44 protein-coding genes, 3 pseudogenes and 1 riboswitch are annotated in these 54998 nt (G+C 69.0%); of the genes and pseudogenes, 25 read left to right on the forward strand and 22 right to left on the reverse strand.

Annotated features, from left to right (window positions below; translation table 11 throughout):
• Positions 1-57: 57 nt before the first annotated feature.
• Positions 58-1350: a Na+/H+ antiporter NhaA gene (gene nhaA, locus A5728_RS09995; protein WP_064846889.1), complete on the reverse strand. Its 1293-nt coding sequence runs from the start codon at positions 1348-1350 to the stop codon at positions 58-60.
• Between the two features lie 115 nt (positions 1351-1465).
• Positions 1466-1966, reverse strand: a complete 501-nt coding sequence (locus A5728_RS10000; RefSeq protein ID WP_064846890.1) for a DUF2505 domain-containing protein — start codon at positions 1964-1966, stop codon at positions 1466-1468.
• A gap of 137 nt (positions 1967-2103) precedes the next feature.
• Here A5728_RS10000 and A5728_RS10005 point away from each other — a divergent pair, with 137 nt between their 5' ends.
• Entirely contained in the window at positions 2104-2931 is an 828-nt protein-coding gene (locus A5728_RS10005; protein WP_064846891.1) for a sirohydrochlorin chelatase, read from the forward strand.
• On the opposite strand, the gene A5728_RS10010 is transcribed toward A5728_RS10005, so the two are convergent.
• A complete protein-coding gene (locus A5728_RS10010; protein ID WP_064846892.1) occupies positions 2904-3752 on the reverse strand; it encodes a uroporphyrinogen-III synthase in 849 nt (282 codons plus the stop codon). The genes A5728_RS10005 and A5728_RS10010 overlap by 28 nt on opposite strands.
• A 258-nt stretch (positions 3753-4010) precedes the next feature.
• Between A5728_RS10010 and mfd the strand changes: the two genes are divergently transcribed.
• Positions 4011-7769, forward strand: coding sequence for a transcription-repair coupling factor (gene mfd, locus A5728_RS10015; protein WP_064846893.1), 3759 nt, complete (start codon positions 4011-4013; stop codon positions 7767-7769).
• A 144-nt stretch (positions 7770-7913) separates the two neighbouring features.
• Here the strand turns inward: mfd and A5728_RS10020 are convergent, their stop codons facing one another.
• Positions 7914-8345, reverse strand: coding sequence for a hypothetical protein (locus tag A5728_RS10020; protein ID WP_064846894.1), 432 nt, complete (start codon positions 8343-8345; stop codon positions 7914-7916).
• A 119-nt stretch (positions 8346-8464) separates the two neighbouring features.
• Complete coding sequence (locus A5728_RS10025) at positions 8465-9283, reverse strand: purine-nucleoside phosphorylase (protein ID WP_064846926.1); 819 nt, start codon at positions 9281-9283, stop codon at positions 8465-8467.
• A gap of 363 nt (positions 9284-9646) precedes the next feature.
• Between A5728_RS10025 and A5728_RS10035 the strand changes: the two genes are divergently transcribed.
• A complete protein-coding gene (locus A5728_RS10035; RefSeq protein ID WP_082943397.1) occupies positions 9647-11083 on the forward strand; it encodes an NAD(P)H-quinone dehydrogenase in 1437 nt (478 codons plus the stop codon).
• A 125-nt stretch (positions 11084-11208) separates the two neighbouring features.
• On the opposite strand, the gene A5728_RS10040 is transcribed toward A5728_RS10035, so the two are convergent.
• The 3 genes from A5728_RS10040 to A5728_RS10050 form a co-directional block, all read right to left on the reverse strand.
• Positions 11209-12615 (reverse strand): MFS transporter, encoded by a 1407-nt coding sequence (locus A5728_RS10040; protein ID WP_064846928.1) that lies wholly within the window; start codon positions 12613-12615, stop codon positions 11209-11211.
• Positions 12616-12859: 244 nt separating this feature from the next.
• Positions 12860-14668 carry a biotin carboxylase N-terminal domain-containing protein gene (locus tag A5728_RS10045; protein WP_064846896.1) on the reverse strand — a complete coding sequence of 603 codons (1809 nt, stop codon included), beginning with the start codon at positions 14666-14668 and terminating at the stop codon, positions 12860-12862.
• A gap of 104 nt (positions 14669-14772) precedes the next feature.
• Positions 14773-15411 (reverse strand): nucleoside triphosphate pyrophosphatase, encoded by a 639-nt coding sequence (locus A5728_RS10050; protein ID WP_064846897.1) that lies wholly within the window; start codon positions 15409-15411, stop codon positions 14773-14775.
• Between the two features lie 156 nt (positions 15412-15567).
• Here A5728_RS10050 and A5728_RS14235 point away from each other — a divergent pair, with 156 nt between their 5' ends.
• The 6 genes and pseudogenes from A5728_RS14235 to A5728_RS13715 all read left to right on the forward strand — a co-directional run.
• Complete coding sequence (locus tag A5728_RS14235) at positions 15568-16260, forward strand: hypothetical protein (RefSeq protein ID WP_156523441.1); 693 nt, start codon at positions 15568-15570, stop codon at positions 16258-16260.
• A 139-nt stretch (positions 16261-16399) separates the two neighbouring features.
• Positions 16400-16513 (forward strand): annotated as a pseudogene (locus tag A5728_RS14240) (IS481 family transposase); the annotation flags it as partial.
• A gap of 129 nt (positions 16514-16642) precedes the next feature.
• Positions 16643-17506 (forward strand): SDR family oxidoreductase, encoded by an 864-nt coding sequence (locus A5728_RS10060; RefSeq protein ID WP_064846929.1) that lies wholly within the window; start codon positions 16643-16645, stop codon positions 17504-17506.
• A 394-nt stretch (positions 17507-17900) separates the two neighbouring features.
• Positions 17901-18678: pseudogene (locus tag A5728_RS13710) on the forward strand (DDE-type integrase/transposase/recombinase).
• A 150-nt stretch (positions 18679-18828) separates the two neighbouring features.
• Complete coding sequence (locus A5728_RS10075; RefSeq protein ID WP_064846901.1) at positions 18829-19272, forward strand: nuclear transport factor 2 family protein; 444 nt, start codon at positions 18829-18831, stop codon at positions 19270-19272.
• Positions 19273-19299: 27 nt separating this feature from the next.
• Positions 19300-19688, forward strand: a pseudogene (locus tag A5728_RS13715) (integrase core domain-containing protein); the annotation flags it as partial.
• Here the strand turns inward: A5728_RS13715 and A5728_RS10080 are convergent.
• The 8 genes from A5728_RS10080 to A5728_RS10115 form a co-directional block, all read right to left on the reverse strand.
• A complete protein-coding gene (locus tag A5728_RS10080; RefSeq protein WP_082943398.1) occupies positions 19682-20152 on the reverse strand; it encodes a DUF779 domain-containing protein in 471 nt (156 codons plus the stop codon). The pseudogene A5728_RS13715 and the gene A5728_RS10080 sit on opposite strands and share 7 nt — an antisense overlap.
• A 27-nt stretch (positions 20153-20179) precedes the next feature.
• Positions 20180-21703, reverse strand: coding sequence for an aldehyde dehydrogenase family protein (locus A5728_RS10085; RefSeq protein ID WP_064846902.1), 1524 nt, complete (start codon positions 21701-21703; stop codon positions 20180-20182).
• A 172-nt stretch (positions 21704-21875) separates the two neighbouring features.
• Positions 21876-23306, reverse strand: coding sequence for a dicarboxylate/amino acid:cation symporter (locus A5728_RS10090; protein WP_064846903.1), 1431 nt, complete (start codon positions 23304-23306; stop codon positions 21876-21878).
• Between the two features lie 112 nt (positions 23307-23418).
• Entirely contained in the window at positions 23419-25146 is a 1728-nt protein-coding gene (locus A5728_RS10095) for a DUF885 domain-containing protein (RefSeq protein WP_369795633.1), read from the reverse strand.
• Between the two features lie 197 nt (positions 25147-25343).
• Positions 25344-26489, reverse strand: coding sequence for a MauE/DoxX family redox-associated membrane protein (locus A5728_RS10100; RefSeq protein ID WP_064846932.1), 1146 nt, complete (start codon positions 26487-26489; stop codon positions 25344-25346).
• 72 nt (positions 26490-26561) lie between these two features.
• Positions 26562-26885 (reverse strand): acyl-CoA carboxylase subunit epsilon, encoded by a 324-nt coding sequence (locus A5728_RS10105; protein ID WP_222119012.1) that lies wholly within the window; start codon positions 26883-26885, stop codon positions 26562-26564.
• Positions 26882-28462 carry an acyl-CoA carboxylase subunit beta gene (locus A5728_RS10110; protein WP_064846904.1) on the reverse strand — a complete coding sequence of 527 codons (1581 nt, stop codon included), beginning with the start codon at positions 28460-28462 and terminating at the stop codon, positions 26882-26884. The genes A5728_RS10105 and A5728_RS10110 overlap by 4 nt, the downstream gene beginning before the upstream one ends.
• 152 nt (positions 28463-28614) lie before the next feature.
• Positions 28615-28905 (reverse strand): YciI family protein, encoded by a 291-nt coding sequence (locus A5728_RS10115; protein WP_064846905.1) that lies wholly within the window; start codon positions 28903-28905, stop codon positions 28615-28617.
• A 126-nt stretch (positions 28906-29031) separates the two neighbouring features.
• Between A5728_RS10115 and A5728_RS10120 the strand changes: the two genes are divergently transcribed.
• The 4 genes from A5728_RS10120 to A5728_RS10135 are packed head-to-tail and all read left to right on the forward strand — an operon-like array spanning position 29032 to position 32633.
• Positions 29032-29958 carry a biotin--[acetyl-CoA-carboxylase] ligase gene (locus tag A5728_RS10120; protein ID WP_064846906.1) on the forward strand — a complete coding sequence of 309 codons (927 nt, stop codon included), beginning with the start codon at positions 29032-29034 and terminating at the stop codon, positions 29956-29958.
• Positions 29955-30566, forward strand: coding sequence for a hypothetical protein (locus tag A5728_RS10125; RefSeq protein ID WP_064846907.1), 612 nt, complete (start codon positions 29955-29957; stop codon positions 30564-30566). Before A5728_RS10120 ends, A5728_RS10125 begins: the two co-directional genes overlap by 4 nt.
• On the forward strand, positions 30559-31719 hold the full coding sequence (locus A5728_RS10130; RefSeq protein ID WP_064846908.1) for an adenylate/guanylate cyclase domain-containing protein: 1161 nt from the start codon (positions 30559-30561) through the stop codon (positions 31717-31719). Before A5728_RS10125 ends, A5728_RS10130 begins: the two co-directional genes overlap by 8 nt.
• The gene (locus A5728_RS10135; protein WP_064846909.1) at positions 31716-32633 is read left to right on the forward strand and encodes a PP2C family serine/threonine-protein phosphatase; all 918 of its coding nucleotides are present in this window, start codon (positions 31716-31718) and stop codon (positions 32631-32633) included. The genes A5728_RS10130 and A5728_RS10135 overlap by 4 nt, the downstream gene beginning before the upstream one ends.
• Before the next feature lie 135 nt (positions 32634-32768).
• Here the strand turns inward: A5728_RS10135 and A5728_RS10140 are convergent, their stop codons facing one another.
• Both A5728_RS10140 and A5728_RS10145 read right to left on the reverse strand, forming a co-directional pair.
• The gene (locus A5728_RS10140) at positions 32769-34883 is read right to left on the reverse strand and encodes an acyl-CoA dehydrogenase (RefSeq protein ID WP_064846910.1); all 2115 of its coding nucleotides are present in this window, start codon (positions 34881-34883) and stop codon (positions 32769-32771) included.
• On the reverse strand, positions 34883-35584 hold the full coding sequence (locus A5728_RS10145; protein ID WP_231885613.1) for a TetR/AcrR family transcriptional regulator: 702 nt from the start codon (positions 35582-35584) through the stop codon (positions 34883-34885). Before A5728_RS10145 ends, A5728_RS10140 begins: the two co-directional genes overlap by 1 nt.
• A gap of 72 nt (positions 35585-35656) precedes the next feature.
• Between A5728_RS10145 and A5728_RS10150 the strand changes: the two genes are divergently transcribed.
• The 7 genes from A5728_RS10150 (at position 35657) to A5728_RS10180 (ending at position 45484) form a co-directional block, all read left to right on the forward strand.
• Positions 35657-37066, forward strand: a complete 1410-nt coding sequence (locus tag A5728_RS10150; RefSeq protein WP_064846912.1) for an acetyl-CoA C-acetyltransferase — start codon at positions 35657-35659, stop codon at positions 37064-37066.
• Between the two features lie 50 nt (positions 37067-37116).
• Entirely contained in the window at positions 37117-38499 is a 1383-nt protein-coding gene (locus A5728_RS10155) for a 3-oxoacyl-ACP reductase (protein ID WP_064846913.1), read from the forward strand.
• Positions 38500-38503: 4 nt separating this feature from the next.
• A complete protein-coding gene (locus A5728_RS10160; RefSeq protein WP_064846914.1) occupies positions 38504-39580 on the forward strand; it encodes a MaoC/PaaZ C-terminal domain-containing protein in 1077 nt (358 codons plus the stop codon).
• 88 nt (positions 39581-39668) lie between these two features.
• Positions 39669-42071, forward strand: coding sequence for an NAD-dependent DNA ligase LigA (gene ligA, locus A5728_RS10165; protein WP_064846934.1), 2403 nt, complete (start codon positions 39669-39671; stop codon positions 42069-42071).
• 8 nt (positions 42072-42079) lie between these two features.
• Entirely contained in the window at positions 42080-42937 is an 858-nt protein-coding gene (locus A5728_RS10170; RefSeq protein ID WP_064846915.1) for an inositol monophosphatase family protein, read from the forward strand.
• A gap of 434 nt (positions 42938-43371) precedes the next feature.
• Positions 43372-44112 (forward strand): transglycosylase family protein, encoded by a 741-nt coding sequence (locus A5728_RS10175; protein WP_064846916.1) that lies wholly within the window; start codon positions 43372-43374, stop codon positions 44110-44112.
• A 241-nt stretch (positions 44113-44353) separates the two neighbouring features.
• Positions 44354-45484, forward strand: a complete 1131-nt coding sequence (locus A5728_RS10180; protein WP_064846917.1) for an FAD-binding oxidoreductase — start codon at positions 44354-44356, stop codon at positions 45482-45484.
• Here the strand turns inward: A5728_RS10180 and A5728_RS10185 are convergent.
• Positions 45463-47805 (reverse strand): S9 family peptidase, encoded by a 2343-nt coding sequence (locus tag A5728_RS10185; protein ID WP_064846918.1) that lies wholly within the window; start codon positions 47803-47805, stop codon positions 45463-45465. The genes A5728_RS10180 and A5728_RS10185 overlap by 22 nt on opposite strands.
• 68 nt (positions 47806-47873) lie before the next feature.
• On the opposite strand from A5728_RS10185, the gene A5728_RS10190 reads away from it, so the two are divergent.
• Positions 47874-48638, forward strand: coding sequence for a CPBP family intramembrane glutamic endopeptidase (locus A5728_RS10190; RefSeq protein WP_311253930.1), 765 nt, complete (start codon positions 47874-47876; stop codon positions 48636-48638).
• 51 nt (positions 48639-48689) lie between these two features.
• Here the strand turns inward: A5728_RS10190 and A5728_RS10195 are convergent, their stop codons facing one another.
• Complete coding sequence (locus A5728_RS10195; RefSeq protein WP_064846920.1) at positions 48690-49328, reverse strand: VOC family protein; 639 nt, start codon at positions 49326-49328, stop codon at positions 48690-48692.
• Between the two features lie 661 nt (positions 49329-49989).
• On the opposite strand from A5728_RS10195, the gene A5728_RS14530 reads away from it, so the two are divergent.
• From A5728_RS14530 to A5728_RS10205, 3 genes are all read left to right on the forward strand, one after another.
• Positions 49990-50331 (forward strand): hypothetical protein, encoded by a 342-nt coding sequence (locus A5728_RS14530; protein ID WP_197493158.1) that lies wholly within the window; start codon positions 49990-49992, stop codon positions 50329-50331.
• Positions 50296-50416: riboswitch (SAM riboswitch) on the forward strand. Its footprint overlaps the gene before it by 36 nt.
• A 76-nt stretch (positions 50417-50492) precedes the next feature.
• A complete protein-coding gene (locus tag A5728_RS10200) occupies positions 50493-51881 on the forward strand; it encodes a bifunctional o-acetylhomoserine/o-acetylserine sulfhydrylase (RefSeq protein ID WP_064846921.1) in 1389 nt (462 codons plus the stop codon).
• Between the two features lie 2 nt (positions 51882-51883).
• Complete coding sequence (locus A5728_RS10205) at positions 51884-53041, forward strand: homoserine O-acetyltransferase (protein WP_064846922.1); 1158 nt, start codon at positions 51884-51886, stop codon at positions 53039-53041.
• A 56-nt stretch (positions 53042-53097) separates the two neighbouring features.
• On the opposite strand, the gene A5728_RS10210 is transcribed toward A5728_RS10205, so the two are convergent.
• Positions 53098-53946 carry an SGNH/GDSL hydrolase family protein gene (locus A5728_RS10210; protein ID WP_064846923.1) on the reverse strand — a complete coding sequence of 283 codons (849 nt, stop codon included), beginning with the start codon at positions 53944-53946 and terminating at the stop codon, positions 53098-53100.
• A gap of 75 nt (positions 53947-54021) precedes the next feature.
• On the opposite strand from A5728_RS10210, the gene A5728_RS10215 reads away from it, so the two are divergent.
• On the forward strand, positions 54022-54675 hold the full coding sequence (locus A5728_RS10215) for an alpha/beta hydrolase (protein ID WP_064846924.1): 654 nt from the start codon (positions 54022-54024) through the stop codon (positions 54673-54675).
• A gap of 4 nt (positions 54676-54679) precedes the next feature.
• Here A5728_RS10215 and A5728_RS10220 read toward each other — a convergent pair whose 3' ends face one another.
• Entirely contained in the window at positions 54680-54916 is a 237-nt protein-coding gene (locus tag A5728_RS10220) for an RNA-binding S4 domain-containing protein (protein WP_064846925.1), read from the reverse strand.
• Positions 54917-54998 lie beyond the last annotated feature (82 nt).

A 54998-nucleotide genomic window follows, 5' to 3' on the forward strand; every position in this document is an offset into this window, starting at 1 on the left:
CGCCCGCTCCCCGGATCGGGGGAGCGGGCGCGTCTCTTGTGCAGCGGTGTGTGGGCGTCAGTCCAGGGTGTCCGGGTCGTGGCCGGCCGCGCGCATCGCCTTGTACTTCTTGTTGCGCGTGGCCACGAGAGCGCCACCGATCAGCGCGGCGAGCAGGGAACCGCACAGGATGCCCACCTTGGCGTGGTCACCGTGGGGGCTGCCCTCACCGAAGCTCAGTTCGCCCACGAGCAGGGACACCGTGAACCCGATGCCCGCGACGATCGTCATGCCGAACATGTCGAACCACGTGTAGTCCCGGTCCTTCTCCGCAGACGTGAAACGGTCCATGAGCCACGCGGCACCGAAGATGCCGATGGGCTTGCCGAGCAGTAGACCGGCCACGATGCCCAGGGCCACCGGGTCCGTGGCGGCGGAGGTCACACCGTCCCAGCCGCCCACGGCCACACCCGCCGAGAAGAACGCGAAGACGGGGATCACGAAGCCGTTGGACAGCGGACGGAAGCGGTGTTCGAGCGCGGGTGCCAACCCCATGCGCGGGTCCTCCTGACGGATGATGCGCGGCTTCTGCTTGAGCACGGGGACCATGAAGCCCAACAGGACGCCCGCGATCGTCGCGTGGATCCCGGACTCGTAGACCAGCCACCACGTCACCACACCGATGGGCAGCAGGATGACCCACGCGGCCCAGTGCCGGGCCATGAACCACCCCATGAACTTGTGGGTGAGGAACCAGTACAGTGCCAGCAGCACCGCGGCCCCGCCCAGGAACGGGAAGTTCACGCTCTCGGTGTAGACGAACGCGATGATCGCGATCGCGATGAGGTCGTCCACGACCGCCAGGGTCAACAGGAACGTGCGCATGGCCACGGGAAGGGATGAACCCACGACCGCGAGCACCGACACCGCGAAGGCGATGTCCGTGGCGGTGGGGATCGCCCAGCCGTGCAGCGCGGTGCGCTCCGAACCGGCGGCCAGGTTGACCCCCAGGAAGATCAACGCGGGAACGAGCACGCCGCCGCACGCGGCCACGACCGGCAGGATCGCCTTACGGATGTTGTGCAGTTCCCCGTCCACGAACTCGGCCTTCAACTCCAACCCCGTGAGGAAGAAGAAGATCGCGAGCAGCCCGTCCGAGGCCCAGTGCCCCACGGTGTGCTGCAGCCCGGCCACACTCGGGCCCACCTCGGTGTCACGCAGCCCGAAGTAGACCTCCCCCCACGGGGAATTGGCGATCACGAGGGCCAACACCATGGCGATCAGAAGGAGGAGACCGCCGGTGGTGTCCCGGCGGAGGAAATTCGTGAAGGATCCACCGGAACCGGAGGACGTCTGCGTGTCTGTGCTCAAGACAAGGAACTCCCGTCACGTGGTTCAGAGGTGAACCGCGGTTGTCGAGTAGGACGAAGGATGGCCGGGCGGGCACCGATGGTTCCCGCCCGGCCATCCTAGACCCGCAAGGCGCTCAGTTCTTGGCGATCCACGCCTCGGCCTGGCGGGCCTGCAGGGTCAGAGCCTTGCCGATGTAGGGCTCGGCGGCCGCGGCGATCTTCTTGCCCACGAGCGGGATGTTGGCCTGCACCTCACCGGTGACGTCCACCGAGGTCTCGTTCTCACCCAGGGGCTTGATGGTCTGGTGCGCGGTGGCTCCCACGGGCAGACCGGCCACTTTGATCTCGGTGCGCACGGTACGGGAACCGTCCGCGGCGGGGGCGTCGTACGTATCCACCTGGGTGAGCTTCACCCCGCCCTTGACGAACTTCTGCGCCACGTCCGGCAGCCTGTCCGAGCCCATGCTGCGTACGGTGCTCGCGGTGAACGCCGTGGAGGTGTCCCCGTTGACCTCGAAGGACTCGAACTGCGTCCCGGCCATGTCGCTCACGTGACGGACGAAGGCCTCGTTCACGAACGTGGCCAGGACGGTGTCCACGGGGGCCTTGATGGTGGTGGAAGCGTTGACGGACATGGTGCTCCTCAGGGTCGTCGCCGAATCGTCGGTTTCCGCGCGCCATGGGACACGGTGCGCGGGCTGCCCTCATCCTAGTCATCGGTCCCGCGACCGCGGCCTCCCGGATGCGCCGCGCAAGCCGGGAAACCGGCACAATGGACTGTGTGAACCCGCATCCCGCCTCCGCTCCCGTCCTGCTCGCGTGCGCCCACGGGACCCGCGACGAGCGGGGACAACGCGCCGTCGCCGCCCTGGTCGAGCAGGTGCGTGCGGCCCTTCCCGAGGTGGACGTGGTGGACACGTGGGTGGACGTCCAGGAACCCGACCTGGTGGCGCGCACCCGGGAACACGCCGAGCACCCCGCGGTGGTCGTGCCGCTGTTGCTCTCCGCCGGGTACCACGTGTTCGTGGACATGGCCCGGGCCGTCCAGTCCTCACCACAGCACGTCGTGGCCGCGGCACTGGGCCCCGACCGGCGCCTGGCGGGCGTGATGGCCCGGCGGCTCACCGAGGCGCTCGACGCCGCGGGCGCACCCGGTCTCGCACCGGCCGATCGCGTGCTCATGGTCGCGGCGGGATCCTCCGATCCCCGTTCGCGGGACGATTGCGAGCTCATGGCCCGATACCTCGGCGATGCACTGGGCACGCCCGTGACGGCCGCCTACCTCTCAGCGGCGCAGCCCTCGGTTCCCGATGCCGTGGCCGCCGCGCGCGCGGAGCTCGGTCAACACTCCGAACGGCCCGGCTCCCACGGTCGAGCATCGCGCCCGTACGCAGCGCAGAGCTCGGAAACCACGCCAGCCGATGCTGGGCGCGTGCTGCTCGTCCCGTACCTCCTGGCGCCGGGCTTCTTCCACGGTCGCGTCCTCACGGCCGGCGGCGACGTCGTGGCCGAGCCGCTACTCGTCCACCCCGGATCGGTGCCCCCGGAACTCATGGAGCTCACTGTGGAGCACTACCGCGAGGCGGCCTCCCGCGCGTGATCGCACACGGCCTTGACCATGGCCCCCAGGCGGAACCGCTCGGGCACCACGGCGTTCGTGATGCCCGCTTCCTCGAGCGGTTGTACACACACCGGCCCGATCGCCACCGCGGTGCACCGGCCCTCGCGTAATGCGCCCACCAACTCGTCGTACGCTCCCACCGAGCGAGCGGCGTCGAACAGCGCGTCCACGGCGGGCGCGGCGGTGAACGTGACGTAGTCGATCTCCCCGGCCACGACGTCGCGCACGAGCCCGGCCAGTCGGGAACCCTCGTCCGCGGACTCCCACTGATAGGGCGCCACCACGCGCACCGCGATCCCGTCCGCGCGCAACCGCTCGAGCTGTGCCTCGTCCGTGGTGCCGTGCACCTGCACGGTCACGGTCGCGGGGCGCTGCGCCGCGGGATCCCCCGCGAGCACGCGGTCCACGAGTTCCGCGGTGCGCCCGGACGCACCCGTGTACGCGCACGTCACGCCCTTGGCCTGCAACTGCCCCCGGGCCTTCGCTCCGCGTGCCATGACGACGACGCCGCGCAGCGTCTTCAGCAGCTCGTCACCCAGCCCTTCCTGCTCGGCCACGCGCAGCCACCGGTCGAAGCCGTAGCCCGTCGTGACGAGCACGGCGTCCGGGGGAGTCGCGATCGTCTCGCGCACGGTGGCCAGCACGGCGTCGTCCTCGTCCACCGGGGCGAGCTTGAGCGCGGGCGCGTGGAGCACACGTGCCCCGTGGCGTTCGAACGCCCCGCCCTGCTCGGCGGCGCGGCGATGCGCGGTCACGGCCACGGTCAGTCCGGTCAGGGCGGGGTGCTCAGCTGTTGTCATGTCTCCAGGGTACGAGCGGGCCGCCCGGTGCGAGTTCGGCCGTGGGAACGGGTGTCGGGTCCGCGCGCTCGCGTACGGGGCTGACCTCGCGTGAGTCCGGCCGACCCGGTGCACTTCTTGCGAGGGCATGTTCCGGACGGGGCGCTCGCGGGGGATCGTGTCCGACGTCCCGAGTAGGCTGTAGCGCGTTCCGTCGCGCCCGTCATGGGCGCGGGGCCACAGGTCCCGATCACCGCACCCACCAGGAGTCAGCCACCCATGTCCCTGACCGGTCTGCTCACCGCGCTCTCCGAGGACCGCAGCTTCGCGAACATCCGCGCGCAGGCCGCCCGGCCGCTCACGGAACGCTCCGCCGAGACGATCATCAGCGCGACCGACGGCTTGCGCGCGCCGGTGCTCGCGCAGATCGCGCGGGGGCTCGCGGACGGGGCCGGGGCAGCGTCGTCGTCCGACGGGGCCAAGGGCGGTTCCGCGGGGTCCACCCCGATCCTGCTTGCCGTGACCGCCACGGGGCGTGAGGCCGAGGAACTGCAGTCGGGGCTCGCGTCCTACGTGCCCGCCGAGCAGATCGCGAACTTCCCGTCCTGGGAGACCCTGCCGCACGAACGACTCTCGCCGCGCTCGGACACCGTGGGTCAGCGATTGAGCGTGCTGCGGCGCCTGGACCACGCGCAGGACGGGGAACAGCCGCTGCGCGTGGTCGTGGCGCCGGTGCGTTCGGTGCTGCAGCCCGTGGTCGCCGGGCTGGGTGCCATGAAACCGGTGACGCTGCGCACGGGCCAGGAGTACGACTTCCAGCAGCTCGTGACAAGTCTTGCCGGGGCAGCGTATTCGCGCGTGGACATGGTGACCCGCCGCGGTGAGTTCGCGGTGCGCGGTGGCATCATCGACGTCTTCCCGCCCACCGAGGACCACCCGGTGCGCGCGGAGTTCTTCGGGGACGAGCTCGACGAGATGCGGTGGTTCGCAGTCGCGGACCAGCGCACGCTGACCGATGCCGAACACCCGTCCGTGATCGTGGCGCCGCCGTGCCGCGAACTGCTCATCACCCCGTCGGTGCAGTCGCGCGCCGCCAAGCTCAAGGAACAGCTGCCGGGCGGGCGCGAGATCCTGGAGCGCATCGCCGGCGGGCAGTACGTGGAGGGCATGGAATCGCTCGCGCCACTGCTCGCGGACGAGATGGTCCAGCTCATGTCCCTGCTGCCCGCAGGCTCCATGACCGTGGTGCTCGAACCCGAGAAGGTCCGGGCCCGCGCGCACGACCTCGTGGCCACCAACCAGGAGTTCCTCACGGCCGCGTGGGAGTCCGCCTCGGGCGGCAACGACGCCCCGCTGGACCTGCACGCCGCGCTCGACGCCGACGACGGCGCGTCCCGCACGCTCGCCGCCGGGTCCTTCCACACCGTGGGGGAGGTCCGGGAACTCGCGCTCGACCGGTCGGTGGGGTGGTGGTCCGTCACGGGGCTCAACGTCAACGCCGTGACGACCTCCCAGATCGACGCCGACACCGCGGACGAGGAGGTCCGGCTCGCGGACACCGACGCCGACACCCTGACCGTCACGGCGCGCGAACCCACCCGGTTCTCGGGGGACGTGGAGGCCATGCTGCGCTTCCTGGGGGAGCGCGTGCACGACGACTGGCGGGTCGTGCTCGTCACGGACGGCCCCGGACCGCTGCAGCGGCTGAGCGAGCTGCTGCACGGGGCGGAGATCCCCGCCGCCCGGTGCGACAGCCTCACGGAGGTGCCCCGGGCCGGTCTCGTGGAACTGACCACGGCCCGCGCCGGACGCGGGTTCGTCATCGAGGCCACGCGCACCGCCCTGTTGACCGAGGCGGACGTGCTCGGGCGTTCCACCGCCTACGACAACCGGGCCCAGCGCAAACTGCCGCAGCGGCGCAAGCGCAACCAGGTGGACCCCCTGGCCCTGCAGAAGGGCGACTACGTGGTGCACGAGCAGCACGGGATCGGGCAGTTCATCGAACTCGTGCAGCGACCGATCGCCGGGGCCATGACTGCCCCGGGTCAACCCAAGCCCGTGCGCGAGTACCTCGTGCTCGAGTACGCGCCGTCCAAGCGCAACGGTCCCCGGGACCGGTTGTTCGTGCCCACGGAGCAGCTCGACCAGGTGAGCACGTACGTGGGCGGGGAAGCGCCGTCGTTGTCCAAGATGGGTGGCGCGGACTGGAACAAGACCAAGCGCAGCGCCAAGAAGGCCGTCAAGGAGATCGCCAACGAGCTGATCCGGCTGTACTCGGCGCGCATGGCGTCCAAGGGGTACGCGTTCGGCCCGGACACCCCGTGGCAGCGCGAACTCGAACAGGCCTTCCCGTACGTGGAGACCCCGGATCAGCTCACCACGATCGACGAGGTCAAGGCGGACATGGAACGGCCCATCCCCATGGACCGGTTGATCTCCGGGGACGTGGGCTACGGCAAGACCGAGGTCGCGGTGCGCGCGGCGTTCAAGGCCGTGCAGGACGGCAAACAGGTGGCCGTGCTCGTGCCCACCACGCTGCTCGCCCAGCAGCACACCGAGACCTTCGCCGAACGCTTCTCGGGCTTCCCGGTGCGCCTGGCCACGCTGTCCCGGTTCCAGAGCGCCAAGGAGTCCAAGGCCACGCTCGAGGGACTGCGCTCCGGCGCGATCGACGTCGTCATCGGGACCCACCGACTGCTCTCCAAGGAGACCCAGTTCAAGAACCTGGGCCTGGTGATCATCGACGAGGAACAGCGTTTCGGCGTGGAGCACAAGGAGAAGCTCAAGGCCATGCGCACGGACGTGGACGTCCTGGCCATGTCCGCGACCCCCATCCCACGCACGCTGGAGATGTCCATGACGGGCATCCGTGAGACCTCCACGCTCGCGACCCCGCCCGAGGAACGCCACCCCGTGCTCACGTACGCGGGGCCCTACACGGACAAGCAGGTCTCCGCGGCCATCCGGCGTGAGCTCATGCGCGAGGGCCAGGTGTTTTTCATCCACAACCGTGTCTCCTCGATCGAGGCGCAGGCCAAAGCGCTCGCCGAACTCGTTCCCGAGGCGCGGATCGCGGTGGCCCACGGGCAGATGAGCGAGTCGCGCCTGGAGCAGATCATCGTGGACTTCTGGGAGAAGAAGTTCGACGTCCTGGTGTGCACCACCATCGTGGAAACGGGCCTGGACATCGCCAACGCCAACACGCTGATCGTGGACCACGCGGACCGCTACGGGCTGTCGCAGCTGCACCAGTTGCGCGGTCGCGTGGGCCGTGGGCGTGAACGTGCCTACGCCTATTTCCTGTACCCCACGGAGAAACCGCTCAGCGAGACGGCACTGGAACGGCTCAAGGCCGTGGCCGCCCACAACGAGCTCGGCTCGGGTCTGCAATTGGCCATGAAGGACCTCGAGATCCGCGGTGCGGGCAACCTGCTGGGCGGGGAACAGTCCGGACACATCGCGGGCGTGGGCTTCGACATGTACCTGCGGCTCGTGGGGGAGGCCGTAGCCGAGTACCGCGGCGACCAGGACACGGGTCCCGCCGAGATGAAGATCGAGCTGCCCGTCAACGCCCACCTCCCGCACGACTACGTGCCCGGTGAGCGCTTGCGGCTCGAGGCGTACCGCACGATCGCGAACGCCGCCACGGAAGAAGCCGTCGCGGAGGCCGGCGAGGAACTCAAGGACCGTTACGGCCCGCTACCCACCCCGGTGGAGAACCTGCTCGACGTCGCCCGGTTGCGGATCAGGGCGCGCGCCGCGGGTCTCACGGACGTGGCCACCCAGGGCACCATGATCCGGTTCTCGCCGGCCGAGCTCACCGAGTCCCGCGAGATGCGCCTGACTCGGATGTACCCGGGCGCGCAGGTGAAGTCGGTCCCGGGGGCGGACACCCGCATGGCACTGATCCCCAAACCCAAGACCGCGCGGATCGGGGGCAAGGACCTCGTGGACGGGGAGATCCTCGCATGGGCACGGGACGTGCTGGACGCGATCTTCCCTCCGGTACAGGCACCTACGGAGGAGGTCTCGCAGTAGGGATAGCGCGGCCCCGTCCGGGCGCCGCCTCGCTCGGGTACTGACTCACCCCGGGTACCTTGGCGCGGCGTCGTCGCAGGTCCGCACACGGAAACAGCCCCGCTCATCCGGGTGGACGAGCGGGGCTGTCGTGGATGTGGTGCGTCAGTGGCTCACGTTGTCCTGGCGCTGACCCGCTCCGATGGGCTGGCGGGCCATCTCGGAGGCGTCGCGCGGGAGGTCCAGGGTGACTTCCTTGCCACCCGTGGAGTGCTTGGCGGTGCTGCCGTTGAGGATCGTGGTGGGGACCATGAGGGCCAGACCGTAGGCCAGGATCCCGAGCAGGAACAACAACCAGCTGTCCGGGTAGGACGCGAAGAGGTAAAGGCTCACCAGGATGGTGATGAAACCGCCGCCGAAGAGGATGGCGTTCTTCACGACGTCGTCCTGGCCAGAGTACTGCGGCTTGCGGCGGGACGCGGAATCGTGGTCGGAGCGGGCAGCCCGGTGGTCCTCGGTCACCGCGTGGCTGCCATCCTCCACCGTGCGCCCAGCGGAGTACTGATCGCTCGTGTGTGTTTCGGCTCTTCTGACCATGAGTTCACCCTTTCAGACCGCCGCGGCGGGCCCATTACGTTCCTGCGCCCAGTCTAGTGCCTGGGACCGGAACTTGCCGACATTCCGTCGATATCGAGCACCCGAACCGGCGCGCGTTCTCACAACTTCGCGACGACGTCCGCGAGCAGCCGGGAGATCCGGGGACCGGCGGCCTGGCCGGCCTCGAGCACTTCCTCGTGGGACAGGGGCTCGTCGCTGATCCCCGCCGCGAGATTGGTCACGAGAGACATCCCCAGCACCTCGAGGCCGGCGTGGCGCGCGGCAATCGCCTCGAGCGCCGTAGACATGCCCACGAGGTCCGCTCCGAGCACCTTGGCCATCCGAACCTCCGCCGGTGTCTCGTAGTGCGGTCCGGTGAACTGGGCGTAAACGCCTTCGTCGAGTCCGGGGTCCACCTGGTGGGCGATGTCCCGCGTCCGCCGAGAATAAAGGTCGGTGAGGTCCACGAAGGTGGCGCCCTCGAGCGGGGAATGGGCGGTGAGGTTGATGTGATCGCGGATCAACACGGGGGTCCCGGGCGCCCATGCGGGGTTCAGTCCGCCGCATCCGTTCGTCAGGATCATGATCTCGGCTCCGGCCGCGGCGGCCGTGCGCACGCCGTGGGCCACGGCCCGCACACCCTTGCCCTCGTAGAAGTGGGTGCGCGCCCCGATCACCAGGGCGTGATCCCCGTTCGTGAGCCGGATGGAACGCAGGGTGCCGCCGTGGCCCTGCAGGGCGGGGGCAGAGAAGCCGGGGATCTCGGTTGCGGGGATCTCGTGTTCGGTCTCACCGATGAGGTCCGCGGCACCGCCCCACCCGGAGCCCAGGGTCAGGGCGATCCGGTGCCTCTGCACGCCGGTGCGCTCACGCAGGACGTCCGCGGCGCGGCGGGCGAGGTCGAAGGGATCCGTGCAAACCGTTGCGTTCTCAGTCACGGGCACCACTCTAAGCCGCGATCCACCGCTCGGACGTGAAAGGCCCGGGCAAGGGTCCTGCCGGCAAGGGGTCGTCCTCAACGATCGGCGGGAGGTGCACCCCGCATCACGTGGCCATTGAGCGGAGGGGCCGGATCGGACGCGGGCGGGCGCTGCCGGCGGACTGAGGCCGTGAGAACCACCCCGACGACCAGGACGACGACGGGGACGACGAAAAGGACGAAGCCCAGAACGACAACGAGAGCGACGGTGGACATGTCTCCTCCTACGACGTGTGTTCGCTGACTCGGCCACTCGTAACCGGCCCGCGGAAGACCCGGACCACCATCATGGGCGGTAGCACCCAGGGTAAATGCTGCAACAATGGGGACCGTGAGTGTGCAGACTGAATTTGCGAATCCGAAGCTCGTGATCATCGGCGGCGGCCCCGGTGGTTACGAGGCCGCACTGGTCGCCGCGTCCCTCGGTGCGGAGGTCACCGTGATCGAGGAGCAGGGCATGGGCGGTTCCGCCGTGCTCACGGACGTGGTCCCCTCCAAGACCCTGATCGCGTCCGCGGACACCATGAACCGGTTCGCGGACGCCAAGGACCTGGGCGTGCACGTGGGGGACGGTCAGGACGCGAGCGAGGAGTTGAACAATCTCCGCGTGGACCTGGACACCGTCAACGTGCGCCTGCTGCGCCTCGCCGCCACGCAATCCCGTGACATCAAGCGCGGCCTGGAGCGCGTGGGCGTGCGCGTGGTGCAGGGCCGCGGCCGCCTGGCCGATCAGCACACCGTGGTGGTCAGCCCCTCCGACGACGACGCCGAGTATGAACTCCACGCGAACGTCGTCCTGCTCGCCGTGGGCTCGCACCCCCGGGAGATGGACACCGCCAAGCCGGACGGCGAGCGGATCTTCAACTGGAAGCAGATCTACCAGCTCACCGAGATCCCCGAGAAGCTGATTGTGGTGGGTTCGGGTGTCACCGGCGCCGAGTTCGCCTCCGCGTACAACGGCCTGGGCTCGGAGGTCACCCTGATCTCGTCCCGCGAGCAGGTGCTGCCCGGTTCGGACACCGATGCCGCCCAGGTGCTCGAGAACGTCTTCGAGCGCCGCGGTCTGCGCGTGCTGTCCCGCTCCCGCGCCGACTCCGTGGAGAACACCGGGGACGGCGTGCGCGTGACGCTCTCTGACGGGCGCAAGGTGCGCGGTTCGCACTGCCTGCTGGCCGTGGGCTCAATCCCGAACACCGCGGACATGGGTCTCGAGGAGGCCGGGGTCGCCATGGACGAACGCGGTCACATCAAGGTGGACTCGGTCTCCCGCACGTCGGTCAGCGGGATCTACGCCGCCGGTGACTGCACGGGCGTGCTGCCCCTGGCCTCCGTGGCCGCGATGCAGGGCCGGATCGCCGTGGCCCACATCCTGGGTGACACCGTGCACCCGCTGCACACGGACGAGGTCGCGTCCAACATCTTCACGTCCCCGGAGATCGCTTCCGTGGGCATTTCCCAGTCGGACGTCGAGGCGGATCCCGCGATGTTCACTGGCATGACCATGAAGCTGTCCACCAACCCGCGCGCCAAGATGATGGCCGTGGACGACGGTTTCGTGAAGATCTTCGCCCGCCGCGGCAGTGGGACGGTCATGGGCGGCGTGGTCGTGGGACCGCGCGCCTCCGAGCTGATCTTCCCGATCGCGCTCGCGGTGACCCACCGCCTGGGCGTGGACGACCTCTCCGACACGTTCGCGGTCTACCCGTCCCTGTCCGGCACGATCGCGGAGGCCGCGCGCCGCTTGCATGTCCACCGCTGACTGCCCCGCTCGGGCGAGCACCGCTCGTTCCAGCCGGGCACGGTTCGCACCCCGGGTACGACGACGCCGCGGTGACCTTCGTACGGAAGGTCACCGCGGCGCCGTCGTCCGTGGAAGCGGAAGGCCTACTTGGCGGCCTTGGTGCCCACGGTGTACATGTTCACGTGCCGGGTCTCGGGGGAGAACCACAGCGCGATGAGCGTGATGACGGCGGCGAAGGACAGGTACAGGCCCACCGCGCCCACGCCGAAGCGCGCGTTGAGCAGCACCGCGATGTAGGGGGTGATCGCCGCACCCAGGATGGACGCCACGTTGTACGCAATGCCCGAACCGGTGTAGCGCACGTTCGTGGGGAACAGTTCGGGCAGGATCGCGGACATGGAACCGAACGTCAGGCCCATGAGGGTCATGCCGATCGTGAGGAAGACCAGCACGCGCAGCAGGGACGCATCCGCGCCCGTGCCCACGAGGTCGGGGTTCATGATCAGGGCGAAGCTCAGGCCGAACAGCAGGATGAGGCTCGTGATCACGAGCTGCGAGGAGCGGCGGCCGTAGCGGTCCGCGAGCCAGCCCGAGACGGGGACCATGGCGGCGAACAGCAGCACGGCGAGCAACTGCAGGATCAGGAACGTGCGGTACTCGATGCCCAGGCCACCGGTCTCCGGCTTGCCGATCCCGTAGGACAGCACCCACGCGGTCATCAGGTAGAACAGAACGTACGTGGCGAGCATGATGAACGTGCCCTGGATGATCTGCACCCACGACGTCTTGAAGACCTCGGCCACGGGGGCCTTGACCTTCTCACCCTGCTGTTCCGCGCGCTGGAACACCGGGGTCTCCTCGAGCTTGATCCGCACCCACAGACCCAGCAGGACCATGACCACGGACGCGAGGAACGGGATCCGCCAGCCCCACACCAGGAACGGGTGGCCCGTGCCCAGGTGGTGACCCGCCGTGCCGAACTGCATGACCACGGTCAGCAGCAGGAAGAAGCCGTTGGCCAGGATGAACCCGAACGGCGCGCCGAGTTGCGGCCACATCGCGGCGCGGGCCCGTTTGCCCTCCTCCGCGTACTCGGTCGCGAGCAGGGAGGCACCGGACCATTCGCCGCCCAGTCCCAGGCCCTGACAGAAGCGCAGGATCGTGAGGATCAGGGGAGCCCAGATGCCGATCTGGTAGAACGTGGGCAGCAGGCCGATCAGGAACGTGGCGATACCCATGGTCAGCAGTGCGCCGATCAGGGTGGCCTTACGCCCGATCCGGTCCCCGTAATGACCGAAGATCACGGAGCCGATGGGCCGGCCGAAGAACGCGGCGGCGAACGTGGCCATGGAGGCCAGCAGCTTGGCGGTGTCGTTCTCGCCCGTGAAGAACAGGGCGGGGAACACGGCCACCGCAGCGGTCGCGTACACGTAGAAGTCGTAGAACTCGATCGTGGTTCCCGCGAGGGACGCCAGGATCACGCGGCTGCGGGGCACACGTGATTGCTCCGCGGGGGATCCCGGATCCACGGTGGACACGGTGGAAGACATGAAGAACCTCACAGGGACTCAGGGGCGAAATGCCTTCAAGATAAGACCGGCCATACCGCATGGTGAATTCTGGCGTCCACATTCTGAGATGGAACCTCGACGTCGCTCAGTTCGTGTGCTGGGCCGGTCTCGTCGTCGAGCGGGTGCGTAGCGGCCCCGGTCCTGTTCCGAACCGGGGCCGCTACGACGGATTGGTGGGGCTCCGGAGCGATGCCCCGGCCCCGTAAGGCGATGCGCCGGGACGTCAGCCCGTGATGGAGGCCAGCACGGTGCCGGCGGAGACGGTGTCCCCCTCGGACACGTCCAGGTCCTTGATCACACCGGACTTGTGGGCGGTGAGCGGTTGCTCCATCTTCATGGCTTCGAGCACCACGATCAGGTCCCCCTCGGAGACCTCGTCCCCGTTGGCCACGGCGATCTTCACGATCGTGCCCTGCATGGGTGAGGAGAGGGAATCCCCCGAGGCTCCGCGGGCCGCCGTGCCGCGTCCGCTGCGCTGCTTGCGTGCCTTGGGCTGGGCTGCGGCCGGGCGGGCCGCACCTCCCAGCAGCTGCGGCATGGTCACCTCGAGGCGCTTACCGCCCACCTCCACGACGACGCTCTGCCGTTCGGGTTCGTCCGCCGAGGGTTCGGGTGCCACGGTGAAGGGTTCGATCCGGTTGTCGAACTCCGTCTCGATCCACCGGGTGTGCACGGTGAAGGGGGTGTCGTCCGGGGTTGCGAACGCGGGATCGCTCACCACGGCCCGGTGAAACGGGACGACAGTGGGCATGCCCTCGATCGTCAGTTCCTGCAGGGCCCGGCGGGACCGTTCGAGGGCCTGCGTGCGGGTCGCACCGGTCACCACGAGCTTGGCGAGCATCGAGTCGAAGTTCCCGCCCACGGTCTCGCCGGCCTCCACGCCGGAGTCCACGCGCACGCCCGGCCCGGAGGGCACGGTGAACGTGGTGAGCGTGCCGGGGGAGGGCATGAAGTTGCGGCCGGCGTCCTCGCCGTTGATCCGGAACTCGAAGCTGTGTCCGCGGATCTCGGGGTCGTCGTAGCCGAGGGCCTCACCGCGGGCGATGCGGAACTGCTCCCGCACCAGGTCCAGTCCCGAGACCTCCTCCGACACGGGGTGCTCCACTTGTAGGCGCGTATTGACCTCCAGGAAGGAGATCGTCCCGTCCTGGCCCACGAGGAACTCGCACGTCCCCGCGCCCTGGTACTGGGCTTCCTTGAGGATGGCCTTGGAGGACTCGTAGAGCCGCTCGATCTGCTCGTCCGACAGGAACGGCGCGGGTGCCTCCTCCACGAGCTTCTGATTGCGCCGCTGCAGCGAGCAGTCGCGCGTGGACACCACGACGACGCTGCCGAACTGGTCCGCGAGGCACTGGGTCTCCACATGGCGGGGTGCGTCCAGGAACCGTTCCACGAAGCACTCACCGCGGCCGAAGGCGGCGGTAGCCTCGCGCACGGCCGATTCGTAGAGCTCGGGGATCGCGTCGCGCTCACGCACCACCTTGATGCCGCGGCCGCCACCACCGAAGGCGGCCTTGATCGCGATCGGCAGGCCGTGTTCGTCCGCGAAGTCCAGGACCTCCTGGGCCGAGGACACCGGGTCGGCGGTGCCGGGGACCTGCGGCGCCTCGACCTTCTCCGCGATGTGGCGGGCCGCGACCTTGTCACCGAGCTGGGTTATCGCCGCCGGGGGAGGGCCGATCCATGTGAGTCCCGCCGCGATCACCGCGGAGGCGAATTCCGCGTTCTCGGACAGGAACCCGTAACCGGGGTGGACGGAGTCAGCACCGGCGCGTCGAGCGGCGTCGAGGATCTTGTCGATCCGCAGGTAGGAGTCCGCGGCGGTCGTCCCGCCCAGTGAGTACGCCTCGTCCGCCATGCGCACGTGCAGCGCATCCCGGTCCGGGTCCGCGTAGACGGCCACGGAGGCGATGCCCTCGTCGCGCGCGGCGCGGATCACGCGCACCGCGATCTCCCCTCGGTTGGCCACGAGGACCTTGGTGACGGGGCGGGTTGCGGTGGCGGCCTCTTGCTGCCGCGAGGTGGTTGTCACGTGATAGCTCCTTGTCGACTCTCTGCCGAAAGGTTAGTGCCCCGCGCCGGGGAACGCCTAAGCGCGGGGGCACCGCGGTGCGGTAACTGTGGAAGATCTACAAATCATTGCGCCCCGCCCTGTGCTGCGGCACCCCACCACGAGGACGCCCGGATCCCTACCCCGGCGAGCAGGGTGCGCAGGGTGGACAGGCTCAGCCCGATCACGGCGTTCGGATCTCCGTCCACCCGTTCGATGAACTGGGATCCCCGCCCGTCCAGGGTGAAGGAGCCTGCGACCTGGAGGGGCTCACCCGTGGCCACGTAGTCATCGATCTCCGCGCGTGTCATGGCGGCGAAGTGCACGTCCGCGGAACAGACCAGGCCGTTGCCGGAAGCCTCGCCCGTGCGCGCATCCACGAGCCAGTGGCCCGTGTGCAGCGTGCCCGTGCGCCCGCTCATGGCGCTGATGCGCTCGATCGCGACGTCCGGCTCGTACGGCTTGCCGTAGGGGACGCCGTCGAGCTCGAACACGGAGTCGCAACCCAGCACGAGCCGCCCCTCCGCTTCCGGAAGCGCTGCGACGGCCTCCGCCTTGGCCCGTGCCAGTAGCAATGCGGTCTCTGCGGGGGTCTCGGGGGCTTCCGCAGCCACGAGGGCGTCCTCGTCCACGTGGGAGACGACGGCGCGGTACGGGATGTGCGCGCGCTCCAACAGGGATGCGCGCGCCGGTGATTGCGAGGCCAGGACGAGAGCGGGGTGCACGCCCCTCACTCTACGGCGGATCGGGTGAGGGGACGCCGGTCCGGTGAGGAGGGGTGTCCTCGCGGGAGGGCCGCGATCATACAAATAGGGACAACCTCAAGCATCTGGATGTACCCTGTTACGTCGGCCGCGCGCGTGGAGAGGGAGGTGGCCCGGATGGTCGAGATCGTGCGTCGTGGTGCGCGCATCCCACGGGACCTCCCTGGCGTCACCGGGTCCCGACCAGCGACAGCATCCCATGGCTCGAACGGGCCCGCGCTGTCCCTCGGGACCGGGCTGGCGAACGGGCCGTCCATAGGAGCCGGGCTCCCGCACGGGCCGTGGCTCTCGGACGGCATCGGCCTTAAGAACGCCACCGGGACACCACCGGCGCGGCCTTCGCGATGGCTGTCCCGCCCCCTGACGCCGATACTGCTGGACGCCCTGGCCGTGACCCTGGCCCTGATCCTTGCCAACCAGGTGGTGGCTCGAGGCGCGGTGATCGCCCTGCCGGGCGACGCCGGACTCACGTACCCGCAACTGTCCGTTCCACTGGGAGCGGGGTGGCTCGCGGCGCTCGCCACATGCCGACGGGTCGTGCGGCTGCCCCGTGGTTATTGGCGCACCGAGTGCCGCTGCATCGCTCGTGCCGCGTTCATCGTGCTCGGTGCGGTGTGCATGGCGGCCGTGGTCCTACCGCTCGACATCGACCGCCCGTTCACGGCCGTGACGTTCGCTGCGGGGCTGCTCCTGCAGCTCGTGAGCCGGTGGCTCATCCGGCGCGCCGCCCTCCGCCGACGGGACGACCGCGCGCGAACGGCGGGTCCGCACCTGGGATCCGAGGCGCGGAGCGCCGCCGTTCACGAGTGACGCGGGCCCGATGAAGGTGCTTCCTAGGTGTTGTGGGGGATGGGGTTGTTGGTACGGCTGTGGTGGTGAAATGAGGGACGGGCTGCTCGTCGCGGGATGGAAGTTCCTACACCACCCACCCGTACGAGAGAGCCCGTTCATGACCCACGCTAATGCACCCCTGACCCCGACCGGCCTTCTGCGGATGGTGCACCGTCATCTTTACGATGGTGTGCCCCAGGCTCACGTGGCTACAAAGTTCCGGGTTTCCCGGCTGGCCTACACCGAGGCCCTCGAGGATGAGAAAGCAGCCACCACAGTCGGGTTCTTCTCCCGGCTTTTCGGAAGTAATCGAAAGGTGGGGCGGTTATACCTTCCGTCGAGGACCCCATGGAAGGACACCATGAGCATCGTTATCACCGGAGCTACCGGCCAGCTTGGCCGCCAGGTCGTGGAAACACTGCTGGAGCGCAACGTTCCGCCGCAGGAGATTGTGGACGCAGGGCGTGCAGTTGACAAGATCGCGGATCTGGCACAGCGCGGTGTCCACGTGAGGAAGCTGGACTACACCGACGCGGCCTCCGTAGGAAAGGCCTTGAAGAGGGCCAGCAAAGTCCTCCTGATCTCAGGTTCCGAGGTGGGCCAGCGGGTGGAGCAGCACCGTACCGTGATCGAGGCCGCTCAGCGCGAGGGTATCCAGCTGGTCGCCTACACGAGCATCGCCAACGCAGACGGCAGTGAGATGAAGCTGGCTGTCGAGCACCAAGCCACCGAGACCCTCCTGGAGCAGTCCGGCGTTCCTTTCGTCCTGTTGCGCAACAGCTGGTATCTGGAGAACTACACCGACCAATTGCCGGGCGTGCTCGCTCAGGGTGCCCTCGGCGGCAGTGCCGGCAATGGTCGGGTGAGCGCCGCCTCCCGCGCAGACTATGCCCAGGCGGCCGCCGCGGTGCTGCTGGCCGACGACCAGGCCGGCAGGATCTATGAGCTCGGCGGTGACAAGCCGTTCACCATGGCCGAGCTTGCGGCAGAGATCAGCGCCGCGGCCGGCCAGCACATCTCCTACCAGGACCTGCCGCCGCGCGAATACGCCGCAATGCTCGTCAGGGTCGGAGTGCCCGAGGGGGGCGCGGAAATCCTCGCAGATTCTGATCTGGGAATAGCCCGCGGAGATCTCCTAGTGAACTCTGGAGACCTGAGCAGGCTTATCGGACGCCCGGCCACGTCCATGGCTGAGGCTGTTCGTTCGGCTGTCGCCGCAATCTAACCTCTCGGTAGAACCTGCCTGAGTGGGTAGTTCTGTTTGTCCACCCTTCCAACCGGACAACCAGAACTACCCGCCGACCCCGCCCCTGCCGGCAAACCCCACACTGACGTCCGATGGTGACGTCTGCCGAGGGGTGTCCAGATTCTTCTATGTCGGTCAAGAGCCATTCACCCTCGGGGTCGTAGCGTTGAGGGTTCGATAGACGTGACAGGCTAGGTAGTGCTTGATGCAGCGGCGGATCTCCCGGTCGTTCCTTCCTTCCGCTCGGCGGTTGGTGACGTATAGCCAAGTCTGGGCGTCGTAGGTCATCTTGGTGGTCGAGACCGGGCGTGGGGAACGAGTAGGTGATGACTGATCGTTAGCGTTGAGAGGCGCTGGCGGGGAGGATGTCATCATGCCCGGTCCTCATCCCAGAGAGTTCCGGGAGGACGTTATCGCGGTCGCTCGCCGTCGTGAGAGCGGAGTCACCATCACGTAGATTGCTACCGACTTCGGTATCAGCGAAGCGACCCTGCAGAACTGGCTCCGTCAGGTCGACTGTGATGAAGGAAGTCGGCCTGGTCAGACTGCGTCGGACGCGGCGGATGCTCGGGAGCTGAAGAAGTGGATCCGCCTCCTGGGGCAGGACAGCGAGGTGCTCAGCAGGGCTGCGGCGTATTTGTCGCAAGCGAATCTGCGCCTCGGCGGCTGCCCACACTCACATACCCGCTCGTTGCCGAGCTCGCCAGCGCGGGAAGGGGAAGACAACGGGCCCGCCGGTGTTCGAGGACCACCTCCAGCGGGTCTTCCGCGCCGATGAGCCGAACCGGCTCTGGCTGAGGGGTATCACGGGGGATTGGACGAGGGAGGGCACGCTCTACTGGTGCGCGATCAAAGACGTGTTCTCCAACCGCGTCGTCGGATACTCGATCTCGAAGCGGATGACCGCGAAACTCGCCGTTGACGCGGTCCGCAACGCACTCGCCCGCCGAGGCGACGTGGCCGGGTGCATCCTGCACGCCGACAGAGGGAGCCAGTTCCGTGGTCGCGCGATGGCCCGGCAGCTGCGCCTGACCATCGTGGTCTGGATCGAGCGGAAGTATCACCGTCAACGAGCCCAGGACAGACTCGGCGGGTTGACGCCCATCGAGTTCGAAGCCAAACTAACCAAGCCGCTCACACTCGCGGCCTAAACCGAAACCGTCACCGGCTCGTTCCCCACTCCCAACGACACGCTCTCTTACACCTGGTAGAAGAAGGTATCGAGTACCACCCGGCGCCACCCACGTGGCCAACGCCCGCAAACCACTGACACATCCGCTCCCAGGTCAAGGAGCCATCACGTGACCCAAACCCGTAACCCCATCCCACCGTTCACCGCCGAAACCGCCGCCCGCAAGGTACAGGCCGCCGAAGACGCCTGGAATACCCGCGACCCCGAGACGGTCGCCCAGGCCTACAGCGTCGATACCGTGTGGCGAAACCGTGACCAGACGATCACCGGCCGGGACCAGGTGATAGCCTTCCTCACCGCCAAGTGGGATCGGGAACTCGACTATCAACTCCGCAAGAACCTGTGGGCGTTCACCGACGATCAGATCGCCGTGCGATTCCAGTACGAGTGGCACGACCATGACGGCCGGTGGTGGCGCTCCTACGGCAATGAGCTGTGGCGTTTCGACGCACAGGGCTACATGACCCATCGCGAGGCCAGCATCAACGACCGTCCCATCGGTCAGGATGAGCGACGCGTCACCCCAGGTCACGGCGAACTTCCCACTTGGTGAGCCTGTCGCCCAGCGATTGAATGCCCCGCTGAGATCCACGACGACGACATTGCCCTCACCGCCACTGCCGTCCTCGTCCGGGCCGTCGAGTGGTTCAACCAGCGTGGTGTCACCGTCGAGAGGTGCTGTCCGACAACGGCGGCGCCTACCGCTCACACTTGTGGCGACACACCTGCATCGACCTCGGCATCCGGCACAAGCGCACGAGGCCGTATCGGCCACAGACCAACGGGAAGATCGAGCGGTTCCACCTCACCCTGGCCGACGGCTGGGGCTACGCCCGCTGCTATACGAGCGAGGCCGAGCGCCGCGGGAAACTCGAGGGCTGGCTGCACTACGACAACCACCACCGCCCCCACGCAGCCTGCGGGAACCAGCCACCCTTCTCACGATTGACCAACGTCTCCGATCAGTACACCTCGATCCCACACAGTTCGCTGCGAGTGAGGAAGCGCCGGCCCGTGGGGGCCTCGAGGGAGAAGCCCCCACCGCGGCCGGGAACGGCGTCGATTACTAACCGCGTGTGCCGCCAGTACTCGAACTGCTCGGCGGAGATCCAGAACTCCAGGCCCCCGAGATCCTCGCCGGTCGGGGACGGCAACCGGGCTGTCCCCAGCAGGACATCGGCCCCGCCCGTGCGGAACTCACCGGCGGGGAAGCACATGGGCGAGGAACCGTCACAGCATCCCCCGGACTGGTGGAACATGAGGGGTCCATGTTGCTCCCACAGTTCCTGCAACAGGGCCACCGCGGGCCCGGTGAAACCGACCCGTGAGGTGGTCTCACCGGGTACCGCCGCGATGGTCTCGAGCACCACGGGGTGTTCGGGATCCGCGGTGCCCGTCGGGGGCGGTTCTGCCGGTGATGAAGGGGTGCTCATGACGGTTCCTCGCCTTCCGGTCAGGGTCTAGAAGAAGCCCTGCGCGTTCTCGGTGTAGCTCACGAGCATGTTCTTGGTCTGCTGGTAGTGGTCGAGCATCATGAGGTGGTTCTCCCTGCCGATGCCCGAGGACTTGTAGCCGCCGAACGCGGAGTGCGCGGGGTAGCTGTGGTACTGGTTCACCCACACGCGGCCGGACTGGATGGCCCTGCCGGCGCGGTAGGCGGTGTTACCGCTACGAGCCCACACACCGGCGCCCAGACCGTAGAGGGTGTCGTTGGCGATCGAGATAGCGTCGTCGTACGAGCCGAACTTCGCCACCGAGAGCACCGGACCGAAGATCTCCTCCTGGAAGATGCGCATGTCGTTGGTGCCCTCGAACACGGTGGGCTGCACGTAGTAGCCGCCAGCGAGGTCGCCCTCGAGCTCCGCACGCTCGCCGCCGATGAGAACCTTCGCTCCCTCCTTCTTGCCGATGTCCAGGTAGGACAGGATCTTCTCGAGCTGGTCCGTGGAGGCCTGCGCGCCGATCATGGTGTCGGTGTCGAGCGGGTTGCCGGCGGTGATGCGAGAGACGCGCTCGACCCCGTCCGCGAGGAACTGGTCGTACATCGATTCCTGGATCAGCGCGCGCGACGGGCACGTGCAGATCTCACCCTGGTTCAGAGCGAAGAACGCGAAGCCTTCCAGGGCCTTGTCGTAGAAGCCGTCCTTCTGCTGGGCGACGTCCTCGAAGAAGATGTTGGGCGACTTGCCCCCGAGTTCCAGGGTCACCGGGATGATGTTCTCGGACGCGTACTGCATGATGAGTCGGCCCGTGGTGGTCTCACCGGTGAACGCGATCTTGCGAATGCGCTTGTTGGACGCGAGCGGCTTGCCGCACTCCACGCCGAAGCCGTTGACGATGTTGACCACGCCGTCCGGGATCAGGTCTTGGATCAGCTCCATGAGCACCAGGATGGACGCCGGGGTCTGCTCGGCGGGCTTGAGCACCACGCAGTTGCCGGCGGCGAGCGCCGGGGCGAGCTTCCACACGGCCATGAGGATGGGGAAGTTCCAGGGGATGATCTGGCCGACGACGCCGAGGGGCTCGTGGAAGTGGTACGCCACGGTGTCCTCGTCCAGCTGGGACAGCCGCCCTTCCTGCGCGCGGATCGCACCGGCGAAGTAGCGGAAGTGGTCGATGGCCAGGGGGATGTCCGCGTTGAGCGTCTCGCGCACGGGCTTGCCGTTGTCCCAGGTTTCTGCGACCGCGATCACCTCGAGGTTCTCCTCCATGCGGTCCGCGATCCTGTTGAGCATGAGCGCTCGCTGCGCGGGCGTAGAGGCGTTCCACGACGGCGCTGCGGCCCACGCGGCGTCGAGTGCGGCCTCGATGTCTTCGGCCGTTCCCCGGCCGACCTCGGTGAACGCCTTGCCCGTGACGGGGGTGACGTCCTCGAAGTACTGCCCCTTGACCGGGGGCACCCACGCGCCGCCGATGAAGTGTTCGTAACGGGATTTGAAGCTGACGACGGATCCGTCCGTGCCGGGCTGGGTGTACACGCTCATGGCGACCATCCTGTTGTCTGAAAGTGAGGTGCACCACACTATAGCCAGGCCCCCGACATCATGACAGGCACCCGCATGCCCCCTCATGCGTACACAATGTGCACACGCAACGGGGCGGCCCGGGAGAACCCGGACTGCCCCGTTCACAGAAAGTGCCGGTGGTCGGTGGCGCCTACTCGGTGCGTTGCCCGTCCGACGGCGCGGCGGGAGCGTACGCGTGCGAACCCTGCTCACCGGAGTGGGCGGGCTGCTCCATGAGGGCGGCGTCGTCCTTGAACGGCTCACCCGAACGCGGGGCGTCGTAGAGCCGGGTGTCCAGGATGCCTTCGCGCTTGGAGACGATCGTGGCCACGAGGGCCTGACCGGTGACGTTCAGGGCGGTGCGGCCCATGTCCAGGATCGGGTCCACGGCGAGCAGCAGGCCCACGCCGTCGAGCGGCAAGCCCAGCGTGGACAGCGTCAGGGTCAGCATGACCGTGGCACCGGTGGTGCCGGCGGTCGCGGCGGAACCCAGGACGGAGACCAGCGCGATCAGCACGAAGTGCATGGGGGTCAGGGGCACGCCGTAGAACTGCGCGACGAAGATCGCGGCGATCGCCGGGTAGACCGCGGCGCAACCGTCCATCTTGGTGGTCGCACCCAGCGGGATCGCGAAGGACGCGTAGTGCCCTGGGACACCCAGGTTGCGCTCGCTCACGCGCTGCGTCATGGGCATGGTGCCCAGGGACGAACGGGAGACGAAGCCCAGCTGCATGGCGGGCCACACGCCCGAGAAGAACTGCTTGACGGACAGCCCGTTGAGCTTGATCAACAGGGGGTAGACCACGAAGGCCACGAGCAGCAGGCCCACGTAAACCGTGATCACGAACTTCACGAGCGAACCCATGGAGGTCCAGCCGTACTCGAACACGGCGCGGCCGATGAGCCCCAGGGTGCCCAGGGGAGCCAGGCGGATGATCCACCACACGACCTTCTGCATGATGGCCAGCGCGGACTGCATGAAGGTCAGGAACGGCTCGGCGGCCTTGCCGACCTTCAGCGCCGCGATGCCGATCACGAGCGAGACCACCAGGATCTGCAGGATGTTGAAGTTCACGGCGGTGGTCACGGTCTCCGGATCCACGACCTTGGAGCTGGTCTCCAGACCCAGGAAGTTCACGGGGATCAGGCCCTTGAGGAACCCGAGCCACGAGCCCTCGCTGCCGGAATACGTGCCGGGCTGTTCCTGGCCGGTACCCACACCGGGCTGCGCGATGACACCGAGCAGCATGCCGATCACCACCGCGATCAACGCGGTGATGGCGAACCACAACAGGGTCTTCCATGCGAGGCGCGCGGCGTTGGAGACGTCACGCAGGTTGGCGATGGAGGAGATCACGGCCGTGACCACGAGCGGGACCACGGCGGCCTTGAGGATGGTGACGTAGCTCGTGCCGATCGTGTCCAACGTGGTCATGAGCCAGTTGGGGTTCTCCTCGGGGTCGCCACCCATGGCAGCGGCCAGCGATCCGAGGAGAAGACCCAAAATCAGAGCGATCAGGATCTGCCACCCGAACGACGTCATCCACCGCGGGAGACGGCGAGTACTTTCTGCGGAATTCATGCGCCCAGGATAGGCCCGGGTATCTTAAACGGCACGGGTCACATGACGAAATATGACAGCGCGACACGGGAATAAAATCCCGCAGCCTGAAGAATCCCTGAGAATCCGCCGCCTAGAGGGCCAAGGCGTACGAGAGTGTGTCCAATCCCACGGAGCCCAGGCGCAGTGCGCGGGCATGAAACTGCCTGAGGTCGAAGTCCGCTCCCTCGCGCGCCATGGCCTGCTGCCGGGCGTCGAGCCACATCTGTTGGCCGATTCGGTAGGACGGCGCCTGACCCGGCCATCCCATGTAGCGCAACCATTCGAAGCGCAGCACGGAATCGGCCATCGCTACGTTGTGGCGCAGGAACGCCCAACCGTCGTCGGAGGTCCAGGTCTCACCCGCGCGCGCGCCGCCCAGCAGGTCCCCGAGCACCTCCGGGATCTCGAAGCCGCAGTGGAATCCCACGTCGAAGATCACGCGCACCGTCCGCAGGCGCTGCGAGTCGAGCATGCCCATCCGATCCCCGGGGTCGTCCAAGAAGCCCAGCTCGGCCATGAGTCGCTCGGCGTACAACGCCCAGCCCTCGCCGTGACCGGAGACCCAGATGCCCATCCGGCGCCACCTGTTGAGCTCACCCGCGTTCGCCAGGGCTGTGGCGATCTGCAGGTGATGACCGGGGACACCCTCGTGGTAAACCGTGGTGGTCTCCTCCCACGTGGCGTGCTGGGAGACGTTCTCGGGGACGGACCACCACATGCGCCCGGGCCGGGTGAAATCACCGCTCGGGGGCGTGTAGTAGATGACGCCGTCGTGCGTGGGGGCGATCCGGCACTCGAGTTCGCGCATGGGCTCGGTGATCTCGAAGTGGGTGTCCGCGAGGGTGTCCAGTGCGGCGTCCGATAGTCGCTGCATCCAGGCCTGCAGCTCCTCGGGGGAGTGCAGTTGCCGTGCGGGGTCCGCGGTGAGCGCGGCCATCGCCTCGGGGATGCTCGCTCCCGGCTGGATCTGCTCCGCGATCCGGCGCTGTTCGGCATCCAGCTCGAGCAGTTGCTGCACCGCCCAGTCGTAGACCTCGCGCGGGTCCAGCCGGGCGCCCAGGAACGAGGCGAGGTGCAATCGGTAGTCGTCAATCCCGCACGCGTCCGATTCCCGCGCCCCGGGGGCGAACTCCTCGCGCAGTGCCCGGGCGACGCCGCGGTACGCCTCGCGCGCAGCGTCCGCGGCGCGGCGCAGCTCCTCGCGCACGCCCTCCGGCGCGGCGGGGTCGTTCGTGAGCATCGCGAAGGAGCCCTCGTCCGATGCGTACTGCTCCGCCTGCTGGGAGGCCTCCACGATCTGCGGGGCGGACGGCGGGCGGTCCAGTTCCACGGCCTCGCGCAGGCCCTCGAGGTACTGCTCCAGGGCCGCGGGGATGTTGGCCATCCGGCCCGCGATGTGCTTCCACTCCTGCTCCGTGTCCCGCGGCATGGCGTCCAGGATCTGCCGGATCTCCTGCACCGGGGACGCGATGTTGCTGACCACGGACACGTCCAGGTTCGCCTCGTGGCGGTCCAGCTGCAGGCGCAGCTCGTCGCGCAGCGCGTGCAGCGTCACGCGGTCCACGTCGTCCTGGGGCTCCGCCCGCTCGACGAGCGCGAGCGTGGTGCGGGCCAGTTCCGCGGCGGCCGCGCGGCCCGCGGGCCCGTAGTCCGGGTAGTCGGTCTCGTGGCCGGGAATGCCATTGAACGTGGCGGCGCTGGGATCCAGGGCCATGCAATGGTCGAAGTAGGTTTCTGCGAGGGTGTCCACGGCGGTCGCGGAGCGGTGCGTGGTGCCCAGGGGTGCCAGGGGTTCGCGGCTCTGCGGGGTGGAGTTGATGTGCGTCACAGAGTGTCACCCTAGTCACGCTCCGGCCGGCGGCAAGGACCCTGGCGAGTCCGACACGCCCGGGCGGTGCGCGCTCGCACGTCGGCGCTGCCGCAATTCGGCGTGACGACGGCGCGGTTCCCTCGGCACCGGGGAGCGCGCCGGTGTACTCACCGGTGTGGCCGCCGCGAAGCACCGGGGCCGCGAGTTCAGCCCGCGAATCGTTCCTCGAGTTCCGCGAGCAGCTCGAGCACTGCGTCCGTACCCGCGACCGGGCCGCCGGCGAGCAGCCCATCGGCACCGAGCACCACGACCCACGGGGTACCGGGATGCTCGAACATGGCGCTCACCTCGTGCTCGCGGTCCACCAAACACGCTGCACGCAGGCTCGGAGGGAGCAGATCCCGGTCCTCCTCGCGGGCCACCACGGCGTGCACCGCGACCGGCCCCAGGTGGTCGGGCATCCCCGCCGCACGGTCGATCGCGGGGGTGCATGCCCCGCACGAAGGACTCACGTGGACCAGGGCGCGCGCCGCGGTGGCGGCCAGGCCACGCAGGGTCACCGGGTTACCGGCGGCGTCCGTGAGCCCCGCGTAGGGAATGGGCAAACGCACGTAGACGTCGTGTTCTTCGGGGGCTTTGGAAATGCCGGCCGGTCGAGGGGCTGCGGAGTCTCCCGCGGGTCGAGGCGCGACGGCGCCGGGGACCGCACCCGCCGGTGGGCCCGCCTGCGCGGGGACCGGAGTACCCGCCGTGAGCGCGTAGGCGGGCACAGCGGCGTCGTCGTGCGAGGAACCCGGCAGCGGCGGGATCCCGGCGAGCGCGTGCGGGTCACCGGCGCGGGACGGACCCGGGCGTTCGCTCCACAGGCTCACGAGCATGAGTCCCACGGGGATTGCGACCGCCATGACGACCCACCACGGGACGTCCAGGACCGGCCCGTCGTAACCGCCCACGGTGACGAGCAGCAGGGCCAGGACGGCCACGATCGTGAAGGCGAGGTTGCGCACCACGGTCCGCCTGGACACCGGGGCACGGAACAGAGAGCCGAAGCACCCGCACGAGGCGGGATCCGACTGCCGGGTGCCGCGGAACACCGCGGCCGTGAACACCGAAAACAGCACCGTGGCGGCGGAGGCCGCGGCCCACAGCACCACCCCGGAGGCCAGCAGGAGCGCGATTGCAAGGACCAGTTCGAGCCACGGCAGGACACCCTGTAGCCAACGCGCCGTGAGGGGCGTGGGCAGGGACGTCAGCAGGGACGGGCCGGTGGAGGGGGAGACGAGCTTGGCCACCCCGCTGATCAGCAGCACGAGGGCGAGTGAACCCAGGGAGGACGAGGAGATGACAGCCACGGAAACATTATCCATTTCGATGCATCCTCCTCATATGCGCTGACAAGCCGACAAGGGGGCGGCGGACTGGGCTCAGCGATCGGGCAGGGTGCGCCGCCACGCACCGCGCCCCGGTCGCAACCGCAGGCCCAGGCGCAGTCGCCGGGTCTGAGACCGCGGAGGCTTGGGTGCGCGGGAGGGCTGGGCGTCCTGCGCCGCGGCCTGCGCGGAGAACACCACGGTGAGCGCGGCCAGCTCCTCCGGGGTCGGGTTGCCGTGGGTGACCGTGAACAGGGGGTCCTGGCGACTCGTGGTCTCGGGCAGCGAAGCGACCGCCGCGGTCCCCGGATCATGGGCGGGACGGGACACGTCACCGGCCGCCCGCGAGGCCGGTGAGTTGTTCTCGGCCGTGCTCACAGCGGAATGTTCCCATGCTTCTTGGCGGGGGTGGACGCGCGCTTGTCCGCGAGCCCGCGCAGGGCCCGGATAATCTGCTCGCGGGTCTCGGACGGGCAGATCACCGCGTCCACATACCCAAGTTCGGCGGCCTGGTAGGGGTTGAGCAGGTCCTCCTCGAACTTCTGAGCGAGTTCGGCGCGCAGCTGCTGGTCCTCACCGGTTTCCTGGGCGGCCTTGAGGTCCCGGCGGTAGAGGATCTCCACCGCACCCTGGGAGCCCATGACACCGATCTGGGCGGTGGGCCACGCGAGGTTGATGTCCGCGCCCAGCTTCTTGGACCCCATCACGATGTACGCGCCGCCGTAGGCCTTGCGGGTGATAAGCGTGACCAGGGGGACCGTGGCCTCCGCGTACGCGTAGAGCAGCTTGGCCCCGCGGCGGATGATCCCGTTGAACTCCTGGTCCGTGCCGGGCAGGAACCCGGGGACGTCCACGAACGTGAGGATCGGGATGTTAAACGCGTCGCAATGACGCACGAACCGCGCGGCCTTCTCGGAGGCCGCGATGTCCAGGGTCCCGGCGAATTGCATGGGCTGGTTTGCCACGATCCCCACGGTGTGACCCTCAACGCGGGCGTAGCCCACCATCACGTTGGGGGCGTAGAGTTCCTGGATCTGCATGAAGTGCCCGTCGTCCACGACCGTCTCGATCACGGTGCGCATGTCGTACGGCTGGTTCGCGGAGTCCGGGATCAAGGTGTCCAGGGCAAGGTCCTCGTCCGTGACCTCTTCGACCTGGTCGTGGTCGAGCACCGGGCTGTCCTGCAGGTTATTGCCGGGCAGGTACTCGAGCAGCTCGTGGACGAAGTCGAAGGCGTCCTGCTCGTCCGAGGCCAGGTAGGCGGCGGTGCCCGTGCGCTCGTTGTGGGAGCGGGCCCCGCCCAGGGTCTCCATGTCCACGGTCTCACCCGTGACGGTCTTGATGACGTCTGGGCCCGTGATGAACATGTGGGAGGTCTTGTCCACCATGACCACGAAGTCGGTCAGTGCGGGGGAGTAGGCGGCGCCACCGGCGCACGGGCCCATGATGAGCGAGATCTGCGGGACCACCCCGGAGGAGCGCACGTTCATGCGGAAGATGTCCGCGAACATCGCCAGGGAGGCCACGCCCTCCTGGATGCGGGCGCCGCCGCCGTCGTTGATCCCGATCACCGGGCACCCGTTGCGCAGTGCGAACTTCTGGACCTTGACGATCTTCTCGCCGTTGACCTGGGACAGGGAGCCCCCGAACACGCCGAAATCCTGGGAGTAGACGGCCACGAGGCGCCCGTCCACGGTGCCGAAACCGCTCACCACGCCGTCACCCAGCGGCTTCTTCTTCTCCATGCCGAACATGGTGCTGTGGTGCACGGCCAGGGCGTCGAACTCCACGAACGAGTCGGGGTCCAGCAACATCTCAATGCGTTCCCGGGCGGTGTTCTTCCCGCGCGCGTGCTGCTTGTCCACGGCCGCCTGTCCGGACGGTACCGCGGCCTCCTCGCGGCGCTGCCGGAAGTCGGCGATCTTGCCTGCTGTGGTGGACAGGTCGTGGCTCATAACACCTCGCGTCATCGTGATCGGTACTGGTTGGGCGTACCGCGAGCCCTGGGAACGCCCCCCAGTGTAATTGCAGGGCCCACACGCGCCTTTGTAGAAGTCCCACAACGCAGGCCGGTGCTCTTTCGACGGGCGCGAGCGTCCCGGGTCCCTCAGGCGGAGGTGTCGGACCCCACCGAGCCGATCGTCACGGTCCATTCCCGGATCGTGTGCTCCGTGACCACACCGTGGACCACCAGGGGGTCCTCGGCGATGATCCGTTCGATCTCCTCGGCGCTGTCCGCACGCAGGACGATCAATGCGGCGTCACCTTCCAAGGGCCCCGAGACGATCACGACGCCGCGCTCGTGCAGTTCGCGCAGGAACGCGCGGTGGGCGGGGCGGTGCTCGGTCAGGATGTCCTGCGGGCCGCCGTAGACGTAGTTCAAGGCGTAGACGCTCATACCGGGTCCTCTCGTGGTGGCGCTGGCTGGTCCCAGCATATGCCCGGCTCACGACGCTAGACATAAACTTGCCGTACCGCCCCGTCGTCGACATGCGTCGTCGGCACAGTCATGTGAGGAGTACCCATGGAAGCCACCGAGGACCGGCCCGCCGCGGATTACCGCGCCGCGGAGCTGGACGGGGCGCTGCGCGGCCACGGGTGCCGCCTCACGATCCTGGACAGCGTCCCGTCCACCAACGAGTGGCTCGTCGAACAGCTCTCGCGGGACGCGGCGCACGATGCCGCCGGGGCACCGCTGCGAGCGGTCGTCGCGGGATTCCAGAGCCGCGGCAAGGGGCGCCTGGACCGCAGCTGGTTCACCCCCGCGGGCACCGCCGTGACGTTCTCGGTGGCCCTCACGCCGCGGGACCGCTCGGGCCGCGCGTGGCCGCAGAACCTCCTGCCGTGGCTCACGCTGATGCTCGCGCACAGTGTCACGGCCACCGTGCGCGAGCTGACCGGCGTCCCCGCGGCGGTGAAGTGGCCCAATGACGTCCTGATCCGCGAGCGCAAGGTCTGCGGCATCCTCGCGTCCCTCGTACCCTCGCCCCCCGGTGCCGCACACCAAGGACCCACCGTGGTGCTCGGCGCGGGCATCAACGTCCAGCAGTGCCACCTCCCGGTCCCCGGCGCCACGTCCCTGCGCCTCGAGACCGGGAACGACGCCGCTGTCCCCACGCGCAGCGCGGTGCTCACCGGGGTGCTCGCCCACTTCTCCCGCGCCCTCGACCGCGCGAGCGTGGACCCCGCCGCGCAACTCGGGCCGGGTGGGGAACTGCGACGGGAGCTTGAATCCGCTCTCGACACCCTGGGACGCCGCGTGCTCGTGCACCTGCCCGGGCGCAACGCACCATTGCCCGCCACCGCCGTGGGGCTGGGAGCGTCCGGTCAGCTGCGCGTGCGCGACGACGATGGCCGCGAGCACGAGTACGGCGCGGGCGACGTCGTCCACGTGCGACCCGGTCCCCGCACCCCGGAGGACGCGGGACACGAGAACGAGAGGCCCCGATGACACGCTCGCGCCGCGCCCTGGACCTGGCACCGGGTGAGGACACGGTCGTGGCCACCCGCGCCCACCCCTTGAAACTCGTGGCCCCGGCGCTCGCCGCGTGGGCGATCGTGTTCGGTTATTCGGCCCTGCGCCGCGTCCTGGACCTCACGTGGCGGCCCACAGCCACCCCATGGACCACGCTGCACGCGTTCGTGGGGTGGCTGCTGCTCATCGCGGCATTGCTGCTCGCGTGGCGGTTCGTGCTCTCGCCCGCGTGGCGCTGGCTGCGCACGCGCTTCGTGCTGACCACCGCGCGGCTTGCCCTCGTGGGGCCCCCGGCACGGGACGGCGCTGTGTTCCTGCCCCTGAACGAACTGCGCTCGGTGCGCGTCACGCGCGGGGCCACCCGGCCCGGCGAGGCCCGGGAGGGCCTGGACCGCGGCACCGTGCTCGCGGATTTCGGGGGCCTGGGCGGGCTCAAACTCGCCAGCTGCCCGCAACCGGCCCGCTTCGCCGCGTTGGTCCGCGAGTCCGCGGCGGACGCGGGCAACTACAGTGGTGGAGGCAACACGGCCGGACCGGGGTATCCCGGAACCCATATCGCCCAGCAAGGAGGACCGCGTGGCTGACGACCCCTCGGAGCACACGGACGGATACGTCACCGGGCCGCAGACCGAACAGCTCAACCTGAACGTGCACAATCCCGTGCAGTCCAACCTGTACGGGTCGGAGGAGTCCAAGGCGGCGGCGCGCCACCTCGACTCCCTGTTGTTGGGTTCGCAGCGTCACCTGCGGCGCCGGGAGGCCGCGCGCGAAGCGGGGCTGTCCACGGCGTCCGCCCGGAAGATCTGGCGTGCCCTGGGCTTCCCGAACCTCAGCGACGACGACGTCTACTTCACGGGCGAGGACGTCCGGGCCCTGCGGGTGGTCTCCAACCTCGTGCAGGAGGAGAAGCTCAGCGAGGAGGCCGCGCTGTCCCTGGCCCGCTCCGTGGCGCAACTGACCGACCGCATGGTCGTGTGGCAGATCGAGGCGCTCGTCGAGGACATGGTGGCCCACCGGGACATGACGGACGCCCAGGCACGGCGCGAACTGCTGCGCATGCTCCCGGAGGTTCTCGAACCGCTCGAGAATCTGCTCGACTACGCGTGGCGCCGTCAGCTCTCCGCAGCCGTGCAACGACTGGCCATGCGCGGTGAACGCGCGGACGGGTCCACGGTGAGCCTCGGGATGGCGGACCCGGACGTGGGCTCCTCGTCCCTGCCGCTCGCGCGCGGCGTGGGGTTCGCGGACCTCGTCTCCTATACGTCCCTGTCCCGGCAGATGAACGAGCGCACCCTGGCCAACCTCGTGCAGCGCTTCGAGAAGCGGTGCGCGGAGGTGATCTCGATCGGCGGTGGCCGCGTGATCAAGACCATCGGCGACGAAGTGATGTTCCTGTCCGAGACCCCCGAGGGCGGGGCGCAGATCTCGCTCGCCCTCGCCCGCGTGATCAAGAACGATCCCCTGTTGCCGCAGGCCCGCGTCGCGTTCGTGTGGGGGCGCGTGCTACCGCGACTCGGTGATCTCTACGGGCCCACCGTGAACCTCGCGTCCCGGCTCGTGGCCCTCACGGAACCCGGGGGTGTCATGGTGGACGCCTCCACCGCCCGTGTGCTCGGCGGCGACGACCGGTTCGTGCTGACCCCGCAACCCACCCGCAACGTGCGCGGCTTCGGGGACGTGCGCCCCGTGTCGATCACCCAGGGCCACGGGCCCTTTCTGGAAGACGAGGTCGAATGACCGTTCCCCTGACCATCCGATCGGGCGGTGTCACCGATCGGGGACTGCGTCGTGAGACGAACGAGGACGCACTGATCGTCACGGACACCATGTGTGCCGTCGCGGACGGGATGGGCGGTCACGAGGCCGGTGAGGTGGCCAGCGCGCTGTGCGTGTCCACGCTGGGTGGCTCGGACCTGTTCTCGCTCGACGACTTCCGCGACTACGTGATCGTGGAGCCGGCACCCGGATCGGACGTCGCCCGGTTCCGCGCGACGATCGACCGCCAGCTCAAGCTCGACCCGGACGTGCCCAACGAGGCGCTGGAGGCCGTGCACCGGGTGCGCTCGGTGCTGTGGGAATCGGACCAGGCCATCCAGGCCCAGTGCGGCACGCGCGCCGGGACCACGGTCACGGGTGCGTGGCTCGTGGAGATCGCCGGTAGCTGGCTGTGGCTCGTCTTCAACGTGGGGGATTCGCGCACCTACCAGCTCGTGGGCCCGCCCGTGGGGGAGCCGCCCACGACCGAGACCGGACCCGTGGGAGTGACCCAGCTGACCGTGGACCACTCCGAGGTGCAGTACCTCGTCTCGATCGGCCAGCTCACCCCGGCCCAGGCGCTCGTGCACCCGCGGCGCAACGTCATCACGCGCGCCCTTGGCACGGGCCAGATCTGGGAACCGGACGTGATCGTGGTGCCCGCGGTGCCGGGGCAGCGGTTGCTCATGTGCTCCGACGGTCTCACGGGGGAACTCTCGCCCGCGCACATCGCCCGCGTCCTGCACTCGGTCCCGCACCCCAAGGAGGCCGCAGACGTCCTGGTCCAGGCCGCGCTGCGCACTGGTGGCCGAGACAATGTCACGCTCGTGGTCGCGGACGTGCTGCGCGCGGACGACCCCCGCGCCAACACCACGTCCATCCCCAGGATCCGCTGAGTTCACGTCCCGGGCACCGCTCGGCCGGTGCCTGGGCACGCTTGCGTGCGCGCCTCAACCCGAGCGTTTCGTTCGCGATGAAACGGTCGGGGCGCGGCTCACGCGGACGCGGAACCCCCGCGCGAGCCGGCCGGGTCAGGCGTGGTGGCCGCGCGTCTGGGCGCCCGGGTCCTTGGCGGGCTTGGGCTCCTTGACGGGGGCCTTGCCGCTCGCGCGCAACCGGCGGTAGTAGTCCGCGGCCTCCTCCTGGCGCTCGGCCTCCACCGTGCCACCGATCTCAGCGCGCAGCAGCTCGGGCGAGAGCCCGAACGCGTCCACCAGCTCCAGGGAGTAGGGGCGCAGGCGCTCAATGAGGCGGTTGATGTAGGACTCCAGAGCGCGGCCGCGGCGCATCGAGAGCCGACCGTAGGAGAGGTACCACGCGAGGTCCTGCTCGATCAGGTGCAGGCCGAAGAGGTCCCGCAGCCACGTGAGCACGCGCTTGGTGTCCGGGTCCTCGATCTTCTCGAGACCAGCGGTGAACGCCTCCCACTGCAGCAGCTGGGCGTGGGAGCGGGCAGCCTCGAGCAGCCGGTTCTGGTTGTCGTTGAACGCCTTTGCCTGCTCGGTGCGGGACTTGCGGGACACGGCCCGCAGCTCGTCCGCGATGTCGCCGATCATGGTCTGCACCCGGTCGGTGAGCAGCGCGCGCTGGGCCGCGGGATCGCGCAGGGCGTTGACGGACTTGCGGGAGTCCCCGGTGTCCGAGAACGCCTGGGTCAGCTTGCGCAACCCGGAGCGGTTGAAGCCGGCCTCGGTGGCGCGGTCCGCCACGTAGCGGGCCATCACGCCCACGTCCGCGTTCTTGAACTCCGCCGAGTAATCGTTGAGCAGGCGCTTGGCCACGAGCTGCAGCAACACGGTGTTGTCGCCCTCGAACGTGACGTAGACGTCCAGGTCCGCGCGCAGTTCCACGAACCGGTTCTTGGCCAAGAAGCCCGCGCCACCGCACGCCTCGCGGCACTCCTGCAGCGTGTCCAGGGCGCTCCACGTGGACATCGGCTTGAACGCCGCGGCCAGGGTCTCGAGCTCCTGGCGGTTGCCGTCGGACTCATCCTCGCCGGAGAACACCTCGTGGAACTTGTCGAGCAGCTGTTGGTGCGCGAAGGTCATCGCGTAGGTCTCGGCGATCCGCGGGATCAGCCGGCGCTGGTGGCGCTGGTAATCCAGCAGCGTCTGCTCCTGGATGTCCGAGTCCGTGGTGAACTGCCGACGCTGCTCGGCGTAGCGCACCGCGATGCTCAGCGCGGCCTGGTTCGCGATCGTCGCGGCGCCGTCGAGGGACACGCGGCCCTGCACCAGCGTGCCGATCATGGTGAAGAAGCGCCGGCCCGGGGACGGGATGGGGGAGGAGTAGACGCCGTTCTCGTCCACGTCCCCGTACTTGTTGAGCAGGTTGGTGCGGGGCACGCGCACGTGGTCGAAGTGCAGTCGGCCGTTGTCGATGCCGTTGAGCCCACCCTTGCGGCCGTCGTCCTCGCCGCCCACGCCCGGCAGGAACTCGCCGTTCTCGTCCCGCAGGGGCACGTAGAGGCAGTGCACACCGTGGTTGGTACCGTTGACGATGAGCTGCGCGAACACGGTGGCCGCGCGGCCGTGCACCGCGGCGTTGCCGAGGTAGTCCTTCCACGCGGCCTTGAACGGCGTGTGGATCTCGAACTCGTCCGTCTCCGGGATGTACGTGGCGGTGGTGCCGATCGAGGCAACGTCAGAACCGTGGCCGATCTCCGTCATGGCGAACGCACCGGGCATGCTGAGGTCCAGGATGGAGGGCAGCCACTTCTTGTGGTGCTCCTCGGTGCCCAGGTTCAGCACGGCGGAGCCGAACAGGCCCCACTGCACACCGGACTTGATCTGCAGGGACGGGTCCGCGAGCACGAGCTCCTCGAACGCGGAGAGGTTGGCGCCGGGGCTCATGGCCCCGCCCACGCTCTCGGGCATGCCCAGGTACTGGGGCCCGGCATCCGCGAGCAGCTTGAGCTGCTCGAACGTGACGTTGCGCTGGTCCGCGAAGGACTGGTCGTACTGGGACTGGAAGCGGGGATCCTTCGCTCGCTCGCGTGCCGCCTTGCGTGCTTCGGGCCAGCGGCCCAGCAGGATGGCGCCGAGCTCGGCGGTGTCGATCCCGGACGGGGTGGTGGCACCGTCCTCGGGCAGGTCTTCGATGCGGTCGGTATTGGGAACTGTTCCGCTGACCGAGGTAATGGACATCATGACTCCTGACGGTTCTCTGGGACGGGTGGTTTACCCGTCGTCCTGATGGGGGAAGTTGGTGGTGCGGATTCACTGCCGGTCACGGGGCGCAGGCCCTCCACGGCCCACGTGGTGATGATCCGGCTCATGGTGTGGCGATCCGGTTTCGCGGTATCGCCGCCGAGTTCGAGCCAGGCCTCACCCGCGCCGCGGACCATGCCCACGGTGGAAGCGGCCCAGCACTTCAGGACCCCCTCGGGCGTGGCCCGGCTGCCGTGGTGGCGCATGTGCTGCTCCATGAGCAGGTCCCTTACGGAATCCACGAAGCGTTCGATCGTGGAACCCCGTTCCGTGGGTGCGGTCACCACGAAGCGGTAGACCTCACCGGAGGCCGCCACGGACTTGAGGTACTCGGAGACGAGGGCGTGGATCATGGCGGCGAACGTGTCCGCTTCGCTGGCCGCGGCCACCATGCGTCGACGCATCCGGGTCACGAAGTACTCACCCACCGCGGCCTGCACACCGGCCTTGTCCTTGAAGTAGCGGTAGAAGACGGACTTGGAGGTCCCGCACGCCGTGGCGATCTCCTCCATGGACAGCGCAGCACCGTTCGCGGCCACGGCGTCGCGCGCGGCCGTGATCAGTTCGATCCGCCGCACGGCGCGGTGCCGCTGCCAACGCGAGCTCCTGCCGTCCACGGGGTGCGTGACCTGTTTCACGATACCGAGAGTATCAGCTATTCTGGATCCCGAGTGATCCAGATCGCATAAATTCCCCGAAAGGAACTACGCATGAGCGAGAACACGCAGAACACGGCACCGTCCACCCCGGCCACCGGAACCGGTTCCGAACCCGCCAAGCGAGTTGCGGCCCCGGCCGCCTCCTCCGCGCCGCAGGGCGGAGCGACGGGAGCCCGCGCCGTCGTCGTGGCGGGCAACCGCATCCCCTTCTCCCGCGCGGGCGGGCCGTACGCGAACGCGTCCAACCAGGACATGCTGACCGCCGCGATCGACGGGCTCGTGGCCCGGACCGGGATCGCGGGCGAACGCCTGGGCGCCGTGGCGGCTGGTGCCGTGATCAAGCACTCCCGGGACTTCAACCTCACGCGCGAGTCCGTGCTGGGCTCCGCGCTGGACCCCGCGACCCCGGCCTACGACGTCCAGATGGCGTGCGCCACGGGCATGGAGACCGTGAGCTCGATCGCCAACAAGATCCGGCTGGGCCAGATCCGGGCCGGGATCGCCGGTGGTGTGGACTCGTCCTCGGACGCTCCCATCGCCGTGAGCGAGGGGCTGCGCCGCGCGCTGCTCAAGCTGCAGCGCGCCAAGACCACCGCTCAGAAGCTCAAGGCGTTCAAGGACCTGCGCCCGGGCGACCTCGCGCCGTCGGTGCCCTCGTCCGGTGAGCCGCGCACGGGCCTGAGCATGGGTGAGCACCAGGCGCTGACCACCCAGAAGTGGGGCATCACACGCGAGGCCCAGGACGAGCTGGCCGCGGCCTCCCACCAGCACCTGGCCGCCGCGTACGAGCGGGGCTTCTTCGACGACCTCGTGACCCCGTTCAAGGGTCTGACCAAGGACAACAACATGCGCCCGGACTCCACCGTGGAGAAGCTGGGCGGGCTGAACCCCGTGTTCGGCAAGAAGCTCTCCGGTGAGGCCACCATGACGGCCGGCAACTCCACGCCGCTCACGGACGGTGCCTCCACGGTGCTCATCTCGTCCGAGGAGTGGGCCGGTGAGCACCACCTGACCCCGCTCGCCGAGGTCGTGGACAGCGAGGCCGCCGCGGTGGACTTCGTGACCGGCAACGAGGGCCTGCTCATGGCCCCGGCCTACGCCGTGCCGCGTCTGCTGGCCCGCCACGGCCTCACGCTGCAGGAGCTGGACCTCGTGGAGATCCACGAGGCGTTCGCCTCCACCGTGCTGTCGATCCTCGCCGCATGGGAGTCCCCGGAGTTCTGCAAGGACCGCCTGGGCCTGGACGCGCCCCTGGGTTCGGTGGACCGCGCCAAGCTCAACGTCAACGGGTCCTCACTCGCCACTGGGCACCCCTTCGCCGCCACGGGTGGTCGCATCGTTGCCTCCACCGCCAAGGAACTGGCCGCACGTGCCAAGGAGACGGGGAAGCCGCAGACTGCGCTGATCTCGGTGTGCGCCGCCGGTGGTCAGGGTGTGGCCATGCTGCTGCGCTCGGTCTAAGCGAGTTCACGGCCACGGCGAGACACCACGATTTCTGGGAGAGGACACAAGTGACGGACACATATCTGGACATGGTCAATTCGGGGCTGGGCAAGCAGCTCGCCGGCAAACTGGGCCTCCCGCGCCCGGTCACGCTGCGCCGGTTCACCGCGGACGGGGACTTCCCGAGCGGCTCCGTGCTGGTGCTCGGCCGGGGTGCGGCGGGCGACGCCGCGTCGTCGGCCCTGCTCGGCTGGGACCTGGACGTGCGCCGGCACGCTCAGGACGTGGACCGGGTGGGTGCGGTGGTGATCGACTACACGGAGGTCGACAGCCCCGCCGATCTCGCGGACGCCGCCCTCGAGCTGGCCTCGGCCGTGCGCAAGCTGCGCCCGGGCGGGCGGGTCATCACGCTGTCGCGACCGGCGCCCGGGATCGGGACCGGAGCGGCGTCGGGCACGCTGCCCGGCGCGCGGCAGTTGACCCCGTCGCAGGCCGCGGCGCGCCAGGGTGTCGTGGGCATGCTGCGCTCGATCGCCCAGGAGATGCGCGGCGGCGTGACCGCCAACGGCATCCTGCTCGCGGACGGCGTCGCTGCGGACGCTCCCGGTGTCACGGGCGCCCTGCGCTTCTTCCTCTCGGGCCGCAGCGCGTACGTGGACGGGCAGTTCCTGACTGTGGGTGACGACCGCGGGGACGCGGACGTGGACTGGGTGCACCCCGTCGCGGGCAAGGTCGCAGTGGTCACGGGTGCCGCACGCGGGATCGGCGCGCAGGTCACGCGTACGCTCGCGGCCTCGGGTGCCACGGTCATCCCCGTGGACGTGCCCGCCGCCGGTGACGCGCTGAGCAAGCTCGCCAACGAACTGCGCGTGCCCGCGTTGCAGCTGGACGTCACGGACCCGCAGGCCGGACAGAAGATCCTGGACCTCGCGGTGTCCCGGTACGGCCGGCTGGACCTCGTGGTGCACAACGCGGGCATCACGCGGGACAAGATGCTCGCCAACATGGACCAGGCCAAGTGGGATTCCGTGATCGCGGTCAACATCGAATCGCAGTTGCGGATCACCGAGACCCTGCTCGCCTCCGATCAGCTGGGCCCGGCGCCGCGCATCGTGTGCCTCGCGTCCACGAGCGGCGTGGCGGGCAACCGCGGTCAGACCAACTACGCCGCCTCCAAGGCCGGGGTGATCGGTGCGGTGGCCGCCACGGCACCGCTGATCGCGGAGAAGGGCGGGACCATCAACGCCGTGGCCCCCGGGTTCATCGAGTCGGACATGACGGCCAAGATCCCGGCGGCCCGCCGCCAGATCTCCCGCCGATTGAACTCCCTGCAGCAGGGCGGTACGCCGGAGGACGTAGCACAGGCCATCACGTTCCTGCTCTCGGACGCCGCCGGTGGGATCAACGGTCAGACGTTGCGCGTGTGCGGCCAGAGCCTCGTGGGAGCATGATCGTATGAGCACTCCCGACCCGGTCCTGCCCACCGTTCCCTCCGACTACGAACTCGTCCAGCCGGCGGGTTCGGTGAAGCTGCCCGCGCTGTACGCGTCCGCGGGGGCGCGCGCGGCGTCGTCGGCGGCTTCCGACGCCGCCGCTGCGGCCACGCACAAGGTGCTCCCGGCTCTGCGCGACTCGCCCGTGGGGCGCGTGCTGCCCGGCGCGCTGCGTAAGTCCCGCAAGGAACGCGTGGGGGCTGCCCTGCAGGTGCCGCGCGTGGCCCACGTCGTGGAGGACGTTAGCGCGGAACCCGAGTGGCACGAGAAGTTCTGCCGCGTGGTGCACGCAAGCACGCATCCCGTGGCCCCGGGGTCGCAGCACACCACGGTGTTCTCGGGTGCGCTGCACGCGCTCGCGTTCCCCGTGGCCATGTCGATGCTCACGCGCAAGGACTTCCCCCTGCCCGTGCTGGGCATGGTGCACCTGAGCAACACCATCCGCCACGTCACGGACGTGGCCGTGGGGGAGCGGCTCACCGCCACGGCGTGGACCGAGAATTTGGGCACCCACCGGTCCGGGACCACGGTGGACGCCGTCGTGACACTGTCCCGCGAGGGCGGGTCCGTGGTCTGGGCCGGGCGCTCCACGTACCTGGCCAAGGGCGTGCACACCGCGATCGCGGACGAGGGCGCGCGCGTTCCCGAGGAGTCCTCCCACGAGCGCGCACCGTTCGATCCGCCGCAGCAGACCGCGCAGTGGGTCCTGGGCGCCGGGACCGGGCGGGACTACGCGGCGGTCAGCGGCGACTACAACCCCATCCACCTCTCCGACCCGTCCGCCAAGGCGCTCGGGATGAAGGGGGCGATTGCGCACGGGATGTACACGGCCTCGCGCGCGCTGGCGCTGACCGGCGTGCCCGTGGAGGTCCCCTTCGCGTGGTCCGTGGACTTCGCCGTCCCGGTGCAGCTGCCGACTACGGTGGCTGTCTCGGTGGACGACGACGGTCGGGGCGCCCACTGGCGCGGTTCCCGCGTCCTCGTGTGGGACCCCAAGCGGCAACGCCCACACGCGGAGGTCACGGTCACGGCCCTGTGACCGCTCGCTGATCCGCCTGACGAACACCCCCGGGACCGAGGTTCCGGGGGTGTTCGTGTCTGTCGGTGGGGTGGGACACAATGGGGGCGTGAGCACAGACAACGCGCGGCGGGCCACGGACGCCACGGGCCAGAGCCTCAATCCGGACGAGCCCAGCGAGGCACTGCGGGAGGAGTACGCCGATCTCGCGGACCGCGTCCGCGAAGCACGCACGGCGTACTACGTCCACGACCAACCCGTCATATCGGACGCCGAGTACGACCGGTTGTACCGCTCCCTCGAGGAGTTCGAGGCCCTGCATCCCGAACTCAAGGCGAACGATTCCCCCACGCAGGAGGTGGGCGGTGACGTTTCCGCGGCGTTCAGCCCCGTGAAGCACCTCGAGAAGATGTACTCGCTCGAGGACGTCTTCTCCACGGACGAGCTCGTCGCGTGGTTGACCCGCGCCCAGCAGCAGGTCGAGCAGTTGCCGGGTGCGCCCACCGTGGCGTGGCTGAGCGAGGTCAAGATCGACGGCCTGGCCGTGAACCTGCTGTACCGCAACGGTGTGCTTGTCCGGGCCGCCACGCGCGGGGACGGCACCACGGGTGAGGACATCACCCACAACGTGGCCACCATCAAGACCATCCCGCAGCGACTGACCGGTGAGGACTTCCCCGAAGAGGTCGAGATCCGCGGCGAGGTGTTCATCTCCTCCAAGGATTTCCGCGCCCTCAACGAGGCCATCGTGGAAGAAGGCCGTGCGCCGTTCGCGAACCCCCGTAACGCCGCGGCGGGTTCGCTGCGTCAGAAGGACCCGCAGATCACCGCGCGGCGGCCGCTGTCCATGTTCGTGCACGGCATCGGGTTCTCCCGCGGTTTCGAGCTGGAGACGCAGTCCCAGGCGTACGACATCCTGCGGGACTGGGGACTGCCCGTGAGCCCCTACTCCCGGGTGCTGGAATCGGTGGACGAGGTGCTCGAGTTCATCGCGGAGTACGGCGAGAAGCGGCACAGCCTGCTGCACGAGATCGACGGCATCGTGATCAAGGTGGACGACCGCCGCACGCAGTTCCGGCTCGGATACACCTCCCGCGTCCCCCGGTGGGCCGTGGCGTACAAGTACCCGCCGGAGGAGGTCAACACGAAACTCGTGGACATCCTGGTCAACGTGGGTCGTACCGGTCGCGTCACGCCCTTCGGGCTCATGGACCCGGTGCGCGTGGCGGGTTCCACCGTGGAGATGGCCACCCTGCACAACCAGGACGTGGTCAAGGCCAAGGGCGTGCTCATCGGGGACACCGTGGTGCTGCGCAAGGCCGGTGACGTCATCCCGGAGATCGTGGGGCCCGTCGTCGCACTGCGGGACGGCACGGAGCGGGAATTCGTGATGCCCACCGAGTGCCCGTCGTGCGGCACGCCCCTGCGTCCCGCCAAGGAGGGGGACGTGGACATCCGCTGCCCCAATGCGGAGACGTGCCCGTCCCAGCTCAAGGAACGCGTCAACCACGCGGCGGGTCGCGGGGCCTTCGACATCGAGGCCTTGGGGGAGGAAGCGGCCAAGGCCCTGACCCAACCCGTTCCCCAGGACGCACCGGACGGCACCGAGTTCTCCGTGCCCCCGCTGCGCAACGAGGCCGGGTTGTTCGATCTCACGCCGGAGGACCTCAAGGAGGTGAAGGTGTGGCGGGACTCCCGGCGCACCGTCACGGACAAGGAGAGGGGGGAGAAGGCCCAGCGGGTCACCCCCGAACTGGTCCCGTACTTCTGGACCAAGCCCACCAAGAACAAGCCGAGCGTGCCCTCCAAGACCACGGAGATCATGTTCCAGCAGATGGAACAGGCCAAGGACACCGACCTGTGGCGGGTCCTCGTGGCGCTGTCCATCCGCCACGTGGGTCCCACGGCCGCGCGCTCGCTGGCCACGTCCCTGCGCAGCATGGACGCGATCCGCTCGGCGGACCTGGACACGCTCGCGGGCACGGACGGGGTGGGCCCCATCATCGCGCAGGCCGTCATCGAGTTCTTCGAGGAGCCGTGGCGGTGTGAGGTCGTGGACCGCTGGGCCGCCGCGGGTGTGCGCATGGAGGAAGAGGTGGACGAGTCCACCCCCCGCACACTTGAGGGAGTCACCGTGGTGGTCACGGGATCGCTCGAGGCCTACAGCCGGGACTCCGCGAAGGAGGCCATCCTGAAACGCGGCGGCAAGGCGTCCGGGTCGGTGTCCAGGAAGACGGCGTTCCTGGTGGCTGGCGAGAACGCGGGTTCCAAGCTCGACAAGGCGGAGTCGCTCGGGGTTCCCGTGCTGGACGAGGCGGGTTTCGAGCGCTTGCTCGCGCAGGGCCCGTCGGCGTTCGACGACGCCGCTGCCGCACCGGGAGCGCCCTCGGCCGAGGACGCCCAGGACGGTGACCCGGAGGCCTCGGCCCCGGACGTGGCCGAGTCGGATGGCCAGGGCGCCGCGGCTGACGCCCCGGATGCCGCTGCATCCCAGGACAACGCGGGGAAGTGAGACGCGAGATGGCGGATGCACTGGAAGGGCTGGGTCCGGGGTCGGACGAACTGCAGGAGCTGCTGGAGGTCGCGCTGCGCGCCGCACAGGCCGGGGCCGACGTCCTGAGCGGTCGTGACAGCGCCAAGTTCCAGGCACAGACCAAGTCCTCGGACGGCGACTGGGTGACGTCTTTCGACGTCGCCGCGGAGGAGGCTGTGAGTGCCGTCCTGCGCCGGGAACGGCCCCGGGACGCCATCACGGGGGAGGAATCGGGAACGTACGTGCCCGAGCACCGCAGCCCCGTGCGGTGGTCGGTGGACCCGCTGGACGGGACCACCAACTTCATCCGGGACATCGTGTACTACGCCACCTCCGTGGCCGCGTGCGACGAGCACGGGAACTGGCTCGTAGGGGTCGTGAACGCCCCCGCTCTCGGGCGGATCTATTACGGCGTCGCAGGCCTGGGTGCGTGGGTCCGGCGGGACGAACGGGACACGAGGCTCACGGGTCCGGTCCCCGGCCGCCGGGGCGCGCTCTACGGCACGGGTTTCTCGTACGACCCCGCCGTGCGGCGTGAGCAATTCGGCTCGTTCCTGGACACCATGGAGAACTTCTCGGACATGCGGCGCCTGGGAGCGGCCTCCCTGGATCTCTGCATGGTGGCCGACGGCATCCTGGACGGTTACTCCGAACGTGGACTGCACGAGCACGACTGGGCGGCCGGCGCATTGATCGCCCACGAGGCCGGGGCGGTGGTGCAGCGCCCCGATCTGCCCGTTACACCGGCGCTGAGTGAGCAAGAACACTCAGCGGGCAGTGCGATCGCGAACGCATACGAAAAGGCCCGCGTGACCAGTGTGATCGCGGCCTGGGCCCCGCGCTGAGTAATGGTAATCACACCGTTATCGGTTGGCAATCACACCGTTATGCAAGCCGGGAACCCGGGTCGGGTTGACCCGTTCGTCGCGGGTGGCCTAGCGTGGCCGGAGTTGATCGGCCGTGGTGGCCGTGATACGTGTCCGCGACTGGGGGTGTCCCCAGAAACGGGATAACGAAAAAGTAACTTTCTGCTTGGCAATGCCAGGAACGTTACGTTATCGTTATTATCAACTTCCTCAGCGGACTTTCGTGAGCGGAAGTTCGCTTCCGGGCCCGCTCGATCCGTGGCTCGGCTTGTGCTGGATGTTGCCGCAACACCGTACGTCGTCTGTATGGCAGCATTCCGTAGTTTCTACCCCTAACACCAACTGTCAAGGGTGGACGACGGCGCGAAGACACCCAGGGATGGGAACGAGCGTAGGTGGCCTTACGGAGCATAATGAAGACTTCAACCGCTATTCGCCGTGGTGCCGCTGCTGTCCTGATGGGCGGCGTGGCCGTGGGCGCGTTCGCCGTTCCCGCCAACGCCGCTCCCAGCCTTGACGCGATCAAGCAGTGCGAGTCCGGTGGAAACTACCAGGCGCACAACGCTTCCTCCGGTGCCTCGGGTGCCTACCAGTTCCTGACCTCCACCTGGCAGAGCATGGGCGCCATCACCGCTGGCTACGCCAACGCCGCCGATGCTCCCGCCCACGTGCAGGACGCTGCTGCGGCTGCGCTGATGGAGCGTTCCGGCCCGAGCCAGTGGGAGTGCTCCGGCATGATTTCCGGCGGTTCTTACACCGCTCCGGTTACCGCTTCCGTGGCCCCGCAGTCTTCCTCCGTCCAGAAGGCTGCTCCGGTTGAGCAGGCTGCCCCGGTGCAGCAGGCTGCTCCCGCTCCAGTCCAGCAGGCCGCGCCCGTGAAGCAGGCGGCACCGGTGCAGCAGGCTGCTCCGGTGCAGCAGGCTGCCCCCGTGGCCCAGGCTCCGGCCGTGACCTACTCCGCTCCCGCGGCTCCCGTGCAGCAGGCCGCTCCCGCCGCCGGCACCTACACCGTGCAGGCCGGGGACACCCTGGGCACCATCGCCAACAAGCTGGGTGTCAACGGTGGCTGGCAGGCCCTGTTCGCCGCCAACTCCGGCACCGTGGCGGACGCCAACCTGATCTTCCCGGGCCAGGTTCTGAACATCCCCGCCTGATCCAGGCACTCATCGCTTGCGATGACCGGGTGATGCGGAGGACCGAGGTCCGCCGCTGACCCCTCGAAGCCCCGCCCCGCACCGATCCCGGTGTGGGGCGGGGCTTTGTCGTACCCGGAACCGGCCCGGATCCCACGGTGTGGGCTGTCACGCCACGGCATCCTGCGGGGCCCCGATTGCCGAGCCGGAGGATTCCTCGCCGGCTTCCGGGATGCGACCGGTGGGGTGCCACAATGAGGTCATGACGACTGAGATCGCGATCATCGGAGCAGGCATCGCCGGATTGTCCGCGGCCTCGGAGCTGGCGGAACACCGGGGGACTGGTGAGGGAATCCTCGTGTTGGAGGCGGAACGGGACGCGGCCATACACACGTCCTCCCGGTCCGCGCAGCAACTGATCCCGAGCTACGGTCCGGAACCGGTGCTCGAGCTCACCCGCTGGAGCATTGCCCGGTTGCTCGAAGCTGGCAACTATCTGGCGGCGCCGCTCGCGTGGCCCAGCTCGTTCGTCGTCGCCGGCTCGCCCGAGGACGTGGCCGCCATGACTGTTCCCGGGCTGCGTACCCTTGAGGGCGCCGAACTGTTCGAGCTGTGCCCCGAACTGCGGGTAAACCCGCAGCGCTTCCGGACCGCCGCCGTGGACGAGTCCGCCGTGCGCACGGATGCCACCGCCCTCGTGGCATGGCATCGCGAGCGAGCGCTGGCGGCCGGCGTCGAGATCCGGACGAACAGCCGCGTGACCGATGCCAGGCGGGCCGGGGACCTGTGGGAGCTGACCCTCGACGCCGCCCCGCCGAAGACCGTGCGTGCCGCCACGGTCGTCAATGCCGCGGGTGCGTGGGCGGACGAGGTGGGAGCGCTGTTCGGCGCGGCGCCCCAGGGATTACGGCCTCTGCGACGCACGGCGGCCCTCGTGACCTTGGCCGAGCCCATGCCGCCGGAACACCCCATGGTCGACGATGCCGCCGAGGACTGGTACTACCGCCCCGACGCCGCGGGCGCCATGATCTCGCTCGGGGAGGCCGAACCCAGCGAACCGTGCGACGCCCAACCGCACGAGGGCGCCGTCGCCGGGCTGATCGCCACGATCGAGCGGGAGACCATCCTGCGGATCACGGGCGTGGTCAAGGCGTGGACCGGACTGCGCACGGAGCGTCCGAGCGACGTCCCCGTGTGCGGCTGGGACCCGGTGGCACCGGGGATGTTCTGGCTCGCGGGCCAGGGCGGGTACGGGTTCCAGACGAGTTCGGCACTCGCCAGGGCTGCCGCGGAACTGGTGCTGCGCGGTGAGGTGGGGGACTGGCTCAGCCCCGCCACTCGCGATGCTCTGGCCCCGGACGGCTCACCCGATCAGTCCGCGACCCCCAGGTAGCGCGCGAGCCACGCGTACTCCCAGGCCGTGTCCTTCCACTGCGAATAGCGCCCGGACGCGCCACCGTGGCCGCCCGCCATCTCACAGCGCAGCACCACGGTCTCCGGGTGCCGGGCACGAGTGCGCAGGGCGGCGACCCACTTGGCCGGTTCCACGTACAGCACGCGGGTGTCGTTGAGGCTCGTGACCGCCAGGACGGGCGGGTAGTCCGCGTCCCGGAGGTTCTCGTAGGGGGAGTACGAACGCATGTACTCGTAGACCTCGGCCGAGTCCACGGGGTTGCCCCACTCCTCCCACTCGAGGGCGGTGAGCGGCAGCTCGGGCATGAGCATGGACGTCAGCGGGTCCACGAACGGGACCGCCGCGAGCGCCGCACAGTACAGCTCGGGCGCGAGGTTGAGCACGGCTCCCACGAGCAGGCCGCCGGCCGAGCCACCCATCACGGCGATCCGCTGGGCGTCCACGTCCGGGCGGGTGGCGAGGTGGCGGGTGACGGCCACGTAGTCGGTGAACGTGTTGGTCTTGGTGTCCTTCTTACCGTTCTCGTACCACCCGCGGCCGAGTTCGCCACCGCCGCGCACGTGCGCGACCGCCCAGATCACGCCCCGGTCCAGCAGCGACAACCGGGACACGGAGAAGCCGGGGTCCGTGCTGATCTCGTAGGACCCGTAGGCGTACTGGAGTACGGGTGCGGGGCGGGTGGGGTCCAGGTCCGCGCGGCGCACGATGCTCACGGGGATCCGGGTCCCGTCCTCGGTCACGGCCCAGTCCCGTTCCACGGTGTAGTCCTGGCTGTGGTACCCGCCCAGTACGGTGGCCTCGCGCCGAAGGACGGGCTCGCCCACGCCGTACTCGTTCGTCCCGGACTCGCCGGGTTCGGCCGTGGGGATGTCGTAGACGCGCGGCGGAGTCACGAAGGACGTGTAGGACACCCGCACCACGGGGTTCTCGTACTCCGCGGAGAGCACGCCACTCGTGTAGAGCTCCTCGTCGAACGCGGCCTCGGCCCCGTCCAGCAGCGACGACGACGCCGCACCGGCCGCCGCGCTGGGCGCCGCGGCGTCGTCCGACTCCGCAAGGCGTCCTGAGCCCGTGTCCGATGTCGAGGGCACGGCCTCGCGTGGGCCCCCAACGATCTCGTCCACCGCGCGGCGCGGGATCAGGCGGACCCGGGGCGTGGTGTCCGCGCGCAGGGCCACGACCAGGTGGGTGGCGGTGGGAACACAGGACTCGATCCGCACGTCCTCCGACGCCGGGATGACATCCGTGAGCTCGAGGTCCGCGAGGGCACGGCCCGCGTGCCCGAGCGGCATGAGGCTCACCCGGCCGTTGGGGGCGTGCGCGTCGTGGGTCAGGAGCACGTAGTCCTGGCCGGCCACCGTGAGGGGTTCCACCTCGTAGAGCACCCGGTCCTCGCGCGAGATCATGACGCGCCAGGGCAGGGAAGCCGGCCCAGCGGCGTCGTCGGACGCATCGGCGACCGGCTCATCCGTGGGGGAGCCGGTCAGCTCGGTCAACGGCAGGATCCGGTACTCGCTGTACTCCGAGCAGGACGAGGACAGCATGAGCCACTGCTTGTCCGCGGAGAGCTCGGCCCCGAGCCACAGACCGGGGTCGTCCTCCTGGAACAGCAGCTCGTCGGAGGAGGCATCCCGGCCGATGACGTGCCGGTACACGCGCCACGGCCGCCAGGACTCGTCCACGACGATGTAGATCAGCTGGGAGGCGTCCGGTGTGAGGAACGCGCCGTACGAGGTCTGCTCGATCCGGTCCGCGAGCAGTTGTCCCGTGGCGAGATCCTTGACCTGGATCGTGAACCGTTCGTCACCTGCGGTGTCCTCGGACCAGGCCAACCTGGAGCCGTCCTCCGACACGCTGAAGGCGCCCAGCGCGTAGAAGTCGTGCTCCTGGGATGCGGCGTTAGCGTCCAGGAGGGTCTGTTCGCCGTCCAGTGCGGTGCCCGGTTCCACGGTGGGCGGTGTCCACTGCGCGGGGTCGGTGACCGGGACGCGGCAGAAGATCTCGTGGGCGCCGCCCTCGACCGTGCGCGTGAAGTACCACCAGTCCCCGCGACGCGACGGCACGGACAGGTCCGTCTCGAGCGTGCGGTCCTTGATCTCCCCGTAGATCCGCTCGCGCAGGGGCGCCAGATCCTCGGTCGTGGCCTCCGCGTAGGCGTTCTCGGCGTCCAGGTGCGAGCGCACCTCGGGGGAGTCCTTGTCCCGGAGCCACTCGTAGGGATCGGCGAAGGTGTGCCGGTGGAACGTGCGTTCTACCGGGCGGCTCGGGGCCACGGGATAGGACGGCTGCTCGGAAGTCATGCCCACAGTCTAGGGGCGGGTGGGGATGCGCAGACGTGGTCCCGCTCGCGAGCGGCCACAATGGTCCCGTGCAGACTCCCACCCCTTCGCAGTGCGCTATGTCGCGCACCGACACGTGGCTTCAGATCGTCCTGGTGCTCGGCGTGTCCCTCGGAGCGTCCGCGGTTTACGCCGTGCTGGATCTGGCCGAGGTGCTCATGCGGTCCTCGCTGGCCGACACCACGACGACGCTCAACCGGCCCCTGAGCAGCGTCCCCCTGATCGACGCGTTGCGCCAGCTCACGGGCATCGGCTTCGCGCTCGTCCCCGTGCTGCTGGCCCTGTACCTCATGGCCGGGGTGGCGCGGGGGATCCCCGGCGTGCTGTGCAGGATCGGGGTGGATGGGCGCAGACCCGCGTGGGACACGCTGTGGGGAATGGGCCTGTTCGCGGTGATGGGCGGCGGCACCCTGGTGCTCTATCAGGTGGGCCGGTCCCTGGGGATCACCGCGCAGATCACCACATCCACCATGGAGCAGACCTGGTGGGCGGTTTCTTTGCTCGTGCTCTCCGCGCTGCGCCACTCGATCGTGGAAGAGATGATCGTGGTGGCGTTCCTGTGCGAGCGCTTGCGATCCCTCGGATGGTCGTGGTGGCTCGTGGCGGTGGCCTCCGCGGTGGTGCGGGCCAGCTATCACCTGTACCAGGGGTTCGGACCCACGCTCGGGAACCTGGTCATGGGACTCGTGTTCGTGTGGCTCTACCGCCGCGGCGGTCGACTCATGCCGCTGCTGATCGCCCACGCTCTCCTGGACACCGTGGGCTTCCTGGCCCCGCAACTGCTCGCGGGCTGATGCCGGAGACCGGGCGGAGCGGCGTCGTCGGCCGCACCGAAGGGAACCAGATCAAATGGTGACGGTGCCGTCCGGGGTGTCGAACGAGACGGCCATGACCCCGGGGGTGCCGTTGGGGGCGCACCAGGTGACGTCCAGCGAGCCCAGGACGTCCTCCACGGGACCGCCGAGCCACTCCGTGACGCGGTCGGGGGAGCCGGCGATCTCCATCCCGCTCAACCGGACGTCCGTGATCCGCGCCTGGGACGGGTGCATCTCGTCCTCGGAATCGAAGTGCACCATGAACGGCAACTGCGGGTCGGAGATCAAACCCTTCACGCCGATCTGATGCCATTCGAGCTGCCGACCGTCGGGGAACAACCGGCCACCGGGCACGGAGGGGCGGCCCAGCTTGGCCTCGAAGGGCGCGAGGTCGGGGACCTCTACGACCCAGCCGAGCCAGCCGCCGCCGGCGTCGGAACGGGCACGGACGGCCTGACCGAACGGCGCCTTCTCCGCGGCGGGGTGCTCGAGCACCGTGACGACCTCCACGTACTGGTGGTCGGTGAGCGGCAGGATCATGTTCCGGGTGCCGAAACGGGGGTGCACACCGCCCTTGACCGGTTCGATCCCCAACCGGTTCGCGATGCGTTCGGTGGTGGCCTCGAGGCCGTCGGGCTGAGCCGCGAAGGAAACGTGATCCAAGTTCATGACGCCATGGTGGCACCGGCCACACGGGCCACCAAATCGAGCGCGAGCCCGGCGAGTGTGTGACCTGCGCCGCCCGGTCCGGTGGGCAGGGCCGGCTCTCCGCACCTCCCGAGACCTGGCATCGGGACGGCTGATCCGGGCGGGGACTGTGTTGGTCCAGGTCCACGAGACGCGCGTCTCAAAGGCTGGAGTTCGCAGCATCAGCCGGGGAGTCTCCGACCGAACCCTCGCTATATGACCTGAGACCGATATCGATCCCGATCACTACGAGGTGGTTCCCGTGTCCGCAAATGCCGTCGGTTTCACACTCCTGATCCTCCGAGTCGCCCTGCTCCTGGGGAAGTTCGTGCGCGTCAAGGTGGGTTGGGTCCAGAGCCTGTTCCGCAGCGACGAGTACTACTCCGCTGGCACTATGACCAGCTGCCCGTCCTCCGTGGAACCGTTCTCCCTGCACATGTCCATCGCGGCCGTGGCTGGCGGCGTTCACCATCCTGGCGGTGGTCGGCATCGCGTTCAACGTGGCCATTTTCCTGTGGTTGGCACCCCACATCATCGGTCGCTACTGGCTCGCGCGCGGTATCGGTGACTACCACCCGTCCATGGGGGTGACCGCCACCGGGCTGATCCTCATGCGCGTGGTGGACCCGGAGGCCAAGACCCGGTGTTCGAGGCGTTCGGTTACAAGCAGCTGGTGTTCGAACCGTTCTTCGGGGGCGGGTTGGTCACGGTGCTGGCCATCCCCGTCATCTACCTGACCGGCGTGCGGCCGTTGTTCTTCGTGATGCTCGCGGTGTTCGTGATCGCGGTGCTCACGGGTCTGTTCTACGTCCATCCACATGAGATGAAGGACCGGGAACTGCACACCCGGGAGATGGAACAGCAGGAACGAGCGGCCACTGACCCCGAGCCCGCTCGCAGCGTCCCCGGCTTGACTCCCGCCCCGCCGGGTTCGGACAATGAGGTAATAGGTCACGAGAGTCAGCGCGAAGCCCCAGCTAGCTGACCGGCAACCCTCCCTTCCGCGGTGGGGTGCCCTGGGTGAGGACCTGGCCGTGGCGTCGACCGACGTCGTGCGGCAAGCGCGGGTCATTGGTGCCCGGTCACAGCACGGGCACCGTGCGGATCGCCACCGGACCCCTGATCCTTCCGAGAAGGAGTACGGCCATGAGCACCGCTCCCACCCCCGACAATCCCCAGGGCTGGTCGTTCGAGACCCGACAGATCCACGCGGGCCAGAACCCCGACCCTGTGACCGGGTCGCGCGCCCTGCCGATCCACCAGACCACGTCCTTCGTGTTCCCGGACGCCCGCACGGCGGCGGCCCGGTTCGCGCTCGAGGAGATGGGTCCCATCTACTCGCGCCTGACCAACCCCACCACGGAGGTCGTGGAGAACCGGGTCGCGTCCCTCGAGGGCGGCGTGGGGGCCCTGATGGTCTCCTCCGGGCAGGCCGCGGCCACGCTCGCGATCCTCAACCTGGGCGGCGCCGGAACCCACGTGGTGGCCAGCCCGTCCCTGTACGGCGGGTCGTACAACCTGCTCAAGCACACGCTGCCGCGCATGGGCGTGGAGACCACGTTCGTCTCGGACCCGGACAATCCCGCGCAGTGGCGGGACGCGGTGCGCGAGAACACCGTGGCGTTCTTCGGTGAATCCATCCCGAACCCCCGCAACGACGTGCTCGACATCGAGACGATCGCCGGGATCGCCCACGAGGCGGGTGTCCCGCTCATCGTGGACAACACGATCGCCACGCCCTACCTGGTGCGGCCCATCGAGTGGGGCGCGGACATCGTGCTGCACTCGGCCACCAAGTTCCTGGGCGGCCACGGCACGGCGATCGGCGGGTTCATCGTGGACACCGGAGCGTTCGACTACTCGCGGGACCCCGAGCGCTTCCCCGGTTTCAACCAGCCGGACGAGACGTACAACGGGCTCGTCTACGCCCGCGATCTCGGTGCGGACGGGGCCTTCGGCGTCAACCTCTCGTACATCCTCAAAGCGCGTGTGCAGTTGCTGCGCGATCTGGGGACCTCGATCTCTCCGTTCAACGCGTTCTTGATCGAGCAGGGCATCGAGACGCTGTCGTTGCGCATGGAACGTCACGTGGCCAACGCGCAGAAGGTCGCCGAGTGGCTCGAGGCCCGCCCCGAGGTGCGCTCGGTGTCCTACGCCGGTCTCGAGTCCTCGCGCTGGCACGACCGCGCCCTGAAGTACGCGCCCAAGGGTGCCGGGTCGGTGCTCGGTTTCGTGCTCGACGGCGGCCGGGACGCCGGTGTCGCGTTCGTGGACGCCCTGAGCCTGCACTCCAACGTGGCGAACATCGGCGACGTGCGCTCGCTCGTGATTCACCCCGCCTCCACGACGCACGCCCAGCTCAAGGACGAGGAGCAGCTCGCGGCCGGCGTGGAACCGGGATTCGTGCGGCTGTCCGTGGGTGTCGAGGGCATCGACGACATCCTCGCGGACCTCGAGTCCGGATTCGCCGCGGTGGGTGCGCGCGGCGACGCTGCCGGCGACGCGGCGTCGTCGGCGGAGGACACGGGGAACTGACCATGACGGTCGTGGGCAACGGGCCGCGCACGCGGCGCGACGGCGTCGTACGGCGGGCCGAACTCGGCGAGCTCGTGCTCGAGTCCCGGTTCCGGCTGCCGGACGTGCACCTCGCGTACGAGACGTGGGGCGAGCTCGCGGCGGACGGTTCCAACGCGGTGCTGATCGAGCACGCGCTCACGGGTGACACGCACGTGGCGCGCGGTGGTGCGGGGCATGAGGACGCCGCGAGCGCTCCCGAGGGCGCGGCCGCCGCGGCGGACGGTTGGTGGGACGGACTCGTGGGCCCGGGTGCCGCGATCGACACGGACCGCTACTTCGTGGTGTGCGCCAACATCCTGGGTGGGTGCTACGGCAGCACGGGACCCGCGAGCCCCGCACCGGACGGCGTCCCGTGGGGCTCGCGTTTCCCGCGCGTGACCGTGCGGGACTCGGTGACCGCGGAGGCCCTGCTCGCTCGGGCGCTCGGAGTCTCCCGGTGGCGGCTCGTGATCGGCGGGTCCATGGGCGGGGCGCGCGCCCTCGAGTGGGCCGTGTCCCACCCGGATCGGGTGGCCGCGTGCGCCGTGATCGCGGCCAACGCGCGCGTGGGTGCCGAGCAGCTCGCGTGGGGACAGGCACAGTCGCTCGCGATCCGCCAGGACCCGAACTTCCGGGGCGGCGACTACTACGCGGGCGAGTACCCGGAGGCGGGTCTGGGGCTCGCGCGGCGGATCGCGCACATCACCTATCGCAGCGCGCACGAGCTGGAGACGCGCTTCGGCCGCGACCCCCAACCCCGTGAGGACCCCGAGGCCACCCACGTCGCGGACCGCGGTCGGTACCAGGTGGAGAGCTACCTGGACCACCAGGCGTCCAAACTCGCGGGCCGCTTCGACGCGAACTCGTACCTGAGTGTCAACGAGACCTTGATGTCGCACGACGTCGCTCGGGGCCGCGGCGAGCTACGGGACGTCCTCGCCCGCACCCGGTGCGAGTGGCTCGTGGCCGCGGTGGACTCCGATCGGTTGTTCTTCCCCTCGGAATCCGCCGAACTCGTGGCTGCGCTGCCGGGGGAGCAGGAGCTGCACACGATCACGTCCCCGAGCGGGCACGACGGGTTCCTGATCGAGACTCCGCAGGTGGGCATGTTGCTGCGGGAGACCGTGCTGCGGGACTGAGCAGGGAGCCCTGACGGGCCGGCCTGGCCGGGGAGACCCAGTGGGCCCGGGCCGGCTCAGCCCTCCCGGTCCTCGCCGGGAATGCCCTCGCCCGCACCGGGGATCGTGGTGCGCCCGAACGAAGGGCGCTTGGCGGTGATGTTGTCCCCGGAGCTGCGACGCCGGATCCGGCGGCCGACCCACGGGACCAGGTACTTCCCGGCCCACACGAGGTCCTCGCGACGCGCCTCGCGCCACGTGCGCACGGGACGGTCCCCGAGCTCGCCGGGGACCAGGTCGTGCTCGACCCCCAGGGAGTCCAGGACCTCGCACGCGATGAGCTGGTGGCCCAGGGGCGAGAAGTGCAACCGGTCCGGTGCCCACATGGCAGGTTCCCCCAGTTGCTGCAGTCCCCAGAGGTTCACCATCACGGCGTCGTGCCGGGCGGCCACCACGCGCAGGTTCTCGTTGAAGATCGCCACGCGCCCGCGGATGCTGCGCAGCACGGGGGTGTTGCCGATGTCCGGGCCGTCGAACATCGTGACCGTGGCACCCGTGGCGGCGAGTTTCTCGATCACGGCGTCGAGCCGCACCGCGATGTCGTCCGGATCCGCACCGGGTCGCAGCATGTCGTTGCCGCCCGCGCTGATGGTCACGAGGTCCGGGCGCAGTTCGATGGCCGGTTCCAGCTGTTCGTCCACGATGCCCTGAAAGAGCCGACCGCGGATCGCGAGGTTGGCGTACGCGAAGTCGTCGGTGTGGCGCGCGAGCTCCTCGGCCACGCGATCGGCCCAACCGCGCACACCGCCGGGTACGGCGTCGTCGGGATCGCCGACGCCCTCCGTGAAAGAATCGCCGATCGAGACCATGCGGTGCCAAGGGTGCTTCGGGTCGGAGGGGGCTCGGGAGTGAGTGCTCTTATCCATACCCGGTTTCTAACACACCCGCCTGAACGACTCAGGCCCGCGGGCAGTGCCGGGTGGGCATGTCAGGATGGAACCATGCAGCAAGCTCCCCACGTGATCTGGAACAACGAACCGCAGGACCGCGCCGGAACACCCTTGGTGGTCATGTTCCACGGCTACGGTTCGTACGAGGAAGACCTCATGGCCCTGAGCTTCGCGCTACCGCAGGGCTACACGTACGCGTCCGTGCGCGCACCGCAGCGTGCGGGCATGGGGTTCCAGTGGTTCCCGCTGGCCGCAGATCTCGCGTTCACCACGGACGCCGTGGTCGCCGCGGCCGAGGCCGTGATCGAGTGGTTGCGCGAAGAGTCCCAGCAGCACACGCACGTCTTCCTACTGGGGTTCTCCCAGGGCATGGCCATGGCCACGACCGTGGCGCGTCACGTCCCCGAGCTCGTGGACGCCGTCGTGGGGATGTCCGGGTTCGTGATCCCCGTGGCGCCCGACGACGCCCAAGCTGATTTCTTCCGGGACGACCGGCTGCGCGCCGAGCCGCTGCGCATGTTCTGGGGCCGGGACCCGGAGGACCCCGTGATCACCTCGGTGCTCGTAGACGGCACCGCCGAGTGGGCCAACGATCACACCGAGCTGACCAAGATCCAGTACCGGGGCATCGGTCACGGGGTCTGCCCGGAGGAACTCGCGCACATTAAGGAGTATCTCCAGGCCGCCGTGGACGCGACCTCGTAGGGCGTCAGCCCGTCACGATGCGCACGGGCGGCAGCTCCGCCCCGACCACCGCGATCACGTCTCCGGCGTGCAGTTGCGCGCCGCGGCGCAGTTCCACCGCGCCGTTGACCGTGACCTGCCCCTCGGACACCAAGTGCTTGGCGTGTTGGCCGTCCTCCGCGAGGTTCGCGAGCTTGAGCGCTTGGCCCAATCGGATCATCTCGTCACGGATCGGGAGTTCTTCGTAGTCGTCGTGATGCATGGGTCCATCCTCGCAGGCTCGGGAGTAGCCTACATCGGTGACTTCTCCCACCCCCGTCCTCTTATAAACATCTCCGAGCAGA

Source organism: Kocuria sp. ICS0012 (assembly GCF_001665945.1).
GTDB lineage: Bacteria > Actinomycetota > Actinomycetes > Actinomycetales > Micrococcaceae > Kocuria > Kocuria marina.

Excerpts from the sequence above, each read along its gene's own strand:
- A5728_RS10085 (WP_064846902.1), bottom strand. The coding sequence starts at position 21,703 with ATGAGCGTGTACACCCAGCCCGGCACGGACGGATCCGTCGTCAGCTTC.
- A5728_RS10195 (WP_064846920.1), bottom strand. The coding sequence starts at position 49,328 with ATGAACTTGGATCACGTTTCCTTCGCGGCTCAGCCCGACGGCCTCGAG.
- A5728_RS10175 (WP_064846916.1), top strand. The coding sequence starts at position 43,372 with ATGAAGACTTCAACCGCTATTCGCCGTGGTGCCGCTGCTGTCCTGATG.
- A5728_RS10020 (WP_064846894.1), bottom strand. The coding sequence starts at position 8,345 with ATGGTCAGAAGAGCCGAAACACACACGAGCGATCAGTACTCCGCTGGG.
- A5728_RS10125 (WP_064846907.1), top strand. The coding sequence starts at position 29,955 with ATGACACGCTCGCGCCGCGCCCTGGACCTGGCACCGGGTGAGGACACG.
- A5728_RS10180 (WP_064846917.1), top strand. The coding sequence starts at position 44,354 with ATGACGACTGAGATCGCGATCATCGGAGCAGGCATCGCCGGATTGTCC.
- A5728_RS10210 (WP_064846923.1), bottom strand. The coding sequence starts at position 53,946 with ATGGATAAGAGCACTCACTCCCGAGCCCCCTCCGACCCGAAGCACCCT.
- A5728_RS10135 (WP_064846909.1), top strand. The coding sequence starts at position 31,716 with ATGACCGTTCCCCTGACCATCCGATCGGGCGGTGTCACCGATCGGGGA.
- A5728_RS10200 (WP_064846921.1), top strand. The coding sequence starts at position 50,493 with ATGAGCACCGCTCCCACCCCCGACAATCCCCAGGGCTGGTCGTTCGAG.
- mfd (WP_064846893.1), top strand. The coding sequence starts at position 4,011 with ATGTCCCTGACCGGTCTGCTCACCGCGCTCTCCGAGGACCGCAGCTTC.
- A5728_RS10040 (WP_064846928.1), bottom strand. The coding sequence starts at position 12,615 with ATGTCTTCCACCGTGTCCACCGTGGATCCGGGATCCCCCGCGGAGCAA.
- A5728_RS10005 (WP_064846891.1), top strand. The coding sequence starts at position 2,104 with ATGGACTGTGTGAACCCGCATCCCGCCTCCGCTCCCGTCCTGCTCGCG.
- A5728_RS10090 (WP_064846903.1), bottom strand. The coding sequence starts at position 23,306 with ATGAATTCCGCAGAAAGTACTCGCCGTCTCCCGCGGTGGATGACGTCG.
- A5728_RS10185 (WP_064846918.1), bottom strand. The coding sequence starts at position 47,805 with ATGACTTCCGAGCAGCCGTCCTATCCCGTGGCCCCGAGCCGCCCGGTA.
- A5728_RS10110 (WP_064846904.1), bottom strand. The coding sequence starts at position 28,462 with ATGAGCCACGACCTGTCCACCACAGCAGGCAAGATCGCCGACTTCCGG.
- A5728_RS10120 (WP_064846906.1), top strand. The coding sequence starts at position 29,032 with ATGGAAGCCACCGAGGACCGGCCCGCCGCGGATTACCGCGCCGCGGAG.
- A5728_RS10150 (WP_064846912.1), top strand. The coding sequence starts at position 35,657 with ATGAGCGAGAACACGCAGAACACGGCACCGTCCACCCCGGCCACCGGA.
- A5728_RS10160 (WP_064846914.1), top strand. The coding sequence starts at position 38,504 with ATGAGCACTCCCGACCCGGTCCTGCCCACCGTTCCCTCCGACTACGAA.
- A5728_RS10140 (WP_064846910.1), bottom strand. The coding sequence starts at position 34,883 with ATGTCCATTACCTCGGTCAGCGGAACAGTTCCCAATACCGACCGCATC.
- A5728_RS10115 (WP_064846905.1), bottom strand. The coding sequence starts at position 28,905 with ATGAGCGTCTACGCCTTGAACTACGTCTACGGCGGCCCGCAGGACATC.
- A5728_RS10080 (WP_082943398.1), bottom strand. The coding sequence starts at position 20,152 with ATGAGCACCCCTTCATCACCGGCAGAACCGCCCCCGACGGGCACCGCG.
- A5728_RS10170 (WP_064846915.1), top strand. The coding sequence starts at position 42,080 with ATGGCGGATGCACTGGAAGGGCTGGGTCCGGGGTCGGACGAACTGCAG.
- A5728_RS10060 (WP_064846929.1), top strand. The coding sequence starts at position 16,643 with ATGAGCATCGTTATCACCGGAGCTACCGGCCAGCTTGGCCGCCAGGTC.
- A5728_RS10010 (WP_064846892.1), bottom strand. The coding sequence starts at position 3,752 with ATGACAACAGCTGAGCACCCCGCCCTGACCGGACTGACCGTGGCCGTG.
- A5728_RS10000 (WP_064846890.1), bottom strand. The coding sequence starts at position 1,966 with ATGTCCGTCAACGCTTCCACCACCATCAAGGCCCCCGTGGACACCGTC.
- A5728_RS10215 (WP_064846924.1), top strand. The coding sequence starts at position 54,022 with ATGCAGCAAGCTCCCCACGTGATCTGGAACAACGAACCGCAGGACCGC.
- A5728_RS10205 (WP_064846922.1), top strand. The coding sequence starts at position 51,884 with ATGACGGTCGTGGGCAACGGGCCGCGCACGCGGCGCGACGGCGTCGTA.
- A5728_RS14235 (WP_156523441.1), top strand. The coding sequence starts at position 15,568 with ATGGTCGAGATCGTGCGTCGTGGTGCGCGCATCCCACGGGACCTCCCT.
- A5728_RS10220 (WP_064846925.1), bottom strand. The coding sequence starts at position 54,916 with ATGCATCACGACGACTACGAAGAACTCCCGATCCGTGACGAGATGATC.
- A5728_RS10035 (WP_082943397.1), top strand. The coding sequence starts at position 9,647 with ATGGGGACCGTGAGTGTGCAGACTGAATTTGCGAATCCGAAGCTCGTG.